55 protein-coding genes (2 of these 55 cut by a window edge) are annotated in these 57,671 nt (G+C 40.9%); 31 read left to right on the top strand and 24 right to left on the bottom strand.

The features are described 5' to 3' along the window. The 10 genes from H5125_RS04965 to H5125_RS04920 all read left to right on the top strand — a co-directional run. Window positions 1-365, top strand: partial view of a YaiI/YqxD family protein gene (locus tag H5125_RS04965; RefSeq protein ID WP_101087549.1) — the 3' portion only. The gene continues 133 nt to the left of window position 1, outside the view; the window shows 365 of its 498 coding nt (coding positions 134-498); the start codon falls outside the window, past its left edge; it ends in the stop codon at window positions 363-365. Between the two features lie 60 nt (window positions 366-425). Then, the gene (locus H5125_RS04960; RefSeq protein ID WP_101087550.1) at window positions 426-1,001 is read left to right on the top strand and encodes a YceI family protein; all 576 of its coding nucleotides are present in this window, start codon (window positions 426-428) and stop codon (window positions 999-1,001) included. Window positions 1,002-1,083: 82 nt separating this feature from the next. After that, window positions 1,084-1,434 (top strand): DUF3802 family protein, encoded by a 351-nt coding sequence (locus H5125_RS04955; protein ID WP_101087551.1) that lies wholly within the window; start codon window positions 1,084-1,086, stop codon window positions 1,432-1,434. A 55-nt stretch (window positions 1,435-1,489) separates the two neighbouring features. After that, on the top strand, window positions 1,490-2,374 hold the full coding sequence (locus H5125_RS04950; RefSeq protein ID WP_182743689.1) for a RimK/LysX family protein: 885 nt from the start codon (window positions 1,490-1,492) through the stop codon (window positions 2,372-2,374). 551 nt (window positions 2,375-2,925) lie between these two features. Beyond that, window positions 2,926-5,793, top strand: coding sequence for an ExeM/NucH family extracellular endonuclease (locus H5125_RS04945; protein ID WP_182743688.1), 2,868 nt, complete (start codon window positions 2,926-2,928; stop codon window positions 5,791-5,793). Between the two features lie 479 nt (window positions 5,794-6,272). Then, window positions 6,273-7,256: a phenylalanine--tRNA ligase subunit alpha gene (pheS, locus tag H5125_RS04940; RefSeq protein ID WP_059745381.1), complete on the top strand. Its 984-nt coding sequence runs from the start codon at window positions 6,273-6,275 to the stop codon at window positions 7,254-7,256. Between the two features lie 15 nt (window positions 7,257-7,271). Then, entirely contained in the window at window positions 7,272-9,659 is a 2,388-nt protein-coding gene (pheT, locus tag H5125_RS04935) for a phenylalanine--tRNA ligase subunit beta (protein WP_182743687.1), read from the top strand. Window positions 9,660-9,662: 3 nt separating this feature from the next. Next, a complete protein-coding gene (gene ihfA, locus H5125_RS04930) occupies window positions 9,663-9,962 on the top strand; it encodes an integration host factor subunit alpha (protein ID WP_011637176.1) in 300 nt (99 codons plus the stop codon). 315 nt (window positions 9,963-10,277) lie between these two features. Continuing rightward, window positions 10,278-11,213, top strand: a complete 936-nt coding sequence (lpxM, locus tag H5125_RS04925) for a lauroyl-Kdo(2)-lipid IV(A) myristoyltransferase (protein WP_101087555.1) — start codon at window positions 10,278-10,280, stop codon at window positions 11,211-11,213. A gap of 48 nt (window positions 11,214-11,261) precedes the next feature. Beyond that, window positions 11,262-12,131: a mechanosensitive ion channel family protein gene (locus tag H5125_RS04920; RefSeq protein ID WP_101087556.1), complete on the top strand. Its 870-nt coding sequence runs from the start codon at window positions 11,262-11,264 to the stop codon at window positions 12,129-12,131. An 83-nt stretch (window positions 12,132-12,214) separates the two neighbouring features. On the opposite strand, the gene hisIE is transcribed toward H5125_RS04920, so the two are convergent. The 8 genes from hisIE to hisG form a co-directional block, all read right to left on the bottom strand. Then, a complete protein-coding gene (gene hisIE / locus H5125_RS04915; protein ID WP_101087557.1) occupies window positions 12,215-12,835 on the bottom strand; it encodes a bifunctional phosphoribosyl-AMP cyclohydrolase/phosphoribosyl-ATP diphosphatase HisIE in 621 nt (206 codons plus the stop codon). Between the two features lie 52 nt (window positions 12,836-12,887). Further along, window positions 12,888-13,661: an imidazole glycerol phosphate synthase subunit HisF gene (gene hisF, locus H5125_RS04910; RefSeq protein ID WP_101087558.1), complete on the bottom strand. Its 774-nt coding sequence runs from the start codon at window positions 13,659-13,661 to the stop codon at window positions 12,888-12,890. Further along, on the bottom strand, window positions 13,643-14,380 hold the full coding sequence (gene hisA / locus H5125_RS04905) for a 1-(5-phosphoribosyl)-5-[(5-phosphoribosylamino)methylideneamino]imidazole-4-carboxamide isomerase (protein WP_182743686.1): 738 nt from the start codon (window positions 14,378-14,380) through the stop codon (window positions 13,643-13,645). The genes hisF and hisA overlap by 19 nt, the downstream gene beginning before the upstream one ends. Next, complete coding sequence (hisH, locus tag H5125_RS04900; protein ID WP_182743685.1) at window positions 14,377-15,027, bottom strand: imidazole glycerol phosphate synthase subunit HisH; 651 nt, start codon at window positions 15,025-15,027, stop codon at window positions 14,377-14,379. Before hisH ends, hisA begins: the two co-directional genes overlap by 4 nt. Window positions 15,028-15,036: 9 nt before the next feature. Next, window positions 15,037-16,104: a bifunctional histidinol-phosphatase/imidazoleglycerol-phosphate dehydratase HisB gene (gene hisB / locus H5125_RS04895; protein ID WP_101087561.1), complete on the bottom strand. Its 1,068-nt coding sequence runs from the start codon at window positions 16,102-16,104 to the stop codon at window positions 15,037-15,039. An 80-nt stretch (window positions 16,105-16,184) separates the two neighbouring features. Further along, window positions 16,185-17,234 (bottom strand): histidinol-phosphate transaminase, encoded by a 1,050-nt coding sequence (gene hisC / locus H5125_RS04890; protein WP_182743684.1) that lies wholly within the window; start codon window positions 17,232-17,234, stop codon window positions 16,185-16,187. A gap of 87 nt (window positions 17,235-17,321) precedes the next feature. After that, complete coding sequence (gene hisD, locus H5125_RS04885) at window positions 17,322-18,608, bottom strand: histidinol dehydrogenase (RefSeq protein ID WP_182743683.1); 1,287 nt, start codon at window positions 18,606-18,608, stop codon at window positions 17,322-17,324. 5 nt (window positions 18,609-18,613) lie between these two features. Then, window positions 18,614-19,513 (bottom strand): ATP phosphoribosyltransferase, encoded by a 900-nt coding sequence (gene hisG / locus H5125_RS04880; RefSeq protein ID WP_101087564.1) that lies wholly within the window; start codon window positions 19,511-19,513, stop codon window positions 18,614-18,616. Window positions 19,514-20,322: 809 nt separating this feature from the next. Between hisG and H5125_RS04875 the strand changes: the two genes are divergently transcribed. Both H5125_RS04875 and H5125_RS04870 read left to right on the top strand, forming a co-directional pair. After that, complete coding sequence (locus H5125_RS04875) at window positions 20,323-21,207, top strand: diguanylate cyclase domain-containing protein (protein WP_101087565.1); 885 nt, start codon at window positions 20,323-20,325, stop codon at window positions 21,205-21,207. Window positions 21,208-21,440: 233 nt separating this feature from the next. After that, on the top strand, window positions 21,441-21,824 hold the full coding sequence (locus H5125_RS04870; protein WP_182743682.1) for a Fis family transcriptional regulator: 384 nt from the start codon (window positions 21,441-21,443) through the stop codon (window positions 21,822-21,824). Window positions 21,825-21,879: 55 nt separating this feature from the next. Here the strand turns inward: H5125_RS04870 and H5125_RS04865 are convergent, their stop codons facing one another. Both H5125_RS04865 and H5125_RS04860 read right to left on the bottom strand, forming a co-directional pair. Then, window positions 21,880-22,431: a DUF1569 domain-containing protein gene (locus tag H5125_RS04865; RefSeq protein WP_182743681.1), complete on the bottom strand. Its 552-nt coding sequence runs from the start codon at window positions 22,429-22,431 to the stop codon at window positions 21,880-21,882. Between the two features lie 160 nt (window positions 22,432-22,591). Beyond that, the gene (locus tag H5125_RS04860; protein ID WP_162022925.1) at window positions 22,592-23,935 is read right to left on the bottom strand and encodes a hypothetical protein; all 1,344 of its coding nucleotides are present in this window, start codon (window positions 23,933-23,935) and stop codon (window positions 22,592-22,594) included. Between the two features lie 348 nt (window positions 23,936-24,283). Here H5125_RS04860 and H5125_RS04855 point away from each other — a divergent pair, with 348 nt between their 5' ends. The 10 genes from H5125_RS04855 to rnd all read left to right on the top strand — a co-directional run bounded on the left by H5125_RS04855 (window position 24,284) and on the right by rnd (window position 34,551). Further along, window positions 24,284-25,297 carry a permease gene (locus H5125_RS04855; RefSeq protein WP_182743680.1) on the top strand — a complete coding sequence of 338 codons (1,014 nt, stop codon included), beginning with the start codon at window positions 24,284-24,286 and terminating at the stop codon, window positions 25,295-25,297. Window positions 25,298-25,313: 16 nt separating this feature from the next. Next, window positions 25,314-25,544 (top strand): thioredoxin family protein, encoded by a 231-nt coding sequence (locus H5125_RS04850; RefSeq protein ID WP_182743679.1) that lies wholly within the window; start codon window positions 25,314-25,316, stop codon window positions 25,542-25,544. Between the two features lie 398 nt (window positions 25,545-25,942). Then, window positions 25,943-27,868: an ATP-dependent DNA helicase gene (locus tag H5125_RS04845; protein ID WP_182743678.1), complete on the top strand. Its 1,926-nt coding sequence runs from the start codon at window positions 25,943-25,945 to the stop codon at window positions 27,866-27,868. A 73-nt stretch (window positions 27,869-27,941) separates the two neighbouring features. Next, a complete protein-coding gene (gene tsaB / locus H5125_RS04840; protein WP_162022929.1) occupies window positions 27,942-28,643 on the top strand; it encodes a tRNA (adenosine(37)-N6)-threonylcarbamoyltransferase complex dimerization subunit type 1 TsaB in 702 nt (233 codons plus the stop codon). 59 nt (window positions 28,644-28,702) lie between these two features. Then, window positions 28,703-29,032, top strand: a complete 330-nt coding sequence (locus H5125_RS04835) for a hypothetical protein (RefSeq protein WP_182743677.1) — start codon at window positions 28,703-28,705, stop codon at window positions 29,030-29,032. After that, the gene (locus H5125_RS04830) at window positions 29,025-29,702 is read left to right on the top strand and encodes a M50 family metallopeptidase (RefSeq protein ID WP_101087575.1); all 678 of its coding nucleotides are present in this window, start codon (window positions 29,025-29,027) and stop codon (window positions 29,700-29,702) included. The genes H5125_RS04835 and H5125_RS04830 overlap by 8 nt, the downstream gene beginning before the upstream one ends. 77 nt (window positions 29,703-29,779) lie before the next feature. Next, window positions 29,780-30,562 carry a class I SAM-dependent methyltransferase gene (locus H5125_RS04825; RefSeq protein WP_243756366.1) on the top strand — a complete coding sequence of 261 codons (783 nt, stop codon included), beginning with the start codon at window positions 29,780-29,782 and terminating at the stop codon, window positions 30,560-30,562. 21 nt (window positions 30,563-30,583) lie between these two features. Beyond that, a complete protein-coding gene (locus H5125_RS04820; protein ID WP_182743675.1) occupies window positions 30,584-31,477 on the top strand; it encodes an alpha/beta fold hydrolase in 894 nt (297 codons plus the stop codon). Window positions 31,478-31,675: 198 nt separating this feature from the next. After that, window positions 31,676-33,349, top strand: coding sequence for a long-chain-fatty-acid--CoA ligase FadD (fadD, locus tag H5125_RS04815; RefSeq protein WP_182743674.1), 1,674 nt, complete (start codon window positions 31,676-31,678; stop codon window positions 33,347-33,349). An 89-nt stretch (window positions 33,350-33,438) separates the two neighbouring features. After that, entirely contained in the window at window positions 33,439-34,551 is a 1,113-nt protein-coding gene (rnd, locus tag H5125_RS04810) for a ribonuclease D (protein WP_182743673.1), read from the top strand. A 102-nt stretch (window positions 34,552-34,653) separates the two neighbouring features. On the opposite strand, the gene minE is transcribed toward rnd, so the two are convergent. From minE to minC, 3 genes are read right to left on the bottom strand one after another with little or no spacing between them, the layout of a single operon-like run. After that, window positions 34,654-34,914, bottom strand: a complete 261-nt coding sequence (minE, locus tag H5125_RS04805) for a cell division topological specificity factor MinE (RefSeq protein WP_011637201.1) — start codon at window positions 34,912-34,914, stop codon at window positions 34,654-34,656. Window positions 34,915-34,916: 2 nt separating this feature from the next. Further along, the gene (gene minD / locus H5125_RS04800) at window positions 34,917-35,726 is read right to left on the bottom strand and encodes a septum site-determining protein MinD (RefSeq protein WP_011637202.1); all 810 of its coding nucleotides are present in this window, start codon (window positions 35,724-35,726) and stop codon (window positions 34,917-34,919) included. A gap of 27 nt (window positions 35,727-35,753) precedes the next feature. After that, a complete protein-coding gene (minC, locus tag H5125_RS04795) occupies window positions 35,754-36,419 on the bottom strand; it encodes a septum site-determining protein MinC (protein WP_101087580.1) in 666 nt (221 codons plus the stop codon). Between the two features lie 119 nt (window positions 36,420-36,538). On the opposite strand from minC, the gene H5125_RS04790 reads away from it, so the two are divergent. The 3 genes from H5125_RS04790 to H5125_RS04780 all read left to right on the top strand — a co-directional run bounded on the left by H5125_RS04790 (window position 36,539) and on the right by H5125_RS04780 (window position 38,326). Next, window positions 36,539-36,817, top strand: a complete 279-nt coding sequence (locus H5125_RS04790; RefSeq protein WP_101087581.1) for a YcgL domain-containing protein — start codon at window positions 36,539-36,541, stop codon at window positions 36,815-36,817. 31 nt (window positions 36,818-36,848) lie between these two features. Continuing rightward, window positions 36,849-37,817, top strand: a complete 969-nt coding sequence (locus H5125_RS04785; RefSeq protein WP_182743672.1) for a lytic transglycosylase domain-containing protein — start codon at window positions 36,849-36,851, stop codon at window positions 37,815-37,817. A gap of 62 nt (window positions 37,818-37,879) precedes the next feature. Beyond that, window positions 37,880-38,326 (top strand): YcgN family cysteine cluster protein, encoded by a 447-nt coding sequence (locus H5125_RS04780; RefSeq protein WP_162022933.1) that lies wholly within the window; start codon window positions 37,880-37,882, stop codon window positions 38,324-38,326. Between the two features lie 70 nt (window positions 38,327-38,396). On the opposite strand, the gene dsbB is transcribed toward H5125_RS04780, so the two are convergent. Then, a complete protein-coding gene (gene dsbB, locus H5125_RS04775) occupies window positions 38,397-38,906 on the bottom strand; it encodes a disulfide bond formation protein DsbB (RefSeq protein ID WP_101087584.1) in 510 nt (169 codons plus the stop codon). 116 nt (window positions 38,907-39,022) lie between these two features. After that, window positions 39,023-40,609: a sodium/proton antiporter NhaB gene (nhaB, locus tag H5125_RS04770; protein WP_101087585.1), complete on the bottom strand. Its 1,587-nt coding sequence runs from the start codon at window positions 40,607-40,609 to the stop codon at window positions 39,023-39,025. 588 nt (window positions 40,610-41,197) lie between these two features. Here nhaB and fadR point away from each other — a divergent pair. Beyond that, window positions 41,198-41,917: a fatty acid metabolism transcriptional regulator FadR gene (gene fadR, locus H5125_RS04765; RefSeq protein WP_101087586.1), complete on the top strand. Its 720-nt coding sequence runs from the start codon at window positions 41,198-41,200 to the stop codon at window positions 41,915-41,917. Window positions 41,918-42,066: 149 nt separating this feature from the next. On the opposite strand, the gene H5125_RS04760 is transcribed toward fadR, so the two are convergent. The 4 genes from H5125_RS04760 to sodB form a co-directional block, all read right to left on the bottom strand. Continuing rightward, window positions 42,067-43,578: a SpoVR family protein gene (locus tag H5125_RS04760; RefSeq protein WP_182743671.1), complete on the bottom strand. Its 1,512-nt coding sequence runs from the start codon at window positions 43,576-43,578 to the stop codon at window positions 42,067-42,069. A 9-nt stretch (window positions 43,579-43,587) separates the two neighbouring features. After that, window positions 43,588-44,853: a YeaH/YhbH family protein gene (locus H5125_RS04755; RefSeq protein ID WP_182743670.1), complete on the bottom strand. Its 1,266-nt coding sequence runs from the start codon at window positions 44,851-44,853 to the stop codon at window positions 43,588-43,590. A 63-nt stretch (window positions 44,854-44,916) separates the two neighbouring features. Beyond that, the gene (locus tag H5125_RS04750; protein ID WP_182743669.1) at window positions 44,917-46,851 is read right to left on the bottom strand and encodes a PrkA family serine protein kinase; all 1,935 of its coding nucleotides are present in this window, start codon (window positions 46,849-46,851) and stop codon (window positions 44,917-44,919) included. 297 nt (window positions 46,852-47,148) lie between these two features. After that, on the bottom strand, window positions 47,149-47,733 hold the full coding sequence (sodB, locus tag H5125_RS04745; RefSeq protein WP_011637213.1) for a superoxide dismutase [Fe]: 585 nt from the start codon (window positions 47,731-47,733) through the stop codon (window positions 47,149-47,151). Between the two features lie 234 nt (window positions 47,734-47,967). Between sodB and grxD the strand changes: the two genes are divergently transcribed. Then, on the top strand, window positions 47,968-48,309 hold the full coding sequence (gene grxD / locus H5125_RS04740; RefSeq protein ID WP_101087590.1) for a Grx4 family monothiol glutaredoxin: 342 nt from the start codon (window positions 47,968-47,970) through the stop codon (window positions 48,307-48,309). A gap of 122 nt (window positions 48,310-48,431) precedes the next feature. On the opposite strand, the gene H5125_RS04735 is transcribed toward grxD, so the two are convergent. After that, window positions 48,432-49,661: a uracil-xanthine permease family protein gene (locus tag H5125_RS04735; protein WP_101087591.1), complete on the bottom strand. Its 1,230-nt coding sequence runs from the start codon at window positions 49,659-49,661 to the stop codon at window positions 48,432-48,434. Between the two features lie 238 nt (window positions 49,662-49,899). Between H5125_RS04735 and H5125_RS04730 the strand changes: the two genes are divergently transcribed. Then, complete coding sequence (locus H5125_RS04730; protein ID WP_182743668.1) at window positions 49,900-50,997, top strand: DUF2066 domain-containing protein; 1,098 nt, start codon at window positions 49,900-49,902, stop codon at window positions 50,995-50,997. 154 nt (window positions 50,998-51,151) lie between these two features. Beyond that, entirely contained in the window at window positions 51,152-51,862 is a 711-nt protein-coding gene (hda, locus tag H5125_RS04725) for a DnaA inactivator Hda (protein WP_059745344.1), read from the top strand. A 113-nt stretch (window positions 51,863-51,975) separates the two neighbouring features. On the opposite strand, the gene H5125_RS04720 is transcribed toward hda, so the two are convergent. The 4 genes from H5125_RS04720 to H5125_RS04705 form a co-directional block, all read right to left on the bottom strand. After that, window positions 51,976-53,925 carry a hypothetical protein gene (locus tag H5125_RS04720; RefSeq protein WP_182743667.1) on the bottom strand — a complete coding sequence of 650 codons (1,950 nt, stop codon included), beginning with the start codon at window positions 53,923-53,925 and terminating at the stop codon, window positions 51,976-51,978. 150 nt (window positions 53,926-54,075) lie between these two features. Then, window positions 54,076-54,453, bottom strand: coding sequence for a DUF2069 domain-containing protein (locus H5125_RS04715; RefSeq protein WP_011637219.1), 378 nt, complete (start codon window positions 54,451-54,453; stop codon window positions 54,076-54,078). 11 nt (window positions 54,454-54,464) lie between these two features. Then, window positions 54,465-54,821 (bottom strand): arsenate reductase (glutaredoxin), encoded by a 357-nt coding sequence (gene arsC, locus H5125_RS04710; protein WP_101087594.1) that lies wholly within the window; start codon window positions 54,819-54,821, stop codon window positions 54,465-54,467. Window positions 54,822-54,918: 97 nt separating this feature from the next. Beyond that, entirely contained in the window at window positions 54,919-56,352 is a 1,434-nt protein-coding gene (locus tag H5125_RS04705; protein WP_259395395.1) for a M48 family metalloprotease, read from the bottom strand. Window positions 56,353-56,515: 163 nt separating this feature from the next. Here H5125_RS04705 and H5125_RS04700 point away from each other — a divergent pair, with 163 nt between their 5' ends. Both H5125_RS04700 and H5125_RS04695 read left to right on the top strand, forming a co-directional pair. Further along, window positions 56,516-56,737 carry a sulfurtransferase TusA family protein gene (locus H5125_RS04700; protein WP_162022940.1) on the top strand — a complete coding sequence of 74 codons (222 nt, stop codon included), beginning with the start codon at window positions 56,516-56,518 and terminating at the stop codon, window positions 56,735-56,737. Between the two features lie 25 nt (window positions 56,738-56,762). After that, a protein-coding gene (locus H5125_RS04695) for an AI-2E family transporter (protein ID WP_101087597.1) crosses the window boundary here: on the top strand, window positions 56,763-57,671 show its 5' portion. The gene runs 174 nt beyond the window's last position; the window shows 909 of its 1,083 coding nt (coding positions 1-909); it begins with the start codon at window positions 56,763-56,765; its stop codon lies off the right edge, out of view.

Raw genomic sequence — 57,671 nt, 5'->3', positions numbered from 1 at the left:
TGGCCAATCAAATGATTAAAGTGCCTATTTCGCCCTTAGTTAGCATGATACGGGTGAGTTCGGGTTTTGATGAAGCAGATAACTACATTGTGGAACAAGTCGTCAAAGGGGACTTAGTCGTCACTGCTGATATTCCTCTGGCATCTGATGCGGTTGATAAAGGCGCACTAGTATTAAACCCTCGTGGTACGGTGTATACAGCTGAAAATATTAAACAGATTCTGACGATGCGCGATTTTATGGAAGAAATGCGCAGCAGTGGCATCCATACTGGTGGTCCGAACAGTTTTTCGCAAACGGATAAACATGCTTTTGCACAAGCGTTAGACAAATGGCTGGCTAGATTGATCCCCAGCAAGATATAACCAAAGATTACTCTATACTTATTTATTGTTAATCTTACTTTCTATACAAAGGACTTTACGATGAAAAAATGGTTACCATTATTAGCCGCGAGCTTGCTGAGTACATCAGTGATGGCAGGCGATTGGCAAGTCAATCAAGATCATTCTCGGGTGAGCTTCATTTCGATTAAGAAAGCCGATGTTGCTGAAGTGCATCATTTTAAACAAGTTGCAGGTTCATTAACGGATGCAGGTGCATTTTCTTTATCGATTGATTTAACCAGTGTTGATACCGGAATAGAAATTCGTGATCAACGAATGCAAGCAGTGTTATTTGAAGTGGCACAGTTTCCTAAGTTAACCTTGGATGCAGTGGTTAACCCTAAATTGCTAGCCGGATTAAAAGTCGGTGACACGCTAACGACGCAAGTTGAAGCAACCATTAAGCTACATGGTCAGAAACAACAGAAGAGCTTTGATGTGTTAGTCGCTAAATTGTCGGATAAGAAAATGGTGATTTCAAGCTTAGCGCCAGTGATTGTTCAAGCAAGTGAATTTGGTTTAGTGTCCGGTGTCGAAAAACTTAAAGAAATGGCGGGATTGCCGAGTATCAGCTTAGCGGTGCCAGTGTCATTTGTGCTAACCTTAGCGCAATAGTTATATGTGGTTATTAATGGTTTTCAATCATCAGGTTGAGAGCCATTTCCTGTTAAGTCGTTTTTAAGAAAGGTGGTATGAAATGGTTACTGACAAAGACGGATACATGCATTTAATTCAGTATTTAACTGAACATTTAGGGCTATTTGAGTCGTCTGAGAGTAATGCCGCTGCAACGGAAACTGTCATGGAATTGTTTGAAGAGCAGTTATCTGCTCAGATCATTATGGTATGTGGGCAAAACCCGCAATTATCATTTGCACAACGTAATATGGTAATTCGCGAAATTGACGCAATTGTATATGACTTAGAAGAGATTTTAGCCTCTGTAGCCAATCAACAAGCCACCCCCGAACAAAGCATTTTTATTACTGAGTTTTCAGGACTGATTAAAAATTTATTCGATCAAGAAGTTGATCATTTATTGCAATAAACGTACATAAAACTGGCCGCTACTAAAGCGATTTGTGGATTTTTTGGGATTGATCATGTTTAAAAGAATTGTGATTTCGACTCTGCTGTGTTTGCTTTCTATATCTGTTTTTGCGAGTGATAAAACCGTTTTAAGTCAAGTTGAAACCATGACCGTCGCTAAGTCAGGACTACAATATAATGCTCGCATTGATACAGGTGCCGTGAACACTTCACTGCACGCTGTCAATTTAGAAATCCTTGGCGGTGCATCCAAAAAAATGAAAAGCAATGTTGGTAAAATTGTTGAATTCACTACTGAAAATGAACGTGGTGAGAAAAAACGCATTCAAGCCGAAATTGTCAGTACTTCAAGGGTGAAAAACTCTCAAGGTATTGAAACTCGTTACATGGTGAAGCTTGATATAGGTTTTCCTGATCAATTGCATAATATTCATGTTAACTTACGCGATCGTAGCCACATGAATTACAAATTACTTATTGGGCGTAACTTTTTAAAACATAACTACATTGTGGATGTTTCTGACAAAAAGACCATTGGTCCTTTAGCAGAGCTGAGCATTAAGCAAACTGGCTTAATGTACAATACGCGTATCGATACCGGCGCCGTTGAAAACTCATTACATGCAGTTAATATTCGAGTCGAGAATGAAGATAAAGTGAACATTGAAAATAACATTGGTAAGATGATTACGTTCACCACAGCGAATGAAAAAGGCGAAAAAGCTGATGTTCGCACCAAAATTCGGGGCACATCGTTAATTCGTAATGCACAAGGTACAGAAAGGCGTTATATGGTGAGGTTAAGTGTTGGTGAACCTCGTCATGAATTTATAGTCGATGTGAATCTTAAAGACCGTACCAAAATGGGTTATAAATTATTAATTGGCCGAAATTGGTTACAAGGTCACTATATGGTTGATGTGTCTAAAAAGCATTAATTGCTTATTATTGGTCAATAACATCAGTCAATAACATCGGTCAATAACGCTGGTCAATAACATCGTTCAATAACATCAGCTAACAATACCGCTCAATATGAGCGGTATTTTTTTGGCTGTTTTTCACGCCTAGGTAACCAAAAAAGATCGTAGAAAGAGGTGTGTGAATAAGCGGTAGTTAGGCGCGGTTGTTGACTGAAATTGCTTTTGTATTCACTGCAACATCTTTGCAACCTTATTGTCATCCGTAATCGTTATAGTAAGCGCTGATTGAGCTATGTAGCCTCAACGCGGGATCATAAATGCTTATCAAACATGCGCTTATTTCGCTATCGCTGTTGTATCAACTTACAACTCGCACACTATTGATTCGTCAATACGGTTTGTTAGCAAAACAATGGCAAGCTTGATATTGATGATTTGAACATAAACGGATCTTTATCTGTTTATTACAACGGTTATTCCGAGCTGAGGTTATACCAAGCAATAAAATATCAATTGAATAATTAAATTAACTCATTGGATTTATGGATAATGAATAGGGGTTCACTATGTTAGTTCAAAAGTCGTTGCTCGCGATATCGATATCATCTTTAATGGTATTCAATGTTGCTGCTCAAGATGTGCTTATTTCAGAGTACATAGAAGGCAGCAGTAATAACAAAGCTATAGAATTGTACAATCCAAGTTCGACAGCGATAGATTTGAGTAATTATGTGTTGTCGTTTTATTTTAATGGCAATACCGCAGCGACAACCAATATTGCATTGAATGGCAATATTGCAGCCAACTCAACGTTTGTTATCGCCGATAATGACGCATCTGCAGAGATCCTTGCGCTTGCTCAACAGACTAGTACAGCGAGCTTTTTTAATGGTGATGATGCCATTGTACTCAGTCACAATAGTGTAGTGATCGACTCTTTAGGACAAGTGGGTACAGACCCCGGTTCACAATGGGGAGCAGGTGATTTATCGACCCAAAACAATACTCTTCATCGTGACGCCACTCAATTAATTGCCGATACCATCATTGACGACGAAGTCACATTTACTGGCTGGCAAGGTTTTGCTCAAGATGACATCAGCGATTTAGGTGTTTTCGCGGGTAATGATTCAGGTCCAACAGATCCGGTAGACCCAGTAGATCCAACTGAGCCAATAGAATTTGTCTGTTCACAAAGCGCAGTCGCAATCCATGACATTCAAGGGATGGATGACACAAGCCCTCTAGTGGGTTCAGACGTGGTGGTTGAAGCGATTGTGACGAGTAATCAACAAGCTGGGCTAAAGGGTATATTTATCCAAATGGCTGACAGCGAAGTCGATGCTGACATTAACACCTCAGAAGGTATTTTTGTTTACAGCGGTAATCAATCACTTGACGTGAATGCCGGTGATAGAATTCGTTTACAAGCTTCTGTTGCCGAATATCAAGGCACAACTCAGTTGTCTAATGTGACTCAATTTGCGTTATGTGGTACTAACCTACCATTGCCTGTGGTTGCTACTGTCACATTGCCGTTAGCCGACAATCAACAACTTGAGCGTGTTGAAGGCATGCGAGTAATATTCGATCAATCTCTGGTGGTCAATGAAGTGTATAACTTAGGCCGTTATGGTGAAGTATCATTAGGCAGTAGTCGCCATTTTATCGGTACTCAAGTTGCTTTACCTGGTGCAGCAGCGCTGGCAGTGACTGAAGCGAATGCCAGAGATAGTATCTTGTTGGATGATGGCTTAACCAGCCAAAATCCTGAACAGATACCTTATCCAGCTCCAGGGTTATCAGCCTCAAATACCTTACGGGTAGGCGATTCTGTTACCGGGCTCGAGGGTATTATGCATTATGGCTTTAGCCAATATCGTGTGATGCCAACTCAAGTGGTCAATGTAGTGCAAAGTAACCCGCGACAATCTACTCCAGAGTTAGCGCTTGGCGCAGATCTTCGTGTCGCCAGTTTCAATGTGCTTAATTATTTCAACGGTGATGGCAACGGCAATGGATTTCCGACTGATCGCGGCGCCGACACATTATCTGAATTTGAGCGTCAACGCGTGAAAATTATCAGTGCAATGCATGCCATTAACGCTGATGTATTTGGTTTAATGGAAATTGAAAATGACGGCTATGGTAGTGATTCAGCCATTAACGACTTAGTCAGCGGATTAAACCAAGCTATGGGAGCGGAGGTATACGCTTATGTTGTGCCTTCAGTGGCACAAATAGGTTCCGATGCAATTGCTGTGGGAATGATCTACCGTGCTGATAAAATCACTCCAACAGGTGATGCTCAAATATTATCTTCAGCTAATTCGCCTGTTGATGGAAATGGCGCGGCATTGTTTGATGACGGTAAAAACCGTCCGATGTTAACGCAATCATTTATGCTCAATGGCCGTGAGGACAGCATTGTTGTCGCCGTAAACCATTTAAAATCAAAAGGAAGTAGTTGCGACAGTAACAATGATCCTGATTTATTGGATGGCCAAGGTAACTGTAATTTAACCCGTACCCGGGCAACAGATGCTATTGGGCAATGGTTAATGGAGCAGTATCCAGAGCAAAAAATCTTGGTAATGGGTGATTTAAATGCTTATGCCAAAGAAAATCCACTCACTCAACTTGCCAGCCATGGCTATAGCGAATTAAATGAACATCTTGGCAGTGTTAATTCATACTCCTATGTGTTCTCGGGTGAGTCAGGCCAATTAGACCATGCATTAGCAAACCAAGCGTTATTGGATAATGTATTAGCCATAACGGAATGGCACATCAATGCTGACGAGCCAAGGATCCTTGATTATAACCAAGAGTTTAAATCTGCTGCTCAGATACAAGATTTGTATCAAGCTGATGGCTTCCGCTCTTCAGACCATGATCCTGTGATTGTTTCACTGCAATTTGAGGTGAAAAATGAGCTCCCAATCGCCAGTTTTGATCATCAAATCAATGGTAGCCAACTACAGGTTCAGTCTACCTCTGTTGATAATGATGGTGATATTACGTCATTAGAATGGGATTTTGGTGATGGTACTATCGTTAATGGTACTGTTGCTAATGGAGAAACGGCTTCACATCAATATCTGCAATCAGGTAATTATCAAGTTCAGCTTACTGTTACTGACAATAAAGGTGAGGTTGTGACAACCGTGAAAACCATAAATGTGCTTGTTGAACCGGCTAATATTGCGCCAACTGCACAAATACACTTGGTTAACTTATGGTTTATGAAATTATTTATTTCAACGAGCTATGACCAAGACGGTTTTATTAAACATCAGAACTGGCTATTTAATAATGGTCGTAAAGCACATGGGCCAATCGCGTTTAGTTTCAGTCGTCGCGATAAAGTTGTGTCACTGACGGTAGTCGATAATGACGATGAAAAAGACACTGCAATACTCAATTTTAGATAGGTAAATATTGTCGATATGTGAATAATTATTCACGAAAAATAATGAAGAAGGCGCAACATGCGCCTTTTTTATTGTGTTTTCTCCGCGTAAACCGACCTTTATGATGACTGTTCAACGGCACTAAATTGTTGCATGCAAGCTCAATAGACATTCATCTATTCTCATCATCAGCAGACCGACGATTTTGCTTAGCAAGACTGTTAGCTTATTACTTGTCGTCACCGATACACACTAAGAGGGGTAATTGTAGTTAAATACAACTATTTGCCATTAAATATACCAATAATGACTAGTAAATTTAGACTCGCTAACGTAAAATTTCACTCTTTTATTTTAACCTCAGTTTTGATGGTTTATTTGTCATAATAAGCGTCAAACTACCGCGTCGTCACTCACTACCGAGTTATCACTTTTGTGTACTCGCATAGCCGACAAGACGCCCAATCGCATTTAAATGCAAAAATGCAGTGGATGATAACATGCAGCAGTTAACCGAGATCGTAGAACAAGCCTTAGAAGTCATTGATAAGGCCAGTGATCTAAAGACATTGGATGATATCCGTGTCGATTACCTTGGTAAAAAAGGTAAAATCACTGACATGATGAAAATGATGGGATCATTAAGTGCAGAAGAAAAACCTGCCTTTGGTGCCGCAGTCAATCAAGCTAAACAAGCCGTTCAACAGCAGTTGACTGAGCGTATTGACGGATTAAAAGCATCTGAGTTAGAAGCCAAATTAATTGCTGAAAATATTGATGTGACTTTACCCGGTCGTACCTTAGATATCGGTGGTTTACATCCGGTTACGCGTACTATCGAACGTATTGAAACCTTCTTTGGTGAGTTAGGCTTTGTTGTTAAGCAAGGTCCTGAAATCGAAGATGATTTCCATAATTTCGATGCGTTAAATATTTCTGAGCATCATCCTGCTCGTGCTGATCATGACACTTTTTACTTTAATCCTAAAGTGATGTTACGCACCCAAACATCGGGCGTACAAATTCGCACGATGGAACATGAAAAGCCGCCACTTCGGATCATTTCTCCAGGCCGTGTTTATCGTAATGATTACGACCAAACTCACACGCCAATGTTCCACCAAGTTGAAGGGTTAATGGTTGCTGAAAACGTTAACTTTGCCGAGCTTAAGGGCATTTTGCATGATTTTTTACGTAACTTCTTTGAAGAAGACTTAGAAGTACGTTTCCGCCCATCTTACTTTCCATTTACAGAACCTTCAGCCGAAGTAGACGTGATGGGAAAAAACGGTAAGTGGTTAGAAGTATTAGGCTGTGGCATGGTACATCCAAATGTATTGCGCAGTGTGGGTATTGACCCTGAAAAATACTCTGGTTTTGCTTTTGGTATGGGTGTTGAGCGTTTAACCATGTTGCGCTACGGCGTAAATGATTTACGTGCCTTCTTCGAAAACGATTTACGTTTTCTTAAGCAATTCAAATAACGGAGCAAAAAGTAGATGAAATTCAGTGAATCTTGGCTTCGTGAGTGGGTTAACCCATCAGTAAGTCGTGACGCATTATCACACCAAATCACCATGGCCGGTCTTGAAGTTGACGGTATTGATGCCGTAGCTGCCGATTTTAGCGGTGTTATTATTGGCGAAGTGGTTGAATGTGGCCAACACCCAGATGCAGACAAATTATGCGTCACCAAAATCAATGTTGGCGGCGATGAGCTTATCGACATTGTTTGTGGAGCACCAAACTGCCGTTTAGGCTTAAAAGTGGCTGTAGCAATGGTTGGCGCTGTGTTACCTGGCGATTTTAAAATTAAAAAAGCCAAGTTACGTGGTCAACCGTCAATGGGCATGTTGTGCTCGTATGGCGAGTTAGGTATGGACATCGAAAGTGATGGCATTATCGAATTACCACAAGATGCGCCTTTAGGCGTCAATGTGCGTGAATACTTGCAATTAGATGACGCCATTATTGATGTTGATTTAACGGCTAACCGCGCTGATTGTTTAGGCATGGCAGGGCTTGCACGTGAAGTGGGCGTATTAAATCGCCAAGCAGTGACAGAGCCTTCCTGGGAAGCGGTAACGGCCACTATCGACGCGCCGTTTAGCATAAATGTTGTTGCACCAGATTTGTGCCCACGTTACTTAGGCCGTGTGGTTAAAAACATCAATGTCAAGGCTGCTACGCCATTATGGATGCAAGAAAAATTGCGTCGTAGTGGTATTCGCTCAATTGATCCCATCGTTGATATCACTAACTATGTGTTGATCGAATTTGGTCAGCCAATGCATGCGTTTGATTTAAATGCTTTAAACGGCGGTATTACCGTGCGTTTAGCTGATGGTGTTGAAAAGCTAACCTTACTGGATAGCAACGAAATTACCGTTCCAAGCGATACCTTAGTGATTGCAGACGACAAACAAGCGGTTGCGCTTGCGGGTGTGTTTGGCGGCGAAAGTACCGGTGTGAATGAAAACACCCAAGACATTCTTTTAGAGTGCGCTTTCTTTGCACCATTAGCCATTATGGGTAAATCTCGTCGCTTAGGCTTACACACAGACGCGTCACACCGTTTTGAACGTGGTGTAGACCCTGAGTTGCAACATAAGGTTATGGACCGCGCTACACGCCTTGTATTAGATATTTGTGGTGGTGAAGCCGGGCAGGTGATTGAAGCCGTGTCTGCTGAGCATTTGCCCGCAGCCGCTAATATCACTTTGCGTCGTAGCAAGTTAGATAAAAGCTTAGGTCACTTTATTCCAGATTCTGACGTGGTTGAAATTCTAGAACGTTTAGGTTTTAGCGTGCAGACCAGCGGTGATGTATGGCATGTGACAACGGCTACCTATCGCTTTGATATGGCGATTGAAGAAGATTTAATCGAAGAAGTCGCCCGCATTTACGGCTACAACAACATTCCTAATATCGCCCCTCAAGCGGCGTTAAGCATGCCAGATCACAAAGAAGCGGATATTTCGTTAAAACGTGTGCGCAGTATATTTGTGGCTCGTGGTTTCCAAGAAGCGGTGACCTACAGCTTTGTCGACCCTAAGATGCAGAACATTGTTCATCCTGGCGAAGAAGCCATGGTATTGCCTAACCCGATTTCTGTCGAAATGTCAGCAATGCGCTTATCAATGTTTACTGGATTATTGACCGCAGTAGGCTATAACCAGAGCCGTCAGCAAAATAGAGTACGTTTATTTGAGACCGGTTTACGCTTTGTTCCTGATGCACAAGCAGATTCTGGAGTTCGTCAACAAGCTATGCTGGGCGCGGTTATTTCCGGTGTTCAAAACGAAGAACATTGGTCAATGGAATCGAAAACTGTCGACTTCTTTGATTTAAAAGGTGATTTAGAAGCAATAATCGGCTTGACAGTTGCCTCTACAGAATTTAGCTTTAGAGGGGCAACACATCCTGCGCTGCATCCAGGTCAATGTGCTGAAATATTACGAAATAATCGAGTCATTGGTTACATCGGTGCTATCCATCCTAGTTTGGAAAAGCCGTTTGGACTCAATGGAAAAACAATTGTTTTTGAGTTAGAACTGGATGCATTATTGCACGCCCGTTTGCCGCTAGCCCAAGCTGTATCTAAGTTTCCTGCCAATCGTCGCGACATCGCGGTAGTAGTAGATGAAACAGTTTCTGCAACTGATGTTATGAATTTGATAAGAAAAGTTGGCGAAAATCAGTTGGTTGGCTTAAACTTGTTCGATGTATACCAAGGTAAAGGTGTTGAGCCAGGCAAAAAGAGCCTAGCCATCGCACTTACGTTACAAGACACTACTCGTACACTTGAAGATAAAGATATTACTGAGACTATGGAATCAGTGGTATCGGCTCTAAAGACCGAGTTCAACGCATCGTTGAGGGATTAAAGTATGGCACTTACCAAAGCCGAAATGGCAGAACATCTTTTTGAAACATTGGGCATTAACAAACGTGTGGCTAAAGAGATGGTTGAGTCTTTTTTTGAAGAAATTCGTGAAGCACTCGAAAGTGGTGAGCAGGTCAAGTTATCTGGCTTTGGCAACTTTGACCTTAGGGACAAGAATCAAAGACCGGGAAGGAACCCGAAAACTGGTGAAGATATTCCGATTTCTGCACGCCGTGTTGTTACCTTCCGTCCTGGACAGAAGTTAAAATCACGTGTCGAAGCGGCAAACTCGGGTAAAAAATAGTTCACTAGTTAATACGCCAATCCGAACGGATCTGTATTACGAAGAGCCACTCTTAATTGAGTGGCTCTTTTGTTTTTGAATTTGGTGAATGTAACCCACCGTTTGCAGCATCAGCTTGATATTGGCATGGTAACCAGTGTATTCAATAAATCTTGCCCAGGCTGTTCTAAAGTAGGTGTGAGTAAGCTGTGCAACAAAGACGTTTGCTATTGTCTGGTATAATTTCTGTTTCACACTCATTAATCACTAGTATAATGCCTTCGCTATAATATGATTTTTTACCGTGGGTCACGGTCAGTTTATTTGGAGTTTCTTTTGGCACGACAAGCAAAATATTTTGATACTCGCTTTAATAAATCACTATTGCATCCTCGTTACTGGGGAACATGGCTAGCTATCGCTGTGTTGTTTCTATTTGGCGTACTTCCCGCAAGCGTAAGAGATCCCATTGCGAGACTATTGGCTCGAGTCGTGATGAAAGTGGCCAAAAAACCATTGCGAATAGCAAAGGTGAACATTACCCATTGTTTTCCAGAAAAATCAGCTGAACAAGTCGATGAATTAATCAAAAAAAATGTTGAGACATTTGTCATTACTTTATTATCGCAAGCAGAGCTGCTTATTCGTTCTACCGCGCACCTTAAACGACGTATTCAACTTAACGGTTTTGAGCATGTTAAAGCAGCTCGCGATGCTAAGCAGCCGATTATTTTCATCATGCCGCATGTATGGCCGATGGAGTACGCAGGTCTTCGTATTAACATGGAAATACCTTTAGTGACTATGGCTAAGGCTCATCGCAATGGGTTATTTAATTGGTTTAGTAACCGGATGCGCAGCAGTCAAAATGGTCGCGTGTATATGCGTGAAGCAGGCATCAGAGCATTGTTAGCAGAGTTAAAAAATGATAACAGTTTTTTCTATTTACCAGATGAAGACTTAGGCCCTGAACAGAGTGTGTTTGCACCTTTTATGGGTACTGTTAAAGCGACATTACCCGTAGTAGGGCGCTTAGCTCAAGCCGGCAACGCACAAGTTATGCCTGTTAAAATAGGATACGATCAACAAGCTAAACAATTTATTATGACAGTGATGCCAGCGGTGAATCCTGATGAAATGATTGGCAAAGAAAACGAAGCTATCGCATTAAACAAAGTGGTTGAACAAGTCATTAATGCTTATCCAGAGCAATATATGTGGTTTTTGAAATTACTTAAAACTCGTCCTCCAGGCGAGCAAGAATTTTACTAAAATATAACGACTACTATGATATGAACACAATAATAATAAGAGGTTTATATGGATTTTAATGAGTTATTAGCGGCTTTATCGTTTGTGGTATTCACTTATGATAATCATCACATCACCTTATTGCAGCTGTTGCAAGTGCCTCTCTACATATTTTTAGCGTGGTTTATTATCACTCGTGTTGGGCGATTGATTGTTAAAGCACTAAAACGTCGTAAAGTGGGCGCAGATGCAATTCACTTGTTCACTCGCATGTATTTTATTATCAGTATTGCGGTGCTGGTGTTTACCAGTATGGAAATTTTAAATATTCCATTAACGGCATTTGCGTTTGTGTCTGGTGCGATAGCCATTGGGGTCGGTTTTGGTGCACAAAACATTATCAATAACTTTATCAGTGGTTGGATTTTAATGTGGGAACGGCCAATCCGTATCGGTGACTTTTTAGAAGTCGGTGAAGCCCGTGGAGTAGTGGAGTGTATTAATACTCGCTCAACCTTGATACGCCGAAATGACGGGGTGCACATGCTAGTGCCTAACAGTCAGTTACTGGAAAATACCGTAACTAATTGGACCTTGATCGATAAAAATGCACGTACATTTGTTCGTGTAGGTGTCGCTTACGGTTCGGATGTGATTAAAGTGCGTGAGCTGATTTATCAAGTTATTGCTGAGCGGGATGATATTCTGCCGCAACCTAAACCTTCTGTCTTATTTGAGGACTTTGGCGACAACGCATTGATTTTCGACTTAATATTCTGGGTCAGTGCAGTGTCAGAAACGGATATCCGCCGCCGTCGTAGCGAAATTCGCTTTAGAATGTATGAACTATTTAACGAGAATAATGTGGTGATAGCATACCCACAACGTGATTTGCATGTTAATGGTAATTTGACGATAACGCAAAGTCATAAAATGTAAATAAAACCATTTTTATATCAATGTATATCAACAAAAAAGACGCCGTAGCGTCTTTTTCTATTTAATGCAGAAGGACTCGAAAACTACTTGGCTTTATTGTGGCGATCTAATAAGTTTTTATTAATATCAGCCATTGATAAGCCTTGGTCTTCAAGTAACACGATTAAGTGATACATCAAATCAGAGGCTTCATTCACAAGCTCCTCTTTATCATGAGTCGCAGCAGCAAGCGCAGTTTCTAAACCTTCCTCACCGACTTTTTGGGCGATACGCTTAGTACCACGTTCAAATAGCGAGGCAGTATAGCTTGACTCAGCACTTTGGCCTTTACGTGAAATAATCAACTTGGTTAGATTATCGATAAAAGGATGCGCGTTACCATCTTTCCAGCAGCTTTCTGTCCCAGTGTGGCAAGTTGGGCCGTTAGGAATAACTTGAACTAGAAAACTGTCGTTGTCGCAATCTTTGTCGATAGCAATGAGATCAAGCGTGTTGCCTGAGGTTTCGCCTTTGGTCCATAAACGTTGTTTAGAACGACTAAAAAAAGTGACTTGTTTGGTGGCTAAGGTTTTCTCTAATGCAGCTTGGTCCATGTAACCTAGCATGAGGACTTTGCCCGTTAGGTGGTGCTGTACAACCGCTGGGATCAAGCCTTGTTGCTTGTCCCAATCTACGCCTGTGCTATCAAATTTGATGTCTGTCATCTGTAATCTCTTTTTGGGTAAGGCTATTTTCTAGTTTCGTAAAAGTCTAAGCCTATAAACGAATCGCGATGTTATTGGCGTGCAAGTATTGTTTTAACTCACCAATATCAATGATGCCTTTATGAAACACGCTTGCTGCTAATGCGGCATCAACCTTGGCAAGTTCAAACACTTCTTTAAAGTGCTCCATGGTGCCCGCACCGCCAGAAGCAATTAACGGTACATCGCAAATGGCGCGTACAATGCTGAGTTGTTTGATGTCATAACCACCGCGCACGCCGTCTTGGTTCATGACGTTCAATACAATCTCGCCACAACCGCGTTTTTGCACTTCTTCAACCCAATCCTGAGTATACCATTGAGTGTCTTTGGTAGCGGCTTCATCCCCGGTAAACTGTTTTACTTTGTAACTATCGCTGACAGCATCGTAAAATGAGTCAATGCCGATAACGATACACTGGCGGCCAAACTCATCTTGTAGGCGTGATATTAAACTCGGGTCGCTTAATGCAGGCGAGTTAATCGATATTTTATCAGCACCAAAGGCGAGTTTTTCGCGTGCTTGCTCGATGGTTTTAATGCCCCCGGCGACACAAAACGGAATATCAATTTGTTCAGCTACGCGGCTAACCCAAGATTTATCGATAACGCGGTCGTGCGCGCTGGCGGTAATGTCATAAAACACTAACTCATCAGCGCCTTCTTCTGCATAACGGGCGGCGAGGGGAACGATGTCTCCAACAATCTCGTGATTGCGAAACTGCACCCCTTTAACCACTTTACCTTCGCGTACATCAAGACACGGAACTATGCGTTTGGCCAGCATTGTATTGCCTCCTTAACGGTAAATTGGTTAATCAGTAAAGCTTTACCGATAATAATGCCCGATGCTTTGCTGTCGCGTACAGCGGCAACATTGTCAAGTGTTGCAATGCCACCAGAGGCTTGCCAAAGGATATGGGGATACGTTGCGGCAAGTTCCGTGTAGAGCTCGGTATTGGCGCCTGTTAAGGTGCCATCACGGCTAATATCAGTCACTAAAGCATGCTTAAGACCGACGGTTTCAAATTCAGCCACTAACGACTCTAATGACTTACCGCCACCCGATTGCCAGCCCGATACGGCGACAATTTTGTCGCCGTTATCGTTAATATTGACATCAAGAGCTAAACAAATGGCACCGCTGCCGTATTTTACAAACCAACTTTTGACCAGTTTAGGCTCTTTGACTGCAAGAGAGCCTATCACCACACGTTTAACCCCAATGGCTAATAATTCCGCGACTTGCTCTTCGCTGCGAATACCGCCGCCGACTTGAATATCAACATCAAGTCCCGCAGCAAGTTCAGCAATTAATTGAGTTTGGCGTTTATTCGGATCTTTAGCACCCGTTAAGTCAACGATATGCAGCAATTTTGCCCCTTGGGCTTGATAAGACTGCAATTGTACCAGTGGACTTAAGTCAAAGGTGGTCTGTTTGTCATAGTCACCTTGGTACAAGCGCACCACTTGGCCGTCAATTAAATCAATGGCAGGAATAATCACTGTGGTGTCCCCATGTTTAAGAAGTTCTGTAAAATTTGTGCGCCTACTTTGGCACTTTTTTCTGGGTGGAATTGCACCCCAAAAAAGTTACCTTTACCAATGGCGGCACTGAATGACTCGCCATAAGTGCTGCTGGCTAGGGTGTACTCACTGATTGGTGCACGGTAACTGTGAACAAAATACACGTAGCTGCCATTTTCAATGCCAACAAATAATGGGTGATCGCTCACCTCTATTTGATTCCAGCCCATGTGTGGCAGCGGTAAGCCTTTACTGTCTAGGTCGCCAATGTCTGTCGGCACTAATCCTAGACAGGTGATATTTTGCTCGCTGCGGCCGCCATGTTCATTAGACAATGATGCCAGCATTTGCATGCCTAAACACACGCCCATAACAGGTTGCGTTAAGCTTTTAATTAGCTCGATAAGGTTCTTTTGTTTTAGGGCATCCATGGCCGCACCAGCGGTGCCAACACCCGGTAGTACCACTCTTGCGGCGCTGCGGATGACATCAAAGTCAGCACTGACTAAGACATTGGCATTCAGGCGCTCAAAAGCAAACCGTACAGAGCTTAAATTGGCACAGCTGGTATCAATAATCACGGTAAGATCATTGCTAGCGTTTGAAGTATTCGATACTTGTGTCACATGAACTCCTTACAGCACACCTTTGCTTGATGGCAGTATGTCACCTTCGACTTTCACCGCTTGGCGAAGCGTACGGCCTAACACTTTAAACAGTGCTTCTACTTTGTGGTGATCGTTATCGCCTTTCGATCCAATGTGCAAAGTGCAACGTAGGCCATCAGCGAATGAGCGGAAGAAGTGAGGCACCATTTCGATGGCCATTTCACCGACCATTTCACGATCAAAGTCAGCATTGAATTTTATGAATGGACGACCAGAAATGTCCATTAAACATTCGCCACTGGCTTCATCCATAGGTAAGCTAAAACCAAAACGAGCGATACCGCGTTTGTCGCCTAATGCCTGGCGAATGGCATCGCCAATAGCGAGGGCCGTGTCTTCTACGCTGTGGTGGTCGTCAATTTCTAGGTCGCCGTCAACATGCACGTCCATTTTAAAATTACCGTGGGTTTGAATTTGATCCAGCATATGGTCAAAAAAGCCAATCCCGGTTTCAATCTTACCTTTGCTTTGGTTGTCTAAGTCGATGGTGACTTTGATGTCGGTTTCTTTGGTGGTACGCACTACCGTTGCCACGCGACCTTTACTTAATAAAGCGCTGGTTATAGCGTCCCAGTCGAGTGTTTGACGATTATATTTAAAGCTTTTAATGCCCATGGCATTAGCGAGCTCAACGTCAGTTTCACGATCGCCAATTACCGCGGATTCGGTAAAATCTACTTTACCTTGGGTTAAGTAGTCTTTTACTAAGCCAAGTTTAGGCTTACGACAGCTGCAGTTTTCATCATTAAAGTGTGGACAGATAACCACATCGTCAAAAACGACACCTTGGCTTGAAAAAATTTGCATCATCATGTCGTGCGGGGCATCAAAGTCTGCTTTTGGAAACGAAGGTGTGCCCAAACCGTCTTGATTGCTGACCATGACTAAACGGAAACCGGCTTTCTGCAATTTAAGTAACGCTGGGATCACTTGTGGTTCAAACACTAATTTAGCCAAACTATCGAGTTGTTTATCGATGGCTGGCTCTTCAACTAATGTACCGTCGCGGTCGATAAAAAGGATTTTCTGTTTCATGCTAACTACCTTAATGGTGATATCTAATTCTTATTTATGATGTATAGGGTATTGACCGATATGCAACGTGCACTAACGCACTAACCAAATAACTGAACAATCACATCGGTTTGTTTGGCTGATGTAAAGCTAAAACGAATCGCATCAGCAAGGCGTGGGTCTTTGTATGCTCGAGCAACCACGCCGGAATCGCTTAATCGTTTAGCGGCTGCTTGTACATCGTCAAATTGGGCTAAAACATAGTTACCGTTGGCAGGTAACACCTTAGCGCCATAGGCTGTTAATGCAACGCTTAAGCGTTTGCCTTGTTCAATTAAACTGGCGACTTGAGTTCGCATAGTGTCAATGCCAGCAGGACTTAACGCTTTTACCGCAAGGTCTGACACCGGTAATGGCACCGGGTAAGGGGCGATGACTCGCATGACTAAGTCAATAATGTCATCACTGGCGAGCATAAAGCCACAACGTGCACCTGCTAAAGCAAATGCTTTTGATAATGTGCGCAACACCACAAGGTTAGGGTAGGCGCCAAGTAAATCTGCCACGCTGTAGTCTGGGCAAAACTCAATGTAGGCTTCGTCTACCACCACAATAGCTTTAGGTGCTGCGTTAATAGCTTGTTCAATTTTGTCTTTTGCAATCACGGTGCCGGTTGGGTTATTTGGGTTACAAATAAATACAATTTTGGCATTGCCGATTTGTGTTGGCCACGCATCCGGTAACTGATATTCATCGGTTAAACTTAACGCTGTGACAGCTACATTAAAGGTTGCAGCACTAATTGAATACATTCCATAAGTTGGACCAAAACAAGCAATACTGTCGACGGCAGGGATACAAAATGTACGAATGAGTAATTCGATCGCTTCGTCGGCACCGCGACTGGCAATAATATTACTTGCCTTAACGCCTGAATAACGGCTGTAAGCATTGATGAGTTCAGCAGGTTGGCATTCTGGGTAACGATTCACTTTATCAAGCGGGCTATTATTGAATGGCGATTCATTGGCGTTAATCCAAATATCACCGCGACCACCAATTCGTCTGGCACTCTGGTACGGGGTTAATGTCAATAATTCGGGTCTAACCAACTGCTTTGGATCAAAAGACGCTGCTACGGTCTGGCTCATGGCGGTGTTCTCTACTTTCTACTCTAATAGGGTGCTAACTAGCGCTTAGCGATAGCGCTGACAATATGAATGACTCACTACTCACTACTAAAAACTGGCTAAACGAATGGCGATAGCATTTTTATGTGCATCTAATAATTCATTTTCTGCCAACACCATCACAGTGTTACCTAAAGTTTCAAGCCCTTGTTGGCTGAGCTCTTGCACTGTAAAACGTCGACTAAAATCGGCTAATGACAAACTTGAAACTGAACGGCTATAACCATAAGTCGGTAAAACATGGTTAGTACCGCTAGCATAATCGCCCACAGACTCTGGGGTATAAGCGCCTAAAAAGACGGAGCCGGCACCGCGAACTTGCCTAAGCACGTCACGTGGGGCAGTAGTTTGAATAATTAAATGTTCTGGGCCATACAAATTAGACACTTTTGCAGCTTGCGCCATATCGCTAACAATAATACTGCGGCTGCATTCTAGTGCTTGTGCGGCGATGTCTTTACGGCTCAACTGTGCTAATTGTTCAGTTAACGCTTGGTTGACTTGCTCTGCCAGTGTTAATGAGTCAGTCACTAACATTACTTGCGAGTCAACACCATGTTCTGCTTGGGATAATAAATCGGCCGCAACAAAACCAGGATTTGCATCTTTGTCGGCAATCACTAACACTTCAGACGGACCTGCAGGCATGTCTATTGACACACTAATACGGCTGTCCTGTGACACTAATCGTTTTGCTTCAGTCACATAACGATTACCCGGACCAAATATTTTATCTACGTTCGGCACCGACTCTGTCCCAAATGCTAATGCCGCAATGGCTTGGGCACCACCCACCTGGAAAATATCAGTAATACCACAGACATTGGCGGCATAAATAATCGCATCATTAATCGGCGGTGGACTGACTAACACACGCTTTTCGCAACCGGCAATTCTTGCTGGTAACGCCAACATCATTACTGTGGATATTAATGGAGCTGTACCACCGGGAATATATAAGCCGACTCGCTCGATGGGTTCACTGCGCAATTCACAACGAATTCCCGCTTGAGTTTCTATATCAACACCCTGAAACACCTGCGCCTTGTGAAAGGTTTCAATGTTGTTCACCGCTTGCGCAACAGCTTGTTTGACGTCGTCACCTACACGTGCACATGCTGCCGCAATGGCGTCAGTTGATAATGCGAGCTCAGTCAGTTCAACACCGTCAAATTGCTTGTTATAAGCCAGTAATGCGCTATCACCTTGAGCGTTGACTTGCTCAATAATGTCACGAACACGTTGCTCTACACTTGCATCACCAATTAATGGCGAACGCGCTAACGTTTGTCGTTGTTGTTCAGTAGATAAAGAAGCCCAATCGAGAATTTGCATTTGTGTTACCCCATCATTTTTTCAATAGGCATGACCAGAATTGAGCTTGCACCTAGTGCGGTTAATTCTTCCATAGTGTCCCAGAATAAATCTTCTGTGCTTACTACGTGAATTGCCACACGATTAGTGTCGTCATTAAGTGGTAATACGGTTGGGTTTTCAGCGCCTGGGAGTAGGGCAACGATTTGATCTAACGTTTCAATTGGAGCGTGCAATAAGATGTACTTACTTTCACGGGCACGGATAACGCCATTAATACGCGATAAGATTTTGTTGATTAGAGCTTGTTTTTCAGTAGATTGAGTTTTGTTTGATTGAATAATGCAAGCCATTGAGCGGTAAATGACTTCGGTTTCATACAAGCCGTTCGCTTCAAGGGTTGCACCGGTCGAGACTAAATCACAAATGCCATCTGACAATCCTGCCCGTGGCGCGACTTCAACAGAACCTTTAAGCATACAGTCGCTGTAGTTAATGCCTTTTTCTAGCATAAAACGGCGCAGTAAGTTCGGGTAAGATGTCGCGATGCGCAGACCTTCTAGTGAGTTGGCATCTTTATATTCAAACTCATTAGGTACCGCAAGTGATAAACGACATGAACCAAAATCTAATTCACGTAATTTAGTGCATTCAGCCGGTTTACCTGCTAGTTGGCGCTCTATTTGTTCTTCTTCTAGAACGTTTTCACCGATAATACCTAGGTCGACAACTCCATCCATTACTAAGCCTGGAATATCATCATCACGAACGCGTAATAAGTCGATTGGCATGTTGTCTGCGTGTGCAATCAAGCGTTGCTCATTAACGTTAAATTTAACGCCACAGCTTTTCAGCAATTGTTGAGATTCTTTAGATAAACGGCCTGATTTCTGGATGGCTATACGTAAACGCTTTGACTCACTCATGTGATAATTCCTTATGTATTAAATATAAAATGTGTAAATTTAACTGCTTAAATAAAAATAAAAATTTAGAAACAAAAAACCCCTGAAATTCCTTCCAGGGGTTTATGTGAATAATTGTTCACCACCAGAAGGATATCGTCCTTCGGCAGTTAGCATCCGAAGGCTACCGCATATGGTGATGATGGTGGATTGTAGTCACTTGGATGTTCATTTCAGTACTCTTTATTTGATATTAGTAAATCAGTTCAAATGAGAGATTATGCACTCATCTGATGTCGTGTATATCGACTTGCAGTTAACTTAACCGCATTTATGCTTGTTTGCAAGAGCGGATAAAGCATTAATGTTATTTAATTACCATATTTTTTGCATAAGATATGCTTTCTTGTCTGTTTGTGATCATTAGAGCCGATTAAGAAAGCGTTAACAACACAACTGCTTAATATTTTAGCTATCAATGCCCTTGGGGATTAACCTCTACTTGTTGTTTGTCAATAAATGACTTTGAGAACTCAATAAATACAAAGGGTAGACCGTTAGCGTAATGACGCCTCCCATTTGGCACTCTATATCACTTAGGTTAATGATACCGTTTAATGGCTTGATTCTTATGCAACAAGAGCCGTGTGCTAGTCGATTATTCAAGGGATAAATGATGTTTTAGTGTGATGAAACTTGTTCCTTTAGTCTTTATGAATCGCAATGTTTAAATCATATCGTTATAAGCCATTGAGTTTATTGGACGCTACTTATAAGCTGGCGTGTATTACGCTTTATTAATTTAGCTAACTTCTCGAGGTACGCACAGTATGAAGACCATTGATGTAGTGGCGCTTAGAGATGTTATGGACTTAATGCTCGATGCAGTTTGTGTGGTTGATAAAGCAGGAAATTTTGTGTTTGTTAGTGCTGCATTTGAAGATATTTTTGGATACTCTCCTGACGAAGTGATAGGCAAACCTATGCTTGACCATGTTTATCCTGAAGACGGTATAAAGACACTTAAAGTCGTTGAATCATTGCTGAGTGGCAAAAAACTACCTCGTTTTGAAAATCGTTGGGTTCGTAAAGATGGCAAAATAATTGATATTCTTTGGTCGGCACGATGGTCTGAAGATCACCAGTTTAGAATTGCAGTTGCTCACGATATTACTGAACGAAAATTAATGGAGCAGCAACTTCATTACATTGCAGGACATGATCCATTAACAGAATTACCTAATAGAGCATTGTTGTTTGGGCGTTTACAAACATCGCTTGGACTGGCGCGTCGCGAAGGCTCTCATCTTTCTTTGTTATTTATCGACATTGATGGGTTTAAACATGTTAATGACAGCTATGGGCATCTTGTTGGTGACAAGCTACTTAAGAATATCGCTCAGCGTTTGCGTGATTGCGTTCGTAAATCAGATACGGTTGGACGTTTTGGTGGCGATGAATTTGTCGTTGTACTAAATGGTATTGATTCAGTTGATAGTGTGTTGTTTATTGCAGAGAATATTCGACTTGAACTGGAGAAAACTTATCAATTTGATAGCCTTAATTTGCAACTTTCACCGAGTATTGGTGTCGCTCGTTATCCCGATAATGGTGCTGATGAGCAGCAATTAATTCAATATGCAGATCAAGCTATGTATAGAGCAAAAAATGCTGGAGGGAACCGGATCGATACTGGTGTAGACCATCTTAAGTAGGGTTACGGTTTAGGGCCTGTTGATCTTTCAAGGCTGTTTTTGCAAAGATAAACAGGCCCTCGTCATTAGCTCAAACTTTAACAAGAGTTATGTAACGAAATAGCCGTTCATCATTAATGGTCACCAGAACTATGGTTAACGATATGTCTGCGCATAAAAACATAATGTACTCGATAGCTTTTAATATGATGATGTATTCATCTAGTTGTACAGATTAGGAAGAACATTTTAGTATGCGAAAAACCGATAAAAAAATCGATAATAAATTAAGAGAGGGGTTAACCGTCGTATGCGAACATGCACTGGATGGCTATCCTGGTTTTGCATGGATTACGCACGTCGTTGATTACACGACATTCCCCAAGAGCTTACGAATTATTTGTATATTTGATACTGAAACACAACTAACGCAATTTAATCAAAGTGGTCATAAAGCGCTACTGTTAACGCTAATTCAACGCACCCTTGCTCAATACCAGATTGATCTCAAAAATATTAATCAACATGTTAGCTTTGATACTGAAACTGCTTGTGATCAGCAACATCATGGTAATTGGGCGTTGCGATTACATAATGCCAGTAGTATCGATAAAAACGGGCTATCTAAGCTGCACTAACGTTGTATTGGGATTTTGTTTAAGCTCTTGATATTTAATGTTAATTTTTTAACCGTTAACTCATTAGATTAAAGTTCTGTTGGTGATTATAAAAATGCAGTACATGGGCAAGCTCGTAATCTGCTTTGTTTAATTCACCATAAGCAAAATGTGGTGCCAAATCAGTTTTATATTGTTGAAAATCTTTTAAAGATTGTATTAGCCTAGCGAGTGCTTGATTAACATCAACACTGCGGTCTAACTCTGGCGCAGCAGGGATTGGTTCGGCTAAGTTATGAGACATTGCGCCTTTAGTGGCAAATACGGTGAATGCCAGCGCCCCGACAGTTTGTTTAAAGAGTGCTGATTTATGCTCTGGAAACCCGCTCATTGAAAATTCAACACTTTGCGCGCAATGTGTAAACACTTCAGCACTGTTCCACTTGCCAGTGCTTAAACCTGCAAGTTGTTCGGTTGATAACATCGTTAACTTATTCAACTTGGCTAATAGTGCAGCAATGTTCAGTTGTGTTGGATCATTGCCTTGGCTTAACCATAATGCACTGGCACCAGTTAATCCTACCGCAGCGCCTAACATTCCCACTTTTAAAAACTGTCTGCGTTGCATTATGTGGCCTTTTTGGTCGGCATTAACTTACTATTTAATGTCATCATCATCAACTTAACGATTGTGTGCATCTGTGTGGATTGCTTATTTCTATAACAAGATGTTAATTGCCGTGGCAATCAATAGAACAAGCTCGTTAGCCAAATAATCAAATGGCTACTCAAGGGTAAATAATATTCGATGATGTCAGCTGCAATTGTATTTGACTGCTTATTTCGGCTTTTTGACTGGCTGTTAAGAGGGTTGAGTTATCAATTGCTGTCATCGCTGCTCGTTTGTCAAACCCACTCCAGACATTGACGGTACTGGCAATAGATTCTAATCGAGTCGTGGCATCATTAATGCGTTCGGCTACATTAAACGCTTGTTGTGGATCTGTTTGGCTCAACTGGGCTGATCGTTGACGAAAAGCAATATCTTTGTTGTCATCGGACAGCGAGTTAATTACCTGCAAAAAATCGACTTCCGAATTTTCTGCGAGGGCGTAGCTAGCGTTAATGATAATATCCCGCTGAACATTCGCTTCATAATTATCTATTCGCGCTAGCATCATATTGGGTTCCACACTGGCTATTTCAGCTAAGGCACTGTTGAAATAATCTTGATTTAAATCGTAAGCTTGTTTTTGATTGTTTAAAAATACTAAAGCAGCCTCAGGATCTGTTTCTGCCATTTTTCGAGATACAATATATATCCCGCTGGCACGTTGCTCTACGGCAATAGTATCTAACCAATCGACAGCATCTTGAGTATTCTTTTCAACCAACTGATATACCATCGATGTAATAAGATAATTAGTCGATTCATTTAATGGCAGTGATGAAATGAGATTGGCGGCTTCGTTAGGTGACTGTTCAATGTAGTAATACATGGTATTTAAGTACATTTTTAACGTTGATTGAGTTTCTGTTTGCAATTTTAACCATTCAAATGCGGCTATTGCATCGGTGTTGGCCCATGAGTCGACAATCGACATGATGATCGACGACTTCATTGGTTCTACTGCTAATAACTCTACATCGCTTAATGCTTGCTGCGGATTTACAGACGCTAAACCACGTAAATAACCGTCGAGTAATGATTCATATTGTTCAGTCGACTTTTGCTGTTCTAGCCATGAAATGACATTTGAAAATTGCATTTTCCCCGCTATTTCTAAAATTAATCCATATAAGTCTTCATGTTGCGTTTCTTCGGCAACGAGTAATGCTTCTAGAGGGTCTTGTTCGGCCAGTTGCATGATGCGAAAAATCGACATGTAAGGCGTTTCATCATTGCCTAACGATGCCTTAAATGCTTCTCGGTCGTGAGTGTTCTGGGTTACATCATTTACCGAAGTAAGATTAGCTTGACCTACAGAGACAAATTTTGAAGTGTTGCCTTGTGGTGTTTTGGACAATAAATCGGCATGTTCGGTAGTGTCTGGGGTGTCACTAGGCCATATCAGCGGATAACTGATAAACCCGATACACCAACTTATAACCACTACAATTAACCATTTCATTATTGCTTTTCCTTAAGCTTATTGACTGTGTTCAAAGATCTCTAGGGCTACGTTATTATGATGCCGTTAACATTGCAACGAATTATTCAGTAATAGATTTAATAAAAACGAGTTTAACTGACTAATTTTTATATTAATTTATCATCGACATTTAAATTTTGAGTTTGAATAAGTCATCATAGGTAAAACTGACAAAAACGAGACATTCCACTTAGAAAAAAATTAACCCGATATTATTTCGGATAATCTATGTTTATTTTTATCATCAACAAAATCGAGACCTGGATCTTATATTGCGACTAAAAATAAGGCTATCTTTACAGTAGTGTTTTTATAGAGCAATAACTTATGTTTCAGATTTTTTCTGATTTTGCATCTTGGCTTATATACAGTTTATTGGGGTTGTCGCCAGAGACCAAACTCGGAGATGCGCTGCATTTTTTTGTTGAAGACGTCACTAAAATTTTTGCTTTACTGCTGGTGATGATTTATTTCATTGCCCTCATCCGGGCTTCGTTAAATGTTGAGCGTGTCAGAGATTATTTAGCAGGTAAACACCGAGGATTAGGTTATTTAATGGGATCAGGTTTTGGTGTCATAACGCCATTCTGTTCTTGTTCGAGCATTCCTGTTTTTTTAGGTTTTACCTCTGCCGGGATCCCATTAGGGATCACCATGAGCTTTTTGATTACCTCGCCTTTAATCAACGAAGTCGCAATATTACTGCTTATGAGCTTATTGGGGCTCAAATTTACCTTATTGTATATTGCCGTTGGAATGAGTGTGGGAATGTTAGGCGGCCTGTTTCTTGACAGTATTAAGGCTGAACGTTGGCTACAGTCGTTTGCGGCCGAAGCCTTAAAACGTGGTCAGCAGAAGGGGGTTGGCAATACTGCTGATGATAGTGGCAAAGTGCAAACTATGTCATTGCCACAAAGGCATCAATTTGCCAAAACTGAGATGCTAGATATATTCGGCCGAGTGTGGAAATGGGTCATCATTGGGGTGGGTTTGGGCGCGGCGCTGCATGGCTTTGTACCAGACGGTTGGATTGAAGCGCATTTGGGCGACGGACAATGGTGGTCTGTTCCTGCTGCGGTGTTGCTCGGCATTCCACTTTATTCCAATGCGACAGGTGTTATTCCGATTATGGAAAGCCTTATTATCAATGGTTTACCAATAGGTACCACATTAGCATTTTGTATGAGCACTGTAGCGGCCAGTTTTCCTGAATTTATTTTGTTAAAGCAAGTCATGCAATGGCGTTTACTGGCAATATTATTTAGCCTTCTATTAGTTTCATTCACTTTAGTGGGGTGGATATTTAATGCATTTGCTCCGTTGCTATCATCTACGAATTAGTCACAAGGAACAATAAATGAAAATCATTAAAGTATTAGGTTCAGGTTGTAAAAAGTGTCTTGAAACTGCTGAGCTTGCCCAAGCTGTTGCCGACGAAAAAGGTGTTGCTATAAAAATAGAAAAAGTAACCGATATGACGCAAATTATGGCTTATGACGTAATGAGTACGCCAGCGGTAGTGGTTGATGAAAAAGTGGTCCATAAAGGCAGTAAACCCACCAAAGAACAGATGGCAATGTGGATATAGAAGATATGTTTTACGGATGATTTTGTGATGCCTGATATATTGTCATTTGACTTATTTGGTCAAAATCGGCCGAAAAAGTCACGAGCATAAGTGTTAAACGCAAGGTTACCAATGAAAAAGTGGTATTTGAATTCACCCCTGAACACCACATTCAAAACCTGTTCTCTGAATTACTAAAAAATAAACGTTTGATTATATTTTATACGAGTCAAGAAATGCTGAGTCACGCTGGTGGCCAGCATTTTTTGTTTCTGGTCTAAATTTAGTCAAATCATCGATATTGTTTATACAACTGCCTTTACAACTTTTGGTGATAAACAGTTGGAACATGATGCCGTTATAAGCATAATAGCCCAAATCACACTACATCAGCATTAGCGCGATAATTTGAGGATGCTTTGAGCTCTACACTTACCCAATCTGTAATCCATGAATTTAGCGATCGCGGTGCGTTAGCCAAACATGTGCATCATTACCACCATCGACAAAGTCAGACAGATATGGCCGTTGCGGTCAGTGACGCTATTGCTAAAAAGCATAATCTGATTTTAGAAGCGGGTACTGGTGTGGGTAAAACCTATGCGTATTTAATTCCGGCCTTACTCAGCGGCAAGCAAGTGGTTGTGAGTACCGGCAGTAAAAATCTGCAAGAGCAGCTATTCCTCAAAGATCTCCCCGCATTACTTGCCATGTTAGATGTACATGTACCGATTGCGTTATTAAAAGGGCGTAACAATTATTTATGTCAGTTACGTCTTGAAAAGCAGATGCAAAATGCCAGTCAATTTAGCGAATATTATATTGATGATTTACTCAAGATTAACCAATGGGCACATCTAAGCAAAGATGGCGATATCGGCAATTTAACCTCGGTGGCAGAGCATTCAGAGGTTATTCCTAGCATTGTGAGCACCAAAGAAACCTGTACGGGTAAAAAATGCGATCATTATGATGTGTGTTTTACCCGTAAAGCACGTATTAGGGCCATGGAGGCAAAAGTGGTGGTGGTTAATCACCATTTATTTTTTGCTGACCGATTGCTAAAAGACACCGGGTTTGCCGAGTTATTGCCAGATCCTGATGTGGTTATTTTTGATGAAGCCCATTTGGTGCCAGATATTTGCATTAACTACTTTGGCAGCCATATCTCCAGTCGCGAAATTGATCAGTTGCTTAATGGCATCATTAAAATACACAAACAACTCATTCGCGACAGTATTCAAATAGAGCAACTGTCGCAACGTGGGCTGTTGGCTTTGAGTGACTGGCACAACGCTATGTACGACAACCAAGTAACTGATTGGCGTAAAGTACTCGCCAATAAACACTTAGCGACAGTATCGTGGGCACTACAACAGGCACTTACCGACCTTACCAATGTAATGCGTCATCATCTTGGGCGTGAAGACCAACTCGACTTAGCGTTTGAACAATTGCATGAGCTTGCTGAAAAGCTACAAGACTATTTTGAATGCAAAGACATGCAAGCGGCTTATAGTGTCGAGTTAGGTCCGCGCTTTATCCTGTTAAGACTGAGTCCTATCAATGTGGCAAAACAATGCCAGCAGCTGTTTGATGCCAAAACTCGCTGGATTTTCACCTCGGCTACCTTACAAGTAAACCGAAGTTTGGGCCATTTTGCGACTGAGCTAGGCTTGTTATCAGCGCAACAAATCATTTTAGACAGTCCATTTGATTACCCTAATCAAGCGGTATTTTGTGTACCGCGCCATTTAGGTAAAGTAGGGCAGTCGCAACATACGGTAAAACAATTAGTCGATGTGTGTATTCAAGCTATCAACGCGGCTCAAGGCCGTACGTTCATATTGTTTACTAGCCATCAAATGCTCGAACAAGTTGCATCCGCTTTACAAGGTAAAGTCGCTTATCCTTTACTGGTACAAGGCCAAGCCAGTAAACAAAGTTTGTTAAATAAATTTAGGCAGTTAGGTAATGCCGTTTTACTCGGTACCAGCAGTTTTTGGGAAGGCGTCGATGTTCGCGGTAAGTTACTCAGCTGCGTGATTATCGATAAGTTGCCGTTTGTATCGCCAGATGATGCCTTATACAAAGCCCGTGCAGCCAATGCCGAACGTCAAGGGCTTGACCCCTTTAACCATATTTCCCTGCCACAAGCGGTCATAAGTTTAAAGCAAGGCGTCGGGCGGCTAATTCGTGATGAGAAAGACCGTGGTGTGCTTATTTTGTGCGATAACCGTATCGTTAACCGCGCTTATGGCCAGGCGTTTATTAATTCTTTGCCACCCATGCAACGCACACGTGACTTAGACCGTGCATTACAATTTTTAAAACAAATCCCTTAAGCTTTTTAAAACCGTACGCATCAGTTATCATATTGAGTCTATTTGATGTTTTTTTACTGGGTAACCCATCATAATGCCAAAGCCGTTAACCATCCTCGCTCTTGATACTTGCACTGAAACTTGCTCCGCTGCGTTAACCATTAATGGTGAGGTGTTTGCACTTATTGCTGATGCACCACGTGAGCATAGTCAACGATTATTACCTATGGTCGATGAAGTGCTAGCCCAAGCCCAAGTGACACTGGCCGATGTGGACATGATTGCCTATGGCCGCGGTCCTGGCAGTTTTACCGGTATCCGCATTTGTACCAGCATGACCCAAGGATTAGCCTTGGGACTCGACTTGCCGGTTATTGGCATTTCGACCTTAGCCGCTATGGCCCAATTAGCCATAACAGAGCAAGGTGCTACGCAAGTATTGTGCTGTATTGACGCCCGTATGAAGGAAGTCTATTGGGGCCAATACATTGCCAAAGACGGCATTGCTACCTTAGTAGGTCAAGAACACGTTAGCGCGCCAGAAGCGATTGAGTTAACCCTCGATACACAACAAAACATTAGTGTTTGTGGCACAGGCTTTGAAGCCTATCCACAATTATTAACGATAGCGCCACACATGACACCATGCACCCAAGCAACTTATCCAGATGCGAAAGCCATGTTAATTCTGGCACAACAAGGTTATCAACAAGGTTTGCATACTACTGTTGATGAACTTTCGCCTGTGTACCTTCGTGATACTGTTACGTGGAAAAAACTTCCAGGCCGAGAATAGCCATTCACGGCAATTTGACATAAAGTATAAGATTCAAATATAGGTAAACGGTGTCGTTAATGACGATAAATTCAGCATTATCAATGGCAAATAATCAATCAGGCCCAATTAGCCTGAGCCAAGCTGTTGCCGGTAATCGGCCGATCATAGCGGCCCACGAACCTATTATTGTTAATCCTGCTACTGTAGAAACTGAGGTTCAAGGGATTGAAGCTCGCAACATGGCCATTGTTGACGATTCAACTTTATCGGCCAAACAGCAAGCGCGTGTTGAATTCGACCGTGAGACTTACAGTCAGCGTGGCGCTATAGCTCAGTATTTATCGACACAGCATTCTGCTAAAAGAGACGAAATTCAACAAATGGTTGGTATTGATTTATATGCCTAATGTGCCGTTGTCTGCAACACCCAGTCGTAGCCGTTTTGTGATTGAATTACTGTTGGCTTTTTTACTGACGCGATTCCCTTATATCTCTATACCTTTTAAATGGTTTGAAAGTTATTTTCACGAATTATCTCATGGCATCGCGACATTATTGACCGGTGGCTCGGTCAGTCATATTCAGCTATTTCCAAACGGCGCTGGCTTTTGTTTTAGCCAAGGCGGCAGCAGTATATTAATCGCTTATGCGGGCTATTTTGGCGCCGCACTCTGGGGTTATTCGATATTTCTGATGGCAACGCAAAAACAGACCATTAGATTTACCCTGACTTTACTCGCGTTTACCGTGGCAGCATCGTTACTTTTTTGGGCTCGCGATGTGTTAACCATTGTTATACTCAGCGTATTGATAATACTTTTTTTGTTACCACTTAAATTAAAAAACAGTAGTCTGTTAAACACCTTACTGCGTATATTAGGGTTAATGATTATTTTAAATGCCATGGCAAGTCCGATGGTATTATTGGGGTTAAGCGGTCAAGGCGATGCGGTTATGTTAGCTAAAATGACTTGGCTACCTGCATGGTTATGGGTAATAACATGGCTCGCCTTTAGCGGGTTTATGTTGTTGCTCTGTTGGCGTAAAGTTGATCGAAAAAAGGGAGTGTCAAAATGAAACGTAACATGATGTTAGGAGCCTTAATTGGCTTATCAAGTTTAGGTATGTCGACCGCAATATACGCAGCCGATAGTATGCCCGATAAAAAAGTGACAGCACCGCAGGTTAGTTCTGCCCTTGCTAAAGCAGTGGCCAGCGAGTTTCGTACTGCAGATAATAAACTACGTGACCAATATCGTCATCCTGCTGAAACATTAGCGTTTTTTGATATTAAGCCTGAACAAACTGTGATTGAACTATGGCCAGGTGGTGGTTGGTATGCTGAAATTTTAGCGCCATACCTAGCTGAAAAAGGCCAATATGTAGCTGCTAATTTTGAGACTAATCCTGCAACAGACACGAATCAAAGTGCTTATTACAAATCAGCTGGTTTGAAGTTTGAAAAATGGGTTAGCGATAACAAAGCCAGTGTAGGCAATGTACAGTTTGTAACGCTTGATCCACCGGCTAAGTTTTCATTGGGTAAAGATAATTCTGCAGACCACGTATTAACATTCCGTAACTTGCACAATTGGGCAATGAAAGGAGAGTTGGAAGGTGTGTTTAAAGCCGCTCATGACGTGTTAAAAGTTGGAGGCTCATTAGGCATTGTTGAACATCGTGCCAATATCGGTATGGCTGCAGAAAGTGGCTATATGGATCAAAATCAAATGGTTGAGTTGGCCAATAAATACGGTTTTGAATTAACCGGCAGCTCTGAAGTGAATGCCAATCCTAAAGACACTAAAGATTATCAAAAAGGTGTGTGGACATTACCACCGCGTTTAGCTATGGGTGATCAAGATAAACAGAAGTATCTTGATATTGGTGAAAGTGATCGTATGACAATCAAATTTACCAAAATAGCCGCTAAATAATTTTTGCAAAGTGAGCCAACAATGTTGAACATTGATGTAGAAGAAATTCAATTGCCGTTGGCTCATATTACTCTTGCAGCTAAACGTTATGGTCAAGCCGACAAGCCAGTGATTTTAGCTTTGCATGGTTGGCTTGATAATGTCGACAGTTTTATCCCCTTAGCGCAGGCCTTTGCCCAGCAAGGGTTATTCGATAAATTTCAACTGATGTGCATCGATTGGCCAGGGCATGGATTATCAGATCATCGCCCAGGGCGTTATCCGTTGCATTGGGTTGATTATATTTACGATCTGCAAGCCGTGATCCATACCCTGTCACAAGAAACGGGTCCCATTATCTTATTGGGCCATTCGCTCGGCGGCATTGTGGCGTCAGCTTACAATGCATGTCTTGCTGACAACATCCATAAACTCATATTAATAGAAGCCCTAGCACCGTTATCTGAATCTGCCACACAAGCTAAAGATCGCTTACGAAAAGGCTTACAGCAACAACAACGCTTTAATCGTCAACTAGCCAGAGTCACTCCAACGTATTCTTCAATGGATACTGCGATTCAGGCTCGCCATCAACTCACTGGATTAGCATTACCATGGTGCGAAATGATCACCAAACGTAATATGGCCGCCACTGATGGCCACTATTCTTGGCGTAGTGATCCTCGGTTAAAATTAGACTCACTTAACCGTTTTACCTTTGAACAGGTTGACGCTTTGATGACAATAAGTGACACGCCTTCGTTACTCATTGTTGGTCATGATGGCTATAAACAATTAACAGTATCAACAGAGCAAGCCAATAAATGGTTTTCCAATATTGATATCGTTCATTTAGCCGGAGACCATCATCTTCACATGGGGAATGCCAACCTGGTTGCTAAATCGATTGGAGCATTTATTCTAAATAGCCGTTAGCCATAGGTGAAAACGCTGTTATTTTTAGTTTATTTATGTGATTATGATCGAAAATTAAAACACTTGTATGATTTAGTTCATGACAAGCAACATAATAAAGCCTGCGAAAACAATATTAATGATACGCAGACAATAAAATATTTTACCACTGACGGGGAATGCACGTCTTAGCACAGTGGGCATTATTAGGAGACACCTGTGGACCAGCCTTGGATTAATAATTTACCTGAACATGTTCCGGCCGAAATCGACCCATCTCAATTCAGTTCTTTAGTACACATGTTCGAAGATGCAGTAGCAAAATATGCTGACCAACCTGCATTTATTAACATGGGTGCGACGATGACGTACCGTAAACTCGAAGAGCGAAGTCGAGCATTTGCTGCATATTTACAAAACGAACTGCACTTAAATAAAGGCGACCGTGTTGCCATTATGATGCCCAATTTGCTGCAATATCCTATTGCTCTGTTTGGTATTTTACGTGCGGGTATGGTGGTGGTTAATGTTAACCCACTGTATACGCCACGGGAATTAAAACATCAATTAGTCGATTCGGGTGCAAGAGCCATCATTGTGGTGTCTAACTTTGCTAACACTCTAGAAGAAATTGTTGATCAAACACCAATAGAGTCGGTCATTATCACTAACCTTGGTGATCAGCTCAGCGCACCCAAACGCACCTTAGTGAATTTTGTTGTTAAATACATTAAAAGATTAGTACCAAAATATCATTTACCGCATGCATTATCATTTCGCGATGCGCTCTCTAAAGGCCGACGCCTGCAGTACATTAAAGCCGATATTAGTGGCGAGGATTTGGCCTTTTTACAGTATACCGGTGGAACTACAGGGGTATCTAAAGGTGCCATGTTAAGCCATAAAAACGTAGTAAGTAACGTTTTACAAGCTAGTGGCGCTTATTCTCCAACGCTTGATGATGGTGCTGAGTTTGTGGTGACAGCATTGCCTCTTTACCATATTTTCGCACTGACAGTTAACTGTTTATTGTTTTTACACAAAGGCAGTAAAAATCTTCTGATCACTAACCCTCGAGATATCCCAGCATTTGTGGGTGAACTTAGAAAGTACCCGTTTACGGTATTAACGGGTGTTAATACCTTATTCAATGCTTTGGTTAATAATGAAGAATTTACTCAACTTGATTTTTCTGGTTTAAAATTGTCTATTGGCGGGGGGATGGCGGTGCAGCGCGCCGTTGCTGATAAATGGCAAAACCTTACTAAGACACGCTTACTCGAAGGCTATGGTTTAACTGAAGCCTCACCATTGGTCACATGCTGCCCCTATAATCTCAGTGGGTACAATGGCTCTATTGGTTTTCCTGCGCCTTCAACCTTCATTCAGATACGTGATGATGATGGTAAAGTCTTAGCCCAGGGTGAAACCGGTGAGTTGTATGCTCAAGGCCCGCAAGTGATGCAAGGCTATTGGCAGCGTCCGGAAGAAACGGCCAGTGTGATTGATAAAAACGGTTGGTTAGCCACTGGTGATATTGGTTATATGGATGAAAAAGGTTTCTTTTTCATTGTCGATCGTAAAAAAGACATGATTTTAGTGTCAGGTTTTAACGTATTTCCGAATGAAGTGGAAGAGGTTGTTGCCCTACACCCTAAAGTTATCGAAGTCGCTGCTGTTGGCGTTCCCAATGATGCCAGTGGCGAGTTAGTGAAGATTTTTGTGGTAGCAAAAGACAAATCATTAACCGAAGAAGAACTGATTAAGCACTGCCGTCATCATTTAACGGGATATAAAGTTCCTAAGCTGGTAGAATTTAGAGACGAATTACCGAAAACCAATGTGGGTAAAATTTTACGCCGACAACTTCGAGATGAAGTTAACAAAGCGTAAAATCAAAGCCGGCAACTAAGCCGGCTTTTTTATGTTTGGTTGTTATCAGCTTATCGTATTGCTCACACCTTTTTTTAGCGGAGCCTATTTTGTTAACGTTTGAATATATCAGTGATGATGCCAGCCTGTTGTCATTAGTTGAACAATACCAACAAAGCACCTTGCTGGTGCTAGATACTGAGTTTGTCCGCACTCGAACCTATTATGCTAAATTAGGCCTTATTCAAGCCTATGATGGCAAAACTTTAGCCTTAATTGATCCGGTTGCGATTACCGATTTAAGCCCATTTTGGCAGTTATTAACTGACCAAAATATTGTCAAATTAGTGCATTCATGCAGTGAAGATCTCGAGGTGTTTGCTCATTATGGTGAATGCCAACCAAGCCCTTTATTTGATAGCCAAATAGCGGCAAGCTTTGCTGGTTTAGGCCACGGATTAGGTTATGCCAAGCTCGTTGACGCATGCTTGCAAGTCGAAATAGATAAAGGCGAATCACGTACGGATTGGATGAATCGTCCACTGTCTGATGCGCAATTACAGTATGCGGCTAATGATGTGTTTTATTTATATCAATTATACCCTCAGCTGCAACAGAAGCTTGCTGCGGACAATCGTCTTGAATGGTTGTTTGAAGAAGGTCAGCGTATGACTGAAGGGCGCATGTCATTGCCAGAAGGCGACAGCGTTTACCTTAAAGTCAAAAATGCATTTCAATTATCGAGTCAGCAGCTAGCCTATTTAAAAGTATTGGCGAAATGGCGTCTAGCCAAAGCGGTAAGCCGCAATCTAGCGCTGGGTTTTGTGGTAAAAGACCATGCATTAATTGCATTAGCCAAAAAACAACCGATCACACTGGCGGAATTGAATAGTTTAAATGACTTAACAGATCAAGAGAAACGCATTCACGGCAAAGATTTATTAACAGTTATGGCGACGGCAGATTTAATTAATCTACCTGAAGAAGTTGATGTTGTTGCGCTTAAGTCAGGTTATAAATCAGCTTTTAAAGAAGTTAAAACAGTCTTAACTGAATTATGTGAGCGTGAAAATGTCGCATTAGAATTTGTTGGTTCTAAGCGCCATATTCATGAATTTCTATTATGGTTGTATCACAACAAACAAACACCAACACCGATACTCTTGGTCGGTTGGCGTGGGCAGTTGGTAGGTGATTTACTAGAGCCAGTGCGCTTTAGTTAATTCAGCTTTAGTTAATGCAATTTATCAACATACCAAAAAAGGATACTCGCATAATGCCAGTATCCTTTTTTGTGTTAAGCAGAGTAGGGTGACCTTGGCTGATTACTTTGAATCAGGTAAGGTAACGTTTAACTCTAACACCGATAAATTGTCATCGTTTTGGTCAAGTTGCACAGAGACTTGGTCATCTGATATTTGCACATATTTACGGATCACTTCGATGATTTCTTGTTTCATCTTTGGGAAATAATCAGGTGCACCACGTTCACCACGTTGATGAGCCACAATAATTTGTAATCGTTCTTTTGCCAATGATGCGGTATTGGGCTTTTTACTGCTTCTAAAATAATCAAGTATCGACATAGTTAGCTCCCAAATATCCTTTTAAGGAATCCCTTTTTTTCTTCTGTAATAAATCGAACAGGTACATCATCACCTAATAAGCGTGCAACCGTATCGCCATAAGCTAAACCTGCATCACTTTCTTGATCAATAATGACCGGTACACCAGAGTTTGACGCCTTCAGTACCGATTGAGACTCAGGGATCACACCGAGTAATTCAATGGCTAATATTTCCTTCACATCCTCAACACTGAGCATTTCACCCGTTTTGACCCGCGCAGGAGAGTAACGAGTTAACAATAAATATTCTTTTATGGGCTCTAAAGACAATTCCGCACGACGTGAACGGCTCTGCAGCATGCCTAATATACGATCTGAGTCACGTACAGAACTCACTTCAGGGTTAGTGGTAACAATCGCGATGTCGGCAAAGTAAAGCGCCATCATGGCACCTTGTTCAATACCCGCTGGTGAATCACAAACAATATAATCGAAATCTTTGGCTAAATTCTCAAGTACCCGGCCAACGCCTTCTTTAGTGAGCGCATCTTTATCGCGTGTTTGAGACGCGGGTAAGATAAACAGTTTGTCGCAGCGTTTATCTTTAATTAACGCTTGGTTCAAATTAGCTTCACCATTAATGACGTTAACAAAATCATATACGACTCTGCGTTCACAACCCATAATCAAATCAAGATTACGTAACCCAATATCAAAATCGATAACGACAGTTTTCTTTCCTTTTAAGGCCAATCCGGTGGCAATTGCTGCACTGGATGTTGTTTTACCCACACCGCCTTTACCTGATGTGACAACAATAATTTGCGCCATTTATATTTATATCCTTGTATTTGCCGATTATTGGGGCAATGATTCAACAGTAAGAGATGCGCCTTCAAGGCGAACACAGCCTCTTTGACTTAGATCGTATTGTTGCAAATGTTCTGTCAACCAATACTGTCCAGCAATCGATACTAATTCTGCTTCTAACGAGTTAGCGATAATCACACTTTGATTATCTCCCGCAGCACCCGCCATGGCTTTCCCACGAAGAGCACCATATATATGGATGCTACCATCAGCAATGACTTCAGCGCCATTACCAACCGCACCAAAAATGATTAAATCAGCATTTTGTGCGTATATTTGTTGTCCAGAACGCACATTTTGTTTAACAATTTTAGTTGCTCGTACAGGCAACTCAGCTTTGCGGGCTTGTTTACCCGATTTAACCACTGCAATTGCCATACTTTTTGCTTGTTCAATTTGTTCTGGGCTGGCATCGGTAATGCCTACAATAATAAGATTTCGGTCAATTAATAATTGTTTTAGTGCATTAAAATCAATGTGAGTATGCTGAATGGCTGATAAATTTAATACCAAGGGGGCGCCCAAAAAAAACTGGGGAGCTTGAGCCAATTTGTTGTCTAATTCAGCCGCAATGATATCGAGATCGTTATGATTGATATGCAGTACTGATAAGGTAAAAGACGTGGCCTTTAATTCGAGATTTTGTTTAGCCATCCCGGCGTGATTCTCCAATACTTCAGCGATAAACTGATTTACAATTATTTTCTTGTGCCACCATGTTATAGTGTGCTTAGTTGACTATCAAGTTTGAACCTTTGGAAATTTACACTAAAATGATATGTGCAGTATATAAAAGCGGTCGAAGAGCAGATACTTACCTTTTTGTCAAAAAACGTGATGTATTTGATGACGTTCCTGAACCGTTAATGGAAATGTTTGGTTCAAAGACATTAGTGATGATTGTACCTTTATCTAAACGAGATCATTTAGGTATCGCTGATATTGATAAAGTTAAGTCAGCATTAGTAGAAAAAGGCTATTACTTGCAAATACCACCACCGCAAATTAATTTACTCGAACAACATAAACAAGAATTAGCTTTTAAGAAATAAGCTCATTCTTAAAGGAGTAATCAAGACGAATATGATTCAAAAAATCATTTTATGTGCATTTTGTTACTTCATTTGTTCTAATATTGCCATGGCAGAAGACAGCCGTGGCGAATTTTCCGACTATTTGTTGGAACTCCAACAAAGGGCAATAGCCACTGGCGTTAATCAACTGACAGCAGAACGCTATATTGCTAATATTAAAATCTTCAAAAAAGCCAGCCTCAATGCCCATTCAGATGAATCACAAACATTAGAACACTTTATTCCCCAAGCTGTACCTGAAATTACCGTGAGTACAGCCAGAGCAATGTTTCAGCAACATGAATCACAAATAGAAAATATTAGCCGAACTTATCAAGTTCAGTCCCGATTCCTGATGGCATTATGGGGGATGAACTCTCGTTTTGGAGAGCGAACAGGACGTTTTTCTGGGTTATCTGTTTTAGCCTCACTGGCTTATAAAGGCGATAAAGAAGCTTTTTACATTAATGAATTTATTGCAGCGCTCAAGCTAATCGAACAAAAAAATATTACCGAAGATTTATTGCAGAGTTCTTCATCAGGGGCGATGGGACAGATGCAAATGATGCCTAGCCAGATACTCCAATACGGTATAGATGCCGATAAAGATGGCATCATTGATGTTTGGAGCAGTATGGATGATGCCTTTGCATCTACGGCTAATATGCTACATCAACAAGATTGGCAATATGATTCTACTTGGGGAAGACAGGTAAAAACGACAATGATGTTAGATCCAAACTTACTTGGTTTACAATCACATCACACATTTCCAGATTGGCAAGCCTATGGTGTCAGGCGTTTTGATGGCACAAATTTACCCCAACGTAATGACATGGAAGTATCATTAATTGCGCCGGATGGACCCAAAGGCCGCTTTTATTTAACCTATAATAATTTTCGATTATTACATCAATTTAATAATTCTTTGTACGATACGCTGGCAATAACCTACCTTTCTGAGAAAATTAAACAGTAAATTGTACCGTTTTAGGTGTAAAATGCCTGAAAATTTAGATAATAAGCCACTTTAGACATAAAATGATGACTCAGTTTTGGATAACCACACCTTTAGAAAACATGACCCCCGAACAATGGGAGTCTCTTTGTGACGGCTGCGGTAAGTGCTGTCTAAATAAAATCATCGATGATGAAACGGATGAACTTTATTATACCAATGCCGCCTGCCATCTATTGGACAACGATACTTGTGGTTGCCGTAGATATCCTGATCGTTTTACTTATGTGCCTGAATGTACTGCCATTACGCCTGAGAATATTGCTGAGCTGACTTGGTTACCCGATAGCTGTGCTTACCGACGTTTGCATGTTGGTAAAGGCTTACCTAGCTGGCATCCGTTATTGACTGGAAATAAACAGGCTATGCATGCAGCGGGCATTTCGGTACAAGGTAAAACCGTAAACGAAATGAAAGTGAAGTATTTGGAAGACTGTATTGTACTGTGGCCGATGCTAGACGTTGAATAATCAATTCTTTAAATATAAAAAAGACCTCAATGAGGTCTTTTTTATATTTGATTTCGAATTTTTTGCTGATTTATTTTGCAGATTTAAGTGCAGGTAACAACATCAACAACCAAATAACACCATAAACAGCAAAACCAAGCATCATCCATTGTGCCATGCTGACAGACAGCCACGACCATGGTGAGTCACTACACATGCCTGTTGGCGAGAATACTGAAGGTAACCAGGTGTCTAATGGCATAAAACTGGGGAATTCGGGGTAAAAAGAACAAGTCGCAAACGGTGAAGGATTAACTTGCATCTGGTTTAGATCATAAGCTAATTTGAAGCCCCAAACCGCCGATACAGACCATCCAGCCATACCCACTAATCGTAACAACCACACTTTAGGTTGTAGTATCCCTATCAGCGCTGCCAGAATAATACCGAGTACAGCAACCCGAATATAAATGCACATGACACACGGCGCTAGATCCATTCCATATTGAAAGAAAAGGGCTGCCAATTCCAATCCAATGGCGGACAATAATAATAAACCCCAAGACAAACGGTTATGGCAAAACTGCTGTAGTTGCGACAATTTCAGTTCCTAATAAATGTGTTAACAGATAAAAAAACACCCTCAAATGAGGGTGTTTACACAAACAATAGAGACTTTAAGATAATTTATCTACTAAGTCCAATAAGCTGATTTAATTAATGACCCATTGCCGCGCCACTGATGTCTTTGGCTGAGTGGTGGATAATTAATTGAGTTTCATAAAGTAAATCAGTCATGTCGACTAAGAAACCTGACTCAATGGCCATCACGCCCACAATTGATAATACAATCGTATAAGGCAACGCCATCCATACCATACGGCCGTACGATAAACGAATAAGCGGTGCTATGGCCGAGGTTAACAAGAACAAGAACGCTGCTTGTCCATTCGGCGTAGCCACAGAAGGTAGGTTAGTACCGGTATTAATTGCCACAGCAAGTAAATCAAATTGATCTCGAGTGATTTGGCCACTCATCAATGCTGCTTTCACTTCATTAATGTAAACAGTTCCCACAAACACGTTATCACTGACCATAGATAACAAGCCGTTAGCGATGTAAAAAATCACTAACTGCATATTGCCTTCATAACCTAATGCCCATTGGATCACTGGAGCAAACAGTTCCTGGTCAATAATCACACCAACGATGGCAAAAAATACCGCCAATAGTGCAGTGAAAGGTAAAGCTTCTTCAAATGCTTTACCCAAAGAATGTTCGTCGGTTATACCATTAAACGCAGTGGCTAAGATGATGACTGATAAACCAATGAGGCCAACAGAAGCTAGGTGAAGTGCTAAACCAGCAATTAACCAAATACCAATAAGGGCTTGGATAACCAATTTCATTTTATCTTGATTGGTTCTGTGCGAGTCTTCGTGAGTGGCGTAATCAGTTAAAATCTTATGTACTGCATCAGGTAATTGTGCGCCATAACCAAAGACTTTGAATTTTTCGACAAGAAAACAAGTGAATATACCTGCAACCAATACTGGCATTGTCACTGGCGACATCCGTAAGAAAAACTCACCAAACTGCCAATGGGCTTGGGCCGCAATGATTAAGTTTTGTGGTTCGCCAACCATGGTGCAAACACCACCAAGAGCGGTACCAATGCCTGAATGCATTAATAAATTACGTAAGAATGCTCGGAACGATTCTAATTCTTCATTGTTTAACTGTTCAGTTGTTTCAGATGTATGGTCGTGACCGTCATTAAAACTCTTTCCTGAAGCCACTTTGTGGTAGATAGAGTAAAAACCAACGGCAACAGCAATAATAACCGCGATGACCGTTAACGCATCTAAGAACGCAGATAAAAATGCCGACGCAGTACAAAACATCAATGAAACGATGATTTTCGAACGTACTTTGGTAATCATCTTGGTAAATACAAACAGTAACAACTGCTTCATAAAGTAAATACCAGCGACCATGAAGACTAAAAGTAACAATACTTCTAAGTTTGCTTCAATTTCATGTAGAACTTGCGAGGGAGATGTCATGCCAATAAATACGGCTTGAATTGCGAGCAAACCGCCGGGCTGAAGTGGGTAACATTTAAGTGCCATTGCTAGAGTGAAAATAAATTCAACGACTAGCACCCATCCAGCGATAAATGGACTGACATAAAAAAACAGCAGGGGATTTATTACTAAAAATGCCAAAATTGCGTATTTGTACCATTTAGGTGAATTGCCTAAAAAGTTTACAAATAGCGCCTGACTTTTGGTTACAGGCATATCAGCCTCTCCGATATTGTTATTGTGGCAGTATTGTTACCATTTTTTGATAGCTTACAATACATCATTATTTTCAAATAGATTTGGGAGAATAGAGGCAACTCAGATTAGAAAACTTGATAAGCATCAATTTTTCGTTAATTGAGTTTAAAATTCAATTCGATTGAACTGAGTATTTTGGCCAATTACTCTCTGTTGAATAAAGATATCTTGTTATAGCAAACAATGTGTTAGCAAAATAGTTTACTCACTAACTACGTATGGCTCTTATTTTCATCGCTAGTGTAGCTTAAAAAAAATCGAATTGTAACGCTGTTATTGTCGTTAGAATTAACACGTAGCGTTAACAAACTAGCTACATCATTATATACTAAACTTAAAGAGTTCTATCAGATAAATTGATGATATGTCGATGATTATAGTGGTTTAATGTGATGAATATTCAATTATTGATTTTTGCTCAGTTTAGTTGTTTGAAAATCAATCGTAATGAGCGTAGTGATTAAACAATGGTTTTTATTTTCTACCGCTCTGGTATGATCAGTCACAATAGTTTCGCCATTGTTTAGCAATAGGATATGAAGGCTGATGATCATCAATGCCAAAGGGCCAGCGAGTTTTGCCGAGAAATATATTGTTCGTTCCATTTGGGAAAACAAATTTCCACCGGGATCAATTTTACCTGCTGAACGTGAGCTCTCTGAACTTATCGGTGTTACTCGAACAACGTTAAGAGAAGTGTTACAACGTCTTGCTCGAGATGGTTGGTTGAAAATTCAACATGGTAAACCTACCCAGGTGAATAATTTTTGGGAAACGTCTGGGTTAAATATTTTAGAAACCATTGCTGATTTAAATCCGGATGGTTTTCCACTACTTGTCGACCAATTAATGGCTGCTCGTGGTAACGTAAGCAACATTTACTTTCGGGCCTCCATTCGCCACAATCCTGAAAAAGTAGTTGATGTATTAGCGGGTATTCATAGCTTAGAAAATGATGCAGAAGCGTATGCTACATTTGATTACCAATTGCATCATACATTAGCTTTTGCATCAGGTAATCCATTGTATGTATTGATTTTAAATGGTTTCAAAGGTCTTTATAATCGTGTTGGTCGATATTATTTTTCGAGCCAAGAAGCTCGTGAATTAACCATGCGTTTTTATGTCAAACTTGAAAAGTTAGCTAAAGATAAAAATTACTCTGACGTACCAGCATTAATGCGTATCAATGGTATCGAAAGTGGCAAAATGTGGCAAAAATTACGTGATGATTTACCTGCTGAAATGGGTCATGATAAATCCTAGTGAATTAGTGAATTAGTAAATTAGTAAATTAGTAAATTAGTGAGTAAAACCTCTCATTTACACTTAAAAAAGAGCCAATCAAATCGATTGGCTCTTTTTTATAGCATAAATCATCTCGTTCAAACCACAGACTGTAAACTAGATAGACTTTATGCTGCCGTTTCTGGACACATTGATAAGGTACTAACAATGCCTAAGTCATCAAGTTGCTCCAAGGTGACATTAAATCCCCATAATCGATGTAAATGCTTTAATACCTCTTGATGGTTGTCTGCCAACGGGATGCCGTCAAATGGTATGTAGCGTAAGATAATTGACCTGTCACCGTTCACTTGCACTTGTTGTACTTGTATATTGGGCTCAATATTCGACAGATTATATTGTTGTGATAGGGTGTTGCGAATATCTTGGTAACCTTGATCATCATGAATGGCCGATATTGATAGTTGACTGCGTTTTTCATTATCTAAAATACCAAATAGCTTAAAGTCTCGAATCACTTTAGGTGATAGATATTGGCTAATAAAACTCTCATCTTTAAAGTGTTTCATGGCAAAGTGAACCGTTGTCAGCCAATCGCTGCCTGCAATGTCTGGAAACCATTTTCGATCTTCTTCAGTGGGGGTTTCGCAGATGCGTCTGATATCGATAAACATTGCAAAACCTAAAGCATAGGGGTTTATGCCACTATAATGTGGACTATTATAGGCAGGTTGAGCGACCACTGCGGTGTGATTTTGCAAGAATTCCAACATGAAACGGTCGGTAACTTTATCGGTATCATATAAGCGATTAAGTATGGTGTAATGCCAAAAAGTTGCCCAGCCTTCGTTCATCACTTGGGTTTGCTTTTGTGGGTAAAAATATTGCGCCATCTTACGTACTATGCGCACCAATTCACGTTGCCAAGGTGCTAATAATGGTGCGTTTTTTTCAATAAAATATAAAATGTTTTCTTGAGGTTCACTGGGGAAAATAGCCGTCGTTTCAGGGGTGTCTGTTTGTGGTGATGTAGGCAGCGTTCGCCATAAGTCATTCACTTGGCTTTGCAGATAATCTTCACGCTCTTGTTGTCTTGCTTGTTCTTCTTTGAGTGACACTTCAGCTGGACGTTTGTAGCGGTCTACACCGTAATTCATTAATGCATGGCAAGAGTCTAAGGTCAGTTCAACTTGCTCTACACCATAACGTAATTCACATTCACGAATATAATTCTTAGCAAAAACTAAATAATCAATAATCGAACTCGCATCGGTCCAGGTGTTAAATAAATAGTTATTTTTAAAAAAACTATTGTGGCCATAACAGGCGTGAGCCATAACCAATGCTTGCATCGTGATGGTATTTTCTTCCATTAAATAGGCGATGCAGGGGTCGGAATTTATCACAATTTCATAAGCTAACCCCATTTGGCCGCGCTTGTAGCCTTGTTCTGTTTGGATAAACCGTTTACCAAATGACCAATGAGTGTAACCAATGGGCATTCCTATCCCTGCATAGGCATCCATCATTTGTTCCGCGGTAATAATTTCAATTTGATTCGGATAAGTATCAAGTTTAAAGAAAGCCGCGGCCTGTTCAATTTCATATTGATATTGTTGCAGTAAATCAAATGTCCACTCGGGACCATCATCTAACGGGTTACGTTTATGTTGAACCATGATAGCCTCCTATATAGCTTGTTTTTTAAAGAGTTCACGGAAAACGGGATAGATATCTTCAACTTGGTGAATATGCTGTACCGCAATGTTGTCAAACTGCTGTTGTAACTGTTCATATTGATGCCACAAGGTTTGATGAGCCCGATGACTGATTTCGATGTAACTGAAATAGCGTACTTTGGGCAGAATATGTTTTGCTAATATTTCATGGCAAGTGGGGGAGTCGTCGGACCAATTATCGCCATCAGAAGCTTGAGCTGCATAGATATTCCATTCATTTTCAGGGTAACGAGCTTGTTGTATTTCATGCATCAGTTTTAATGCGCTTGATACTATGGTTCCGCCGGTTTCTTGTGAGTAAAAAAATTCGTGTTCATCGACTTCTTTTGCCTGTGTATGGTGGCGAATATATACCACCTCGAGGTTCTGATAACTGCGGGTCAGAAATAGATACAATAGAATATAAAAACGTTTAGCCATATCTTTGGTAGCTTGATCCATCGAACCTGACACATCCATTAAACAAAACATCACCGCTTGACTAGAAGGGACTTCGCGTTTCGCATAGTTGTTATAGCGTAAATCAAAGGTATCGATAAAAGGTACTTTAGCGATTTGCTGCTTGAGCACTGTTATTTGCTCTTTGATGGCTATAATCCGCTCGGCTTGAGCGCCAGGAGTATCTTCTAATACCGCAAGTTCGGCTTCCAATGCCTGTAGTGCTTTCTTTTTCCCGCCGCTCATGGCGATGCGTCTAGCGAGTGATGAACGCAGTGATCTGACAATATTGATATTGGCGGGTACGCCATCATTGGTGAAGCCTGCGCGATAGGTTTGATATTCAACCAATTTATTAAGGCGATTATTCTGTAAGTTTGGCAGTTCGAGATCTTCAAACAACAATGCTAAATATTCATCTTTTGAAATAGTAAATACAAAATCGTCGTCACCTTCGCCACTATTTGAGGCATCGCCTTGACCTGCACCGCCTTGGCCACCTTTAGGTCGTTGAATTTGGTCGCCACGATTAAATTGATCATTGCCAGGATGAACTCTGTCCCTTATTCCACCTTGTCCTTGTCTAAAAACAGGCTCACTGAGATCCCGCTTGGGAATACTAATCTGTTCACCTTTATCAATATCCGTAACACTTCGGCGTGTTACCGCATCACCGACAGCTTTTTTGATTTGTTTTTTATAGCGTTCAATAAAACGCTGCCGATTAACAGTGCTTTTTCCTTTTGCGTTGAGTCGTCTATCAATAAAATTTGCCATACGTCGCTCCCAAGTCTGATTTTTGGTAGCGCCCTGTCAGCGGCGCTACCAATTATTGGGTGTCTACGATGATTTACGCACTCGTAAATACCATTCTGACAATAGTCTGACTTGTTTTTTGGTATAACCTTTTTCCATCATGCGATTAACAAAGTCGTCATGCTTACGCTGATCGTCATTCGATGTTTTGCCGTTAAACGAAATAACGGGCAGCAAATCTTCAGTGTTGGAAAACATTTTTTTCTCAATCACGATGCGTAATTTCTCATAGCTAGTCCACAGAGGATTATTGCCTTCATTATTGGCTCTAGCACGTAAGACGAAGTTAACAATTTCATTGCGGAAATCTTTTGGATTACTGATCCCCGCTGGTTTTTCAATTTTCTCCAATTCAGCATTTAAGGCACCACGATCAAAAAGTTGTCCTGTTTCTGGGTCGCGATATTCTTGATCTTGGATCCAAAAATCAGCATAGGTAACATAACGGTCGAAAATATTTTGTCCGTATTCAGAATACGACTCAAGGTAAGCGGTTTGGATCTCTTTACCGATAAACTCAACATACTTAGGGATTAAATAACCTTTAAGAAACTCTAAATATTTCTCACTTATATCGTTAGGAAATTGTTCTTGTTCAATTTGCTTTTCCAGTACATAAAATAAGTGGACTGGGTTTGCGGCGATTTCTGCACTGTCAAAATTGAATACTCGTGACAAAATCTTAAATGCAAATCGGGTCGATAGCCCTTGCATGCCTTCATCTACGCCAGCATAGTCCCGATATTCTTGGTAGGATTTCGCTTTGGGATCGGTGTCTTTTAAGCTTTCACCGTTATAGACGCGCATTTTTGAATAAATAGACGAGTTTTCGGGCACTTTTAAACGCGATAACACGCTAAATTGTGCCAAGGTTTCTAAGGTCCCAGGAGCACAAGATGCAGTGGATAATTCAGAATTAGCCAATAATTTTTGATAAATTTCCATTTCTTCAGATACCCGCAAACAATAGGGCACTTTGACAATATAGACGCGATCTAAAAACGCTTCGTTATTTTTATTATTCCTAAAAGCGGACCATTCTGACTCATTAGAATGGGCCAAAATAATACCGTTATACGGCAAGGCCGATAAGCCTTCAGTACCGTTGTAATTGCCTTCCTGAGTCGCAGTCAATAATGGATGAAGTACCTTAATGGGTGCTTTAAACATTTCAACAAACTCCATCAACCCTTGGTTTGCACGACATAACGCACCTGAGTAAGCATAAGCGTCGGCATCATCTTGTGAAAAATGTTCTAACTGACGAATATCAACTTTACCCACCAAAGCAGAAATATCTTGGTTATTTTCATCTCCGGGTTCTGTTTTAGCAATACCGATTTGATCGAGCACCGATGGATACACTTTTACGACTCTAAATTTTGAGATATCACCACCATACTGGTGTAAACGTTTTACTGTCCATGGTGACATAATCGTTTTGATATAACGACTTGGTATGTTGTATTCGTTTTTGAGTAGTTCACTGTCTTCTTCAGGATCAAACAGACAAAATGGGTGGTCGTTGACAGGACTACGAACGCCATCGGCAGTTAATATGTAAATCGGCACTTGTTGCATTAATGCTTTGAGTTTTTCGGCCAGCGATGATTTACCGCCACCGACAGGGCCTAAGAGATATAATATTTGCTTTGACTCTTCTAAGCCTTGAGCAGAATGTTTCAAGTAGGCCACGATTTGTTCAATCGCATCTTCCATGCCATAGAAATCTTTAAATGCGGGATACTGTGCAATAACACGATTAGAAAAAATTCGACTTAAAATTGGATTTTTTGCTGTGTCAATAATCTGCGGTTCACCAATGGCCATGAGTAACCGTTCGGCAGCAGACACATAGGCACTTCTGTCTTGTTTACAGATATCGAGAAATTGCTCTAAGGTATATTCTTCGTCACGTTTTTTTTCATAGCGTTGTTGATAATGCTCAAAAATGCCCATAGTAACCCCCTCAAAACGTACAGTTGTATGACGTAAAAAGCCTGAGTGATGAATGCGATGGTCAAGAATGTAATGTTAAATCTGTTAGCGCAATATTAGGCTTTACGACTAAAGTGTAGGACAGGGTAAATAACTTGGCGAAGTTTTAATGAAAAATAAATCAAATAAAAACAATAACAAACAGTAGCATTTGCAATAGTTGCAAACATAGTCTGATGATAGGCAGCGTACTTTAGGCGGATAAAATGACAAAAAAAGGAGCCAGAAGGCTCCTTTAGTTTTTGCAGTTAATCGAAATTAAGCAGCAAAATTCTTATTAACAAATTCCCAGTTAACAAGCTGCCAGAAGTGAGCTAAATATTCTGGACGTGCGTTACGGTAATCAACGTAGTAAGCATGTTCCCATACATCTACAGTTAATAGAATCGTAACAGACTCATCTGTTAACGGTGTAGCAGCATTGCTAGTGTTAACAATCGCTAATGAACCATCAGCTTTTTTCACTAACCATGTCCAAGCGCTACCAAAGTTATTTACTGCAGAATCAGTAAATTTAGCTTTGAATTCTTCAAAAGAACCAAAAGAAGCATTGATAGCAGCAGCGATATCGCCAGTTGCTTCGCCGCCAGCATTAGGTGCTAAGCAGTTCCAGTAAAAAGTGTGGTTCCAAACTTGAGCCGCGTTGTTGAACATACCGCCAGTTGAAGTTTTAACAACTTCTTCTAGTGTTTTGCCCGCAAACTCAGTTCCTTCAACTAAACCGTTTAGTTTAACCACATATGTGTTGTGATGCTTACCATAATGGAACTCAATGGTTTCTTGAGAAATGTGTGGTTCAAGTGCGTTCTTTGCATAAGGTAATGCTGGTAATTCGAAGGCCATTAGTATCTCTCCATGGATTCAGGTTATCGTTTTGTTTACCCATCAGGTAACATTGCTCTATTGCTATTGTACTGATTATTTTTGTGATGTGAATCATTGTTTAGGGAATTATGTGGATTGCAGTAATCGATTTTATGGATTTTAGATAAACCCTACAAACTGTGGCATTTTGTTCTTAGTCTAGGTGTCGTACAATAGACATTATGTATTCAGTCGTCGTACTTAGGAAATCAAATGGAAACTGTAGAAAAGATTAAACAGCAAATTACCGAAAACCCAATTATTGTGTACATGAAAGGTTCACCTAAATTACCAAGCTGTGGATTTTCATCTCAAGTTGCTCAAGTGATGATCAACTGTGGTGAACAATTTGCGTTCGTAGATATTTTACAGCATCCAGATATTCGTGCTGAATTACCAAAATTTGCTAACTGGCCAACATTCCCACAATTATGGGTAGAAGGCGAGTTAATTGGTGGCTGTGACATTATCACTGAAATGTTCCAAAAAGGTGAACTTCAACCAATTATTAAAGCAACTGCTGATAAATTCCGTACAGAAGACGCAGCAGAGTAATTGCAGATGATTGAGTGTTTACGCACTCAAAAAAAGCCCCAAAGCGAAAGGCTGTTGGGGCTTTTTATTATTTTTTAAACATGTACTTACAAAGCAGTGCTTCTGCATGCGGTTACAGAAAGTTACTTTTCAACCTGTGGCTTTTTCACGGCAGGTAAAATCAAGTTCATCAAAATAGCAACAATACCGCACAAACTTATCCCCGTTAAGCTAAACGAGCCAATACCAAACGCCATTCCGCCAATACCAAACACCAACGTTACCCCGACAATACTCAGATTACGAGGTTCAGATAAATCGACTTGATGACGAATTAAGGTATTTAATCCAACAGCTGCAATCGAGCCAAATAATAAGCACATAATACCGCCCATTACCGGTACAGGTATGGTTTGCATCATGGCACCCAATTTACCGACAAAAGCTAGGGTTATCGCAGTGATGGCTGTCCAGGTCATGATCCGTGGATCAAAACTTTTGGTCAGTGTAACCGCACCGGTTACTTCACTGTAAGTGGTATTAGGCGGACCGCCCAATGCCGACGCTGCTATCGTAGCAATACCATCGCCAGTAAGGGTACGATGTAAACCAGGCTTTTTAAAATAGTCTTTACCCGTCACGTTAGAAATGGCCAAAATATCGCCGATATGTTCAACCGCTGGTGCAATGGCAACTGGGATCATAAATAGAATCGCATGCCAGTTAAATTCTGGGGCGACAAAGTTTGGCATGGCTAACCAAGCCGCTTGAGTAACTGGGGTGAAATCGACAACACCAAAGGCTAAGCTCACACCATAGCCAACCAATATACCCGCCAGAATAGGCATTAGTCGGACCAATCCTTTAGCAAAAATCGCTACGATTATGGTGGTCATTAATGCCGAAAGTGAAATCGTTAGCGCGACATTTTGCTCTACGATGATCAAGCTTCCATCACCACTTTTACCTAATGCCATATTGACGGCTACAGGCGCTAAGCCTAAGCCAATGATCATAATGACTGGGCCGACAACAACCGGAGGTAATAAAGTATGTATAAATCCAGTGCCACGAAGTTTTACTGTTAATCCAAGTAGCATATACACCACGCCAGCAGCCATTAAACCGCCCATGGTGGCAGGAATACCCCATGTTTGTACGCCATATAAAATGGGCGCAATAAAGGCAAAGGAAGAAGCGAGGAATACAGGTACTTGACGTTTAGTGACTAATTGAAACAGTAGGGTACCGAAACCGGCTGTAAATAATGCGACACTGGTGTCTAAACCCGTTAATAACGGCATTAGCACGAGTGCCCCAAAAGCGACAAATAGCATTTGTGCGCCTTGAAGCGGAATTAACACGCGTTTCATATTGTTCTCCATCATTATTTAGAAAGTTAGCGTGTGATTAAACGGCGCGAATTGTCACATAAAAGCGATAATATGCATAACAACTTTGAGGACGCTGTAGCGATTATTGTTATTTGATATGGCTACAATACTGGGTCAATTTGGCGGCAGTAAAAAAGAGTTTTCGTTATCCATTACTCGATAGAATTTTATTATGATATAATTTGTTCACTTATATTTGCTGCGTTTATGTTATCAGATGCTGAAAAAACTAATTAATCTCATTACGTTACCACTAATTGCGTTAACCTCGATTACGCTTGTACATGCTGCTGAAGTGAGCAAGCTTGATGAAGCCGATATTACGGTAGCTTCACGCGCAAACGATGTGAAAAATAACGCCCTTAAAGAGGCATTAGCTGCCGTTTTCTTAAAAAACTCTGGTCTGCCGAGTGTAGTATTAAACCCATTGGTAAAAGACCAAATTAATAACCCAGAAGTCATTTTGACTCAATATGGTTATTATGAAAAAAATGGTGAACTCATGCTCAAAGCCAGCTTTGACCATCAACGGGTTATTTCAACGTTACGTCAAGCCGGTTTACCTGTTTGGGGCAGTCAACGACCATTAACCCTGTTATGGATGTCGGTTGATGAAAATAATGAACCGTCTATTTTAGCTGATGCTTCTTCAGCCGATATTCGATCAGAGTTGGCTCAAGAGTCTAATAATAAAGGCATTCCGTTATTGCTGCCGATTATGGATTTGGATGATGTGATGCAAGTGAGTATCACTGATGTACGTGGAATGTTTACTGATGTGTTAGCTAATGCATCTACCCGTTATCAAGCTGATTACTTCGCTATTGCCAATTTGGATACTCAAAGCAGTAACGTTCATTTCACCATCAAATTATTTGATAAAAATAGAACTAATGGTGTACTACAGCCGTTAATTTCACAACAGGGTGAAGCGACGGATTATCAACAAGCCACGAAGCGAATGATGAACATTCTAGCCGATTATTATATTAGCCAGTTTGCCATAGCCTCGACAGGCAGTGATGTAGCTACCCAGGTCAGCTTTACTGGGTTAAACAACATGACTCAAGTGGTACATATTGAAATCTATCTTCGTCAGCTTAGTGCGGTGAAATCCCTGAAACTTAGTCACTTTAAGGGTGAAGCAGCCACTTATACGATAGAATTGTTTAGCAGTGTAGATGACTTGCAACGATTGCTTAATATTGATAGTCGGTTATCAAAATTAGATACCGTTGGCAGTGTGGAGTCATTTTATGAGTCTAAGGCCGACAATTCTACGCCTAAATTACTTTATCAATGGTTGGGCCAATAAGTATTATCAAAAGGTGCGCTGTACACTTTAATTGTACAGCGTGAAATGCTATACCGAGGTGATCTTTATGTGCAGGATTCTTGCTGATACTCGCATAATTGACGGATTTAGGTATAATAACGTTAGTTAGTTTATGATTTTGAGACCTATCTGAGTGACACAAAACTCACCAAGACAATTATCTTTACCCGTTTATCTACCTGACGATGAAACCTTTCAGAGTTATTATCCTGCTTCGGGTAATGATGAGTTGATCCAGAAACTTCAAGCTAGCGCTGAAGGCAATCTAGCGTCTTCTTTGTATGTATATGGCCCAGAAAAATCAGGCCGCACGCATTTAATGCATGCAGCTTGTGCCCTTGCCAATGACCTAGAACGCCGTACTCTCTATATCCCATTAGGCATTCATGCGAGTATTTCACCGGCATTATTTGAGGGCCTAGAATCTCTGGAATTGATTTGTATTGATGATATAGAAGCCATAGCGGGTCATCCTGTATGGGAAGAAGCTATTTTTCATCTATATAATCGTATAGCTGAGCAACAAGATTGCCGTTTAATTGTTAGCGGAAAGGCATCACCTTCTGAAACGGGGTTTTTATTGCCAGATTTGGTTTCTCGTATGCAATGGGGATTAATCTATCAATTACAACCAATGGCAGACGATGAAAAGCTCGTGGCCTTGCAGCGCCGAGCGGCAATGCGTGGTTTGCAGTTGTCTGATGAAGTAGGGCGCTTTTTACTGACGCGAATGGCGCGTGATTTACGCACCTTGTTTGATGTACTCGATAAACTCGATAAAGCTTCTATGGTACATCAGCGTAAACTGACTATTCCGTTTATAAAAGAGATGTTGAGACTTTAATACCTTAGGTTTTAATTCTTTAGGCAAAAATTATCGTCATCAGTCTACGCAATCACACAATAAAAAACGCCAAATGAATTCATTTGGCGTTTTTTATTGTGTGAGTCAATGGTTTATTGCTTCACGTGATCACTGCCACTAAATTGCAATGGTCTAGTCTCAGCAGTATTTTTTTCAGTTTGTGATGAGATTTTCTGTGGTGATTTTGATGGGTCAGTTGTTAGCACCAAGTTTTGTGCCCAGGTTTGGCCTTTAACTAACGCTACTGGTGCAGGTAAACCGTCCATCACTTGGCTAACATCAACTTCAGGCAGTATTTGGCTCAAGACGTAGCTAGCGCGATCGTATAACTCAGGTTGACCGACTCGGCCGCGTTGGCCCCATTCAACCACAATCGTCGAGCTCGTCTCAATTTCTGGTTTGTCAGTAATGGCGATATCACGCAAAATACCATATCGATGGCTCATCATCACTTCTTCAAACAACATGGCAACATCTTCTCGTGTTGATGAATAAGCATAATCATCGTTGGCGAGGTCACTTGAGAAAAATAGCGCTACATCACTTGGAGTATAGGCTTTTTGGGTGTTATTTGCATTTTCACCAGAGTATTGAACGCTAGCAAGAGCGTACATTTCAGTACTGGTTAATGGATAGCGGATGTTAAGTTGGTCTGATGTCATCTCTTTACCATCAAAACGACGATTAAATTCGTCTTTTAAAGTAGGGCCTTGAATATTGGCATGCATGTTTTGTGGATAAAAATCATTTGCATGAGCCAGCTCATGATACAAGAGCCTGGCTAGGTTAGAAGACATATTCTCCATGGTACGGTCAGTACGGTTGCCTATTTCTATATATTGACCAGCATAATCGTTGTTTTTGACATAACGATATGGCGAGAGGTAATTTAGATCTTCACCAAAGTTGCTGCGATAATCAGGGGTTTCATTAATTGTATCTCGCTGAGCTGTAGTCAACCACAGGTATTCAGGGTCAAGATATATTGCTCCAATAAAACCAGCATAAAAGGCTGGTCTGATATCGTAACTGATGACCACAGCCGTCACTGATTGCAACAATTCTACAAAGTCATTATGTGTTTGTGCGCGTAAATAGGCTTCAAAGTTTGCCCCCATCCAGTCGTGCGACACAAGTACTCTGTCCATAATAGTATCAATCGGATCTGGCTTAGTATCTTGGCTAATAAAGGGCAGCTCGTTAAGAATATTACATTGATTGACTAGTTGGTTCGAGTAAACACAATAGGCCAGATTATTAGCATAAGGTGAGTTAGGCTTGTAAGGGTGCATTCGTGCAATGGGGTAGCTGAAGTAGGCGTCCGATGGGGCGTTTTTTTCTTTGGTTACGAGTAAATTGACGTCATCACTAATGGTTTGGCCATCAAATGTGGCAGTGGCTTTAAGACTGAATAATTGATCGGTATCGACGTTTGGCGCAACAAAAAGTGGCCTATTTATGTCACTCAAATCCACGTTGGTAAAGGCTTTATTATTAGCACTCGGATACATGCACCAACTAATATTTTCAGGTACTTGGCCGTTTATATTTTGTATACGTAAACTCGCATCAGTTCTATTCACCATTTGATGATCGCTATTAATGCGTAAAATATTGTCATTAGAATCGGCAGTAATTGATATCGTTTCTTCAATGTTGATATTACCGCCAGAGACAGTCACCTTAAAAGCGTAATCTTGGTTACTTGTGGGTGTGAATGCTAATACTTGGCTATTAACTGCAGCTAGTTCAAGACTGGGTCCTGATATCTGCTGCCACAAAAATGATTTGCCAATAGTGTCTTGTTCATTAAGGTTGGCAATAATGCTGCCAGGCTTGTCTTTGGCATAATGCTGTTCAAGGGTAAAAGCCAATTGAGAGTTTGTGTCGGTAATTGAATAAGTTAAACTTTCACTGCAGATTTCGAAAGTGGATGAGGTAGGCACACCTTGATCGTTATTGTCTGAATCTCCTCCGCAGGCGCTAACGAATATGGCACTGGCTAAAAGGCTATAGATCCCTAAATTTTGCGATAACTTCATTAAGCGACTCCATGTCTATTTTATTATTATTTAACAATACATTTTTATAACATCTTGTTTGCAAAATAATGTAGCACGCTGTTTTGGTTAAATGCAACTAACAAAAAAGCGCCCGAAGGCGCTTAGTGAGGCAACAAAAATGAAGTTTGTTTATTGTTGTTCAGACTTTTTCTTCAACCCTAATCCCAGTTCTCGGCCGCGTTTACGTGCATAGAATGGAAAACTCACCAACAAGACACAAATCAATACCGATTCAATCAGTGCAAATACCAGCGCATCAGTGGTGACATAAGCAAGGGTTAAGCCATGTAATAAGTATACACACAGAATAAAACTGGCCCATGCATATGTATATGGGTTACCGGTTAAGATGCCTTTAAGCGGAAACAGTAAAGGTACAATCCATATTAAGCTGAATCCTAGCGAGTAGGTGCCATTCATGCCTTGTTGAATAAACCAGCCGCTGAGCAGCAGGAGTAATGCAAGGTAACCAATTCGACTTAGTTGAAACAAGGTTTGTGAAGTCATTATTTTACTCGTTAAAGAATAGACAAAACATTTTCTGGTGGACGACCAATGGCTGCTTTGTTGTTGGCTAGCACGATAGGACGTTCAATTAATTTAGGTGTTGCTACCATTGCAGCGATGAGCTGATCTTCCGATAACGATGTGTCAGCCAAATTTTGAGCTTTATATTCGTCTTCTTTAGTGCGCATAAGCTGGCGAGCTGTTAAACCAAGTTGTTGCAAAATAGTCTGAATTTCAGCGGCTGTAGGTGGCGTCTTTAAGTATTCAACGACAGTGACATCTACTGCATTAGCTTGCAACAATGCGAGCGTCTCACGGCTTTTTGAACAGCGAGGGTTATGGTATATCGTTGTTTTGGTGGTTGTCATTGTCATAGTCCGTCATTAAAAAATGGCAAACAATAAGTAGATTTATTGTTTGCCATTATTCTATCAAAGAATAGCTTGTAAGGTTAGATTATCGCGGCTATTTTAATTCTTCCATTGCCCTATCTGCTTGTCTGAATTGTCTTATTCTTGCTTCAATTCGTGCCATTTGTAGGTTTTGGCCATCAGAATAGCGATATGCATAATTGAGTTGGTCAATTGCACCTTTGTAGTTAGCCGATAAGGCCATGAGTTCAGCATTGCTATAATACTCAAGCGCTTTATTGTCTAGCTTACGATATGCATCAGCCATAATTTGATACGGCAGCATACTTTGCTTATCGAAAAATATCAGTTCTTCTAACAGCGGGATAGCTTTTTTAGGCTGATCTGCCTGAACATAAATATTGGCTAAGTTAGCGTTGACCACTTGTGAGGTCGGTTTTAATTTCCGTTGAGCTTCTAATAATGCTATTGCACCTGCAAAATCTTTTTTCTGATCTAATAAATCTGTTTTGGTGTCGATGTAGAACAGATTATTGTCATCTTGTTTTAGTAAATCATCAATGATCACTTCAGCTTGTGCAAATTTTTCTAAACGGAAAAGTGCTAAAGCTTTGCCATAGAGCGCGGCCTGTTTAAACGAATACTCGTTCTTTTTGAGTTGTTGATTAAACAAAGATAACGCGGCATCATCACTAAAACTTGAAAAGCGTACTTGGATACGCGCTTTAGCTAGCTGAAAGTTAAGGCTGTTAGGGACATTACTTTTAGGGTACTGAGCCGCGCGGTTACGTGCCTCGGTAATACGTGATTCTGGCAATGGATGCGTCAGCAACATTTGTGGTGGTGTTGTGGTAAAACGATAACGAATTGCCAGTTGACCAAAAAATGTAGCGGCAGCATTAGGATCAAATCCAGCATCGACAAGAATTTGCATTCCAATACGATCAGCTTCTTTTTCATGTAAGCGGGTATAGTTAATTTTAGATTGTGTTGCTAAGGCCTGAGTGGTTGCTAAGGCTGCCATACCGGCTTGTGGTGCAGCAATCGTTAATAAAATAGCCCCTAACATTCCCACAATTGTGGCAGTTGAGCTTTTTTGTTGTGCCTCAAGAGATCGTGCTAAATGGCGTTGAGTGACGTGGGTAATTTCGTGGGCTAATACCGATGCAAGTTCACTTTCGTTGTCGGCATTTAAAAATAACCCCGTATGTACGCCAACATGACCACCAAAAAACGCAAACGCGTTGATTTCATCATTGCGGAGTAAAAAGAAATAAAATGGAGTTTTTACTCCAGTGGCATTAGCAACCAGCTTGTTACCCAATTCAGATAAATATTGATTCAGCACTGGGTCACTGAGTACTGGTGCCGATGAACGAATAACGCGCATATAGGCGTCACCGTAGACAGTTTCTTTTTCTAAACTAAAAGTATTGACTGCTGCGGTACCAAGATCAGGAAGATCATTATTGGCAAAACTGTGGCCAATACTGGCAGCAAAAAGCACACTAATAGCACTAGCAGCCAGTGATTTTGAAAAGGTCGATAATGATAATTTACTCAAGCGGAACCTTTAATGATGATTGAATCGAAAAATTAAGCTTAACCAGCAAGTTTGCTTAAGTTACATTGCTTGTGGTTTATTGTCCAAGCTAGGATAATAGCCCTAGATTGTTTAAAGCAAGTTGATAATGATTTTAATTGATTTAACACCCTATGTTTGTCCTTATCCTTTAGTAAAAGTGAAACTTTTACTAAAGCAGATGGATGTGGATGAAAAATTACATGTACTCTTATCTGACCCTGGTTCACGCCGAGATGTTCCCTTGTTGATAAAAAAAATGGGTTTTGGTATTGAAATCATTGCTGATCAACCGCATTGTTTGTCATTTATCATCACCAAAACAAATTGATATTGTTTATATAAAAGGTTTTTCAATGCTGGAAATTTTAACTGATTGGTACAAAACCCGTTTTAGTGATCCACAAGCCATAACGTTAATGTTTATCATTATTGGGATTGGTCTTGCATTGTACTTCGGTTCTGGATTGCTTGCGCCTTTGCTGGTTGCTTTGGTGTTAGCATTTTTACTGGAGTGGCCGGTAGCACAAATGTCGCGACTGGGTATAAGCCGAACCGCTGCGGCAACAATCGTGTTGGTGGTATTTTTAGGGGTGATGATTATTTTGATGTTTGGTTTGGTGCCGAGTATTTGGCGTCAAGGGGTGTCATTGGTTACTGATTTACCCTCAATGATCGATAAGGGCATGCTAATTGTGCGCGAGTTTAGCGCTGATTACCCGCAGTTTGTGAGTGCATCACAACTTGATTCGATGATGGAAGAAATTAATAAGATGCTTGATACACAGCACCTTATTGATTTAGGGAAACAAATTTTAGGTTATTCTGCGTCATTATTAGTGTTAATGGTGTACGCGATTTTAGTGCCATTGTTGGTATTTTTCTTTTTAAAAGACAAAGACTTTTTATTAAACGGCAGCAAACGATTTTTCCCGTCTAACCGTGGTCTAGCGAGAAAAGTTTGGTTTGAAATGGACCAACAAATCTTTAATTATATTCGTGGTAAAGTGATTGAAATTGTTATTGTTGGCGTAGCCAGTTATATCTTTTTTGCTATCATGGGGCTGCGTTACTCAGCACTACTAGGTGTATTGACAGGCTTGTCGGTATTGATCCCATATGTTGGTGCTACTTTGGTTACATTGCCGATTGCATTAGTCGCATTTTTTCAATGGGGTTTTAGTGCTGAGTTTGGTTACTTAATGTTAGGTTATGGGATTATTCAGGCGCTAGATGGCAATGTATTGGTACCGCTATTGTTTTCT

The organism is Shewanella sp. SR44-4 (genome assembly GCF_014163715.1).
Lineage (GTDB): Bacteria > Pseudomonadota > Gammaproteobacteria > Enterobacterales > Shewanellaceae > Shewanella.
The sequence above is the reverse complement of the archived record's forward strand: the minus strand, read 5'-3'. Positions and strand labels throughout refer to the sequence as shown.

Bases quoted from the DNA above. Each gene is read 5' to 3' on its own strand.
- H5125_RS04960 (WP_101087550.1), top strand. From the start codon at position 426: ATGAAAAAATGGTTACCATTATTAGCCGCGAGCTTGCTGAGTACATCA.
- H5125_RS04955 (WP_101087551.1), top strand. From the start codon at position 1,084: ATGGTTACTGACAAAGACGGATACATGCATTTAATTCAGTATTTAACT.
- H5125_RS04950 (WP_182743689.1), top strand. From the start codon at position 1,490: ATGTTTAAAAGAATTGTGATTTCGACTCTGCTGTGTTTGCTTTCTATA.
- H5125_RS04945 (WP_182743688.1), top strand. From the start codon at position 2,926: ATGTTAGTTCAAAAGTCGTTGCTCGCGATATCGATATCATCTTTAATG.
- pheS (WP_059745381.1), top strand. From the start codon at position 6,273: ATGCAGCAGTTAACCGAGATCGTAGAACAAGCCTTAGAAGTCATTGAT.
- pheT (WP_182743687.1), top strand. From the start codon at position 7,272: ATGAAATTCAGTGAATCTTGGCTTCGTGAGTGGGTTAACCCATCAGTA.
- ihfA (WP_011637176.1), top strand. From the start codon at position 9,663: ATGGCACTTACCAAAGCCGAAATGGCAGAACATCTTTTTGAAACATTG.
- H5125_RS04920 (WP_101087556.1), top strand. From the start codon at position 11,262: ATGGATTTTAATGAGTTATTAGCGGCTTTATCGTTTGTGGTATTCACT.
- hisIE (WP_101087557.1), bottom strand. From the start codon at position 12,835: ATGACAGACATCAAATTTGATAGCACAGGCGTAGATTGGGACAAGCAA.
- hisF (WP_101087558.1), bottom strand. From the start codon at position 13,661: ATGCTGGCCAAACGCATAGTTCCGTGTCTTGATGTACGCGAAGGTAAA.
- hisB (WP_101087561.1), bottom strand. From the start codon at position 16,104: ATGAAACAGAAAATCCTTTTTATCGACCGCGACGGTACATTAGTTGAA.
- hisC (WP_182743684.1), bottom strand. From the start codon at position 17,234: ATGAGCCAGACCGTAGCAGCGTCTTTTGATCCAAAGCAGTTGGTTAGA.
- hisD (WP_182743683.1), bottom strand. From the start codon at position 18,608: ATGCAAATTCTCGATTGGGCTTCTTTATCTACTGAACAACAACGACAA.
- hisG (WP_101087564.1), bottom strand. From the start codon at position 19,513: ATGAGTGAGTCAAAGCGTTTACGTATAGCCATCCAGAAATCAGGCCGT.
- H5125_RS04875 (WP_101087565.1), top strand. From the start codon at position 20,323: ATGAAGACCATTGATGTAGTGGCGCTTAGAGATGTTATGGACTTAATG.
- H5125_RS04870 (WP_182743682.1), top strand. From the start codon at position 21,441: ATGCGAAAAACCGATAAAAAAATCGATAATAAATTAAGAGAGGGGTTA.
- H5125_RS04865 (WP_182743681.1), bottom strand. From the start codon at position 22,431: ATGCAACGCAGACAGTTTTTAAAAGTGGGAATGTTAGGCGCTGCGGTA.
- H5125_RS04860 (WP_162022925.1), bottom strand. From the start codon at position 23,935: ATGAAATGGTTAATTGTAGTGGTTATAAGTTGGTGTATCGGGTTTATC.
- H5125_RS04855 (WP_182743680.1), top strand. From the start codon at position 24,284: ATGTTTCAGATTTTTTCTGATTTTGCATCTTGGCTTATATACAGTTTA.
- H5125_RS04850 (WP_182743679.1), top strand. From the start codon at position 25,314: ATGAAAATCATTAAAGTATTAGGTTCAGGTTGTAAAAAGTGTCTTGAA.
- tsaB (WP_162022929.1), top strand. From the start codon at position 27,942: ATGCCAAAGCCGTTAACCATCCTCGCTCTTGATACTTGCACTGAAACT.
- H5125_RS04835 (WP_182743677.1), top strand. From the start codon at position 28,703: ATGACGATAAATTCAGCATTATCAATGGCAAATAATCAATCAGGCCCA.
- H5125_RS04830 (WP_101087575.1), top strand. From the start codon at position 29,025: ATGCCTAATGTGCCGTTGTCTGCAACACCCAGTCGTAGCCGTTTTGTG.
- H5125_RS04825 (WP_243756366.1), top strand. From the start codon at position 29,780: ATGCCCGATAAAAAAGTGACAGCACCGCAGGTTAGTTCTGCCCTTGCT.
- H5125_RS04820 (WP_182743675.1), top strand. From the start codon at position 30,584: ATGTTGAACATTGATGTAGAAGAAATTCAATTGCCGTTGGCTCATATT.
- minE (WP_011637201.1), bottom strand. From the start codon at position 34,914: ATGTCGATACTTGATTATTTTAGAAGCAGTAAAAAGCCCAATACCGCA.
- minD (WP_011637202.1), bottom strand. From the start codon at position 35,726: ATGGCGCAAATTATTGTTGTCACATCAGGTAAAGGCGGTGTGGGTAAA.
- minC (WP_101087580.1), bottom strand. From the start codon at position 36,419: ATGGCTAAACAAAATCTCGAATTAAAGGCCACGTCTTTTACCTTATCA.
- H5125_RS04790 (WP_101087581.1), top strand. From the start codon at position 36,539: ATGATATGTGCAGTATATAAAAGCGGTCGAAGAGCAGATACTTACCTT.
- H5125_RS04785 (WP_182743672.1), top strand. From the start codon at position 36,849: ATGATTCAAAAAATCATTTTATGTGCATTTTGTTACTTCATTTGTTCT.
- H5125_RS04780 (WP_162022933.1), top strand. From the start codon at position 37,880: ATGATGACTCAGTTTTGGATAACCACACCTTTAGAAAACATGACCCCC.
- nhaB (WP_101087585.1), bottom strand. From the start codon at position 40,609: ATGCCTGTAACCAAAAGTCAGGCGCTATTTGTAAACTTTTTAGGCAAT.
- fadR (WP_101087586.1), top strand. From the start codon at position 41,198: ATGATCATCAATGCCAAAGGGCCAGCGAGTTTTGCCGAGAAATATATT.
- H5125_RS04760 (WP_182743671.1), bottom strand. From the start codon at position 43,578: ATGGTTCAACATAAACGTAACCCGTTAGATGATGGTCCCGAGTGGACA.
- H5125_RS04755 (WP_182743670.1), bottom strand. From the start codon at position 44,853: ATGGCAAATTTTATTGATAGACGACTCAACGCAAAAGGAAAAAGCACT.
- H5125_RS04750 (WP_182743669.1), bottom strand. From the start codon at position 46,851: ATGGGCATTTTTGAGCATTATCAACAACGCTATGAAAAAAAACGTGAC.
- sodB (WP_011637213.1), bottom strand. From the start codon at position 47,733: ATGGCCTTCGAATTACCAGCATTACCTTATGCAAAGAACGCACTTGAA.
- grxD (WP_101087590.1), top strand. From the start codon at position 47,968: ATGGAAACTGTAGAAAAGATTAAACAGCAAATTACCGAAAACCCAATT.
- H5125_RS04735 (WP_101087591.1), bottom strand. From the start codon at position 49,661: ATGAAACGCGTGTTAATTCCGCTTCAAGGCGCACAAATGCTATTTGTC.
- H5125_RS04730 (WP_182743668.1), top strand. From the start codon at position 49,900: ATGCTGAAAAAACTAATTAATCTCATTACGTTACCACTAATTGCGTTA.
- H5125_RS04720 (WP_182743667.1), bottom strand. From the start codon at position 53,925: ATGAAGTTATCGCAAAATTTAGGGATCTATAGCCTTTTAGCCAGTGCC.
- H5125_RS04715 (WP_011637219.1), bottom strand. From the start codon at position 54,453: ATGACTTCACAAACCTTGTTTCAACTAAGTCGAATTGGTTACCTTGCA.
- arsC (WP_101087594.1), bottom strand. From the start codon at position 54,821: ATGACAACCACCAAAACAACGATATACCATAACCCTCGCTGTTCAAAA.
- H5125_RS04700 (WP_162022940.1), top strand. From the start codon at position 56,516: ATGATTTTAATTGATTTAACACCCTATGTTTGTCCTTATCCTTTAGTA.